Annotated in this window: 54 protein-coding genes (2 of these 54 only partly in view); 37 read left to right on the top strand and 17 right to left on the bottom strand. The window is 61.9% G+C overall.

Annotated features, from left to right (window positions below; translation table 11 throughout):
- Positions 1 to 310: the 3' portion of a GNAT family N-acetyltransferase gene (locus tag QOL81_RS07315; protein WP_141958081.1), read on the top strand. It extends 209 nt beyond the left edge of the window; only the last 310 of its 519 coding nucleotides appear in the window; its start codon lies beyond the left edge, outside the window; the stop codon is at positions 308 to 310.
- A gap of 109 nt (positions 311 to 419) precedes the next feature.
- Entirely contained in the window at positions 420 to 944 is a 525-nt protein-coding gene (gene aroL, locus QOL81_RS07320; RefSeq protein ID WP_283439759.1) for a shikimate kinase AroL, read from the top strand.
- 36 nt (positions 945 to 980) lie between these two features.
- Here the strand turns inward: aroL and QOL81_RS07325 are convergent, their stop codons facing one another.
- Positions 981 to 1,724: a helix-turn-helix domain-containing protein gene (locus QOL81_RS07325; RefSeq protein ID WP_283439760.1), complete on the bottom strand. Its 744-nt coding sequence runs from the start codon at positions 1,722 to 1,724 to the stop codon at positions 981 to 983.
- 96 nt (positions 1,725 to 1,820) lie between these two features.
- Here QOL81_RS07325 and QOL81_RS07330 point away from each other — a divergent pair, with 96 nt between their 5' ends.
- From QOL81_RS07330 to ppnP, 14 genes are all read left to right on the top strand, one after another.
- Positions 1,821 to 2,225: a nuclear transport factor 2 family protein gene (locus tag QOL81_RS07330; RefSeq protein WP_197757394.1), complete on the top strand. Its 405-nt coding sequence runs from the start codon at positions 1,821 to 1,823 to the stop codon at positions 2,223 to 2,225.
- 47 nt (positions 2,226 to 2,272) lie between these two features.
- Entirely contained in the window at positions 2,273 to 2,473 is a 201-nt protein-coding gene (locus tag QOL81_RS07335; RefSeq protein WP_046688340.1) for a YaiA family protein, read from the top strand.
- 144 nt (positions 2,474 to 2,617) lie between these two features.
- Positions 2,618 to 3,118: an RNA polymerase sigma factor gene (locus tag QOL81_RS07340; protein ID WP_060423284.1), complete on the top strand. Its 501-nt coding sequence runs from the start codon at positions 2,618 to 2,620 to the stop codon at positions 3,116 to 3,118.
- Between the two features lie 76 nt (positions 3,119 to 3,194).
- Complete coding sequence (locus tag QOL81_RS07345; RefSeq protein ID WP_060423288.1) at positions 3,195 to 4,148, top strand: FecR family protein; 954 nt, start codon at positions 3,195 to 3,197, stop codon at positions 4,146 to 4,148.
- A gap of 156 nt (positions 4,149 to 4,304) precedes the next feature.
- The gene (locus QOL81_RS07350; protein WP_060423291.1) at positions 4,305 to 7,004 is read left to right on the top strand and encodes a TonB-dependent receptor; all 2,700 of its coding nucleotides are present in this window, start codon (positions 4,305 to 4,307) and stop codon (positions 7,002 to 7,004) included.
- Between the two features lie 78 nt (positions 7,005 to 7,082).
- The gene (locus tag QOL81_RS07355) at positions 7,083 to 7,649 is read left to right on the top strand and encodes a heme acquisition protein HasA (RefSeq protein WP_033642038.1); all 567 of its coding nucleotides are present in this window, start codon (positions 7,083 to 7,085) and stop codon (positions 7,647 to 7,649) included.
- Positions 7,650 to 7,721: 72 nt separating this feature from the next.
- Entirely contained in the window at positions 7,722 to 9,500 is a 1,779-nt protein-coding gene (locus QOL81_RS07360) for a type I secretion system permease/ATPase (protein WP_283439761.1), read from the top strand.
- Positions 9,497 to 10,828 carry an HlyD family type I secretion periplasmic adaptor subunit gene (locus tag QOL81_RS07365; protein ID WP_060423298.1) on the top strand — a complete coding sequence of 444 codons (1,332 nt, stop codon included), beginning with the start codon at positions 9,497 to 9,499 and terminating at the stop codon, positions 10,826 to 10,828. Before QOL81_RS07360 ends, QOL81_RS07365 begins: the two co-directional genes overlap by 4 nt.
- 2 nt (positions 10,829 to 10,830) lie before the next feature.
- Positions 10,831 to 11,622 carry an energy transducer TonB gene (locus tag QOL81_RS07370; protein ID WP_197786002.1) on the top strand — a complete coding sequence of 264 codons (792 nt, stop codon included), beginning with the start codon at positions 10,831 to 10,833 and terminating at the stop codon, positions 11,620 to 11,622.
- Positions 11,623 to 11,875: 253 nt separating this feature from the next.
- A complete protein-coding gene (locus QOL81_RS07375; protein WP_060423304.1) occupies positions 11,876 to 12,649 on the top strand; it encodes an IclR family transcriptional regulator in 774 nt (257 codons plus the stop codon).
- A gap of 219 nt (positions 12,650 to 12,868) precedes the next feature.
- Positions 12,869 to 14,425 carry an OPT/YSL family transporter gene (locus QOL81_RS07380; protein ID WP_060420419.1) on the top strand — a complete coding sequence of 519 codons (1,557 nt, stop codon included), beginning with the start codon at positions 12,869 to 12,871 and terminating at the stop codon, positions 14,423 to 14,425.
- A gap of 34 nt (positions 14,426 to 14,459) precedes the next feature.
- Positions 14,460 to 15,389, top strand: coding sequence for a DUF1177 domain-containing protein (locus QOL81_RS07385; RefSeq protein WP_060440589.1), 930 nt, complete (start codon positions 14,460 to 14,462; stop codon positions 15,387 to 15,389).
- Between the two features lie 4 nt (positions 15,390 to 15,393).
- Complete coding sequence (locus QOL81_RS07390) at positions 15,394 to 16,071, top strand: AroM family protein (RefSeq protein ID WP_060423313.1); 678 nt, start codon at positions 15,394 to 15,396, stop codon at positions 16,069 to 16,071.
- 211 nt (positions 16,072 to 16,282) lie between these two features.
- A complete protein-coding gene (gene ppnP / locus QOL81_RS07395; protein ID WP_004940463.1) occupies positions 16,283 to 16,573 on the top strand; it encodes a pyrimidine/purine nucleoside phosphorylase in 291 nt (96 codons plus the stop codon).
- A 65-nt stretch (positions 16,574 to 16,638) separates the two neighbouring features.
- On the opposite strand, the gene rdgC is transcribed toward ppnP, so the two are convergent.
- A complete protein-coding gene (gene rdgC / locus QOL81_RS07400) occupies positions 16,639 to 17,550 on the bottom strand; it encodes a recombination-associated protein RdgC (protein ID WP_004940461.1) in 912 nt (303 codons plus the stop codon).
- 216 nt (positions 17,551 to 17,766) lie between these two features.
- Between rdgC and mak the strand changes: the two genes are divergently transcribed.
- The 3 genes from mak (at position 17,767) to QOL81_RS07415 (ending at position 19,400) form a co-directional block, all read left to right on the top strand.
- Positions 17,767 to 18,681, top strand: coding sequence for a fructokinase (gene mak, locus QOL81_RS07405; protein WP_049199829.1), 915 nt, complete (start codon positions 17,767 to 17,769; stop codon positions 18,679 to 18,681).
- A 102-nt stretch (positions 18,682 to 18,783) separates the two neighbouring features.
- Positions 18,784 to 19,017, top strand: a complete 234-nt coding sequence (locus QOL81_RS07410) for a type II toxin-antitoxin system Phd/YefM family antitoxin (RefSeq protein ID WP_049199831.1) — start codon at positions 18,784 to 18,786, stop codon at positions 19,015 to 19,017.
- Positions 19,014 to 19,400 (top strand): type II toxin-antitoxin system VapC family toxin, encoded by a 387-nt coding sequence (locus QOL81_RS07415; protein WP_038873221.1) that lies wholly within the window; start codon positions 19,014 to 19,016, stop codon positions 19,398 to 19,400. The genes QOL81_RS07410 and QOL81_RS07415 overlap by 4 nt, the downstream gene beginning before the upstream one ends.
- Here the strand turns inward: QOL81_RS07415 and licT are convergent.
- The 3 genes from licT to sbcD all read right to left on the bottom strand — a co-directional run bounded on the left by licT (position 19,397) and on the right by sbcD (position 24,957).
- A complete protein-coding gene (licT, locus tag QOL81_RS07420) occupies positions 19,397 to 20,245 on the bottom strand; it encodes a BglG family transcription antiterminator LicT (protein ID WP_049270780.1) in 849 nt (282 codons plus the stop codon). The two genes, QOL81_RS07415 and licT, sit on opposite strands and share 4 nt — an antisense overlap.
- A gap of 231 nt (positions 20,246 to 20,476) precedes the next feature.
- The gene (gene sbcC, locus QOL81_RS07425) at positions 20,477 to 23,728 is read right to left on the bottom strand and encodes an exonuclease subunit SbcC (protein WP_197827253.1); all 3,252 of its coding nucleotides are present in this window, start codon (positions 23,726 to 23,728) and stop codon (positions 20,477 to 20,479) included.
- Positions 23,725 to 24,957, bottom strand: a complete 1,233-nt coding sequence (gene sbcD / locus QOL81_RS07430) for an exonuclease subunit SbcD (RefSeq protein WP_197757391.1) — start codon at positions 24,955 to 24,957, stop codon at positions 23,725 to 23,727. Before sbcD ends, sbcC begins: the two co-directional genes overlap by 4 nt.
- Positions 24,958 to 25,172: 215 nt before the next feature.
- Here sbcD and phoB point away from each other — a divergent pair, with 215 nt between their 5' ends.
- From phoB to proY, 5 genes are all read left to right on the top strand, one after another.
- The gene (gene phoB, locus QOL81_RS07435) at positions 25,173 to 25,862 is read left to right on the top strand and encodes a phosphate response regulator transcription factor PhoB (RefSeq protein WP_004940438.1); all 690 of its coding nucleotides are present in this window, start codon (positions 25,173 to 25,175) and stop codon (positions 25,860 to 25,862) included.
- Between the two features lie 24 nt (positions 25,863 to 25,886).
- Positions 25,887 to 27,203, top strand: coding sequence for a phosphate regulon sensor histidine kinase PhoR (gene phoR / locus QOL81_RS07440; RefSeq protein WP_004940434.1), 1,317 nt, complete (start codon positions 25,887 to 25,889; stop codon positions 27,201 to 27,203).
- A gap of 14 nt (positions 27,204 to 27,217) precedes the next feature.
- Positions 27,218 to 28,180 (top strand): PstS family phosphate ABC transporter substrate-binding protein, encoded by a 963-nt coding sequence (locus QOL81_RS07445; protein ID WP_049199839.1) that lies wholly within the window; start codon positions 27,218 to 27,220, stop codon positions 28,178 to 28,180.
- 485 nt (positions 28,181 to 28,665) lie between these two features.
- Positions 28,666 to 29,982 carry a branched-chain amino acid transport system II carrier protein gene (brnQ, locus tag QOL81_RS07450; protein WP_038873241.1) on the top strand — a complete coding sequence of 439 codons (1,317 nt, stop codon included), beginning with the start codon at positions 28,666 to 28,668 and terminating at the stop codon, positions 29,980 to 29,982.
- A 73-nt stretch (positions 29,983 to 30,055) separates the two neighbouring features.
- Positions 30,056 to 31,462: a proline-specific permease ProY gene (proY, locus tag QOL81_RS07455; RefSeq protein ID WP_019454218.1), complete on the top strand. Its 1,407-nt coding sequence runs from the start codon at positions 30,056 to 30,058 to the stop codon at positions 31,460 to 31,462.
- A gap of 32 nt (positions 31,463 to 31,494) precedes the next feature.
- On the opposite strand, the gene QOL81_RS07460 is transcribed toward proY, so the two are convergent.
- Positions 31,495 to 31,758, bottom strand: a complete 264-nt coding sequence (locus tag QOL81_RS07460; protein ID WP_060423326.1) for a hypothetical protein — start codon at positions 31,756 to 31,758, stop codon at positions 31,495 to 31,497.
- A 132-nt stretch (positions 31,759 to 31,890) separates the two neighbouring features.
- On the bottom strand, positions 31,891 to 33,147 hold the full coding sequence (locus QOL81_RS07465) for a mechanosensitive ion channel family protein (protein WP_049270771.1): 1,257 nt from the start codon (positions 33,145 to 33,147) through the stop codon (positions 31,891 to 31,893).
- Positions 33,148 to 33,394: 247 nt separating this feature from the next.
- On the opposite strand from QOL81_RS07465, the gene malZ reads away from it, so the two are divergent.
- Positions 33,395 to 35,218 (top strand): maltodextrin glucosidase, encoded by a 1,824-nt coding sequence (gene malZ, locus QOL81_RS07470; RefSeq protein WP_070915529.1) that lies wholly within the window; start codon positions 33,395 to 33,397, stop codon positions 35,216 to 35,218.
- A gap of 53 nt (positions 35,219 to 35,271) precedes the next feature.
- On the opposite strand, the gene ggt is transcribed toward malZ, so the two are convergent.
- The 3 genes from ggt to QOL81_RS07485 all read right to left on the bottom strand — a co-directional run bounded on the left by ggt (position 35,272) and on the right by QOL81_RS07485 (position 38,683).
- Positions 35,272 to 37,035, bottom strand: a complete 1,764-nt coding sequence (gene ggt / locus QOL81_RS07475; protein WP_283439762.1) for a gamma-glutamyltransferase — start codon at positions 37,033 to 37,035, stop codon at positions 35,272 to 35,274.
- 234 nt (positions 37,036 to 37,269) lie between these two features.
- On the bottom strand, positions 37,270 to 37,872 hold the full coding sequence (locus QOL81_RS07480) for a peroxiredoxin C (RefSeq protein ID WP_019454212.1): 603 nt from the start codon (positions 37,870 to 37,872) through the stop codon (positions 37,270 to 37,272).
- Between the two features lie 229 nt (positions 37,873 to 38,101).
- Complete coding sequence (locus QOL81_RS07485) at positions 38,102 to 38,683, bottom strand: ACP phosphodiesterase (RefSeq protein ID WP_169318096.1); 582 nt, start codon at positions 38,681 to 38,683, stop codon at positions 38,102 to 38,104.
- A 120-nt stretch (positions 38,684 to 38,803) separates the two neighbouring features.
- Between QOL81_RS07485 and queA the strand changes: the two genes are divergently transcribed.
- The 5 genes from queA (at position 38,804) to secF (ending at position 44,288) form a co-directional block, all read left to right on the top strand.
- Positions 38,804 to 39,874 (top strand): tRNA preQ1(34) S-adenosylmethionine ribosyltransferase-isomerase QueA, encoded by a 1,071-nt coding sequence (gene queA / locus QOL81_RS07490; protein ID WP_151254908.1) that lies wholly within the window; start codon positions 38,804 to 38,806, stop codon positions 39,872 to 39,874.
- 72 nt (positions 39,875 to 39,946) lie between these two features.
- Positions 39,947 to 41,071 (top strand): tRNA guanosine(34) transglycosylase Tgt, encoded by a 1,125-nt coding sequence (gene tgt / locus QOL81_RS07495; protein WP_033647322.1) that lies wholly within the window; start codon positions 39,947 to 39,949, stop codon positions 41,069 to 41,071.
- 33 nt (positions 41,072 to 41,104) lie between these two features.
- Entirely contained in the window at positions 41,105 to 41,437 is a 333-nt protein-coding gene (gene yajC, locus QOL81_RS07500) for a preprotein translocase subunit YajC (RefSeq protein ID WP_004940391.1), read from the top strand.
- A 24-nt stretch (positions 41,438 to 41,461) separates the two neighbouring features.
- On the top strand, positions 41,462 to 43,309 hold the full coding sequence (gene secD / locus QOL81_RS07505; RefSeq protein WP_004940390.1) for a protein translocase subunit SecD: 1,848 nt from the start codon (positions 41,462 to 41,464) through the stop codon (positions 43,307 to 43,309).
- 10 nt (positions 43,310 to 43,319) lie between these two features.
- Entirely contained in the window at positions 43,320 to 44,288 is a 969-nt protein-coding gene (gene secF, locus QOL81_RS07510) for a protein translocase subunit SecF (protein WP_019454209.1), read from the top strand.
- Positions 44,289 to 44,352: 64 nt separating this feature from the next.
- On the opposite strand, the gene QOL81_RS07515 is transcribed toward secF, so the two are convergent.
- On the bottom strand, positions 44,353 to 44,913 hold the full coding sequence (locus QOL81_RS07515) for a SadB/YajI family lipoprotein (RefSeq protein ID WP_060440583.1): 561 nt from the start codon (positions 44,911 to 44,913) through the stop codon (positions 44,353 to 44,355).
- A gap of 175 nt (positions 44,914 to 45,088) precedes the next feature.
- On the opposite strand from QOL81_RS07515, the gene nrdR reads away from it, so the two are divergent.
- The 6 genes from nrdR to pgpA all read left to right on the top strand — a co-directional run bounded on the left by nrdR (position 45,089) and on the right by pgpA (position 49,204).
- A complete protein-coding gene (gene nrdR, locus QOL81_RS07520) occupies positions 45,089 to 45,538 on the top strand; it encodes a transcriptional regulator NrdR (protein ID WP_004940387.1) in 450 nt (149 codons plus the stop codon).
- Between the two features lie 10 nt (positions 45,539 to 45,548).
- Complete coding sequence (gene ribD / locus QOL81_RS07525) at positions 45,549 to 46,658, top strand: bifunctional diaminohydroxyphosphoribosylaminopyrimidine deaminase/5-amino-6-(5-phosphoribosylamino)uracil reductase RibD (RefSeq protein WP_070915534.1); 1,110 nt, start codon at positions 45,549 to 45,551, stop codon at positions 46,656 to 46,658.
- A gap of 107 nt (positions 46,659 to 46,765) precedes the next feature.
- Entirely contained in the window at positions 46,766 to 47,236 is a 471-nt protein-coding gene (gene ribH, locus QOL81_RS07530) for a 6,7-dimethyl-8-ribityllumazine synthase (RefSeq protein ID WP_004940385.1), read from the top strand.
- A 20-nt stretch (positions 47,237 to 47,256) separates the two neighbouring features.
- Positions 47,257 to 47,673 (top strand): transcription antitermination factor NusB, encoded by a 417-nt coding sequence (gene nusB / locus QOL81_RS07535; RefSeq protein WP_004940384.1) that lies wholly within the window; start codon positions 47,257 to 47,259, stop codon positions 47,671 to 47,673.
- A gap of 51 nt (positions 47,674 to 47,724) precedes the next feature.
- Positions 47,725 to 48,717 (top strand): thiamine-phosphate kinase, encoded by a 993-nt coding sequence (gene thiL, locus QOL81_RS07540; RefSeq protein ID WP_070915536.1) that lies wholly within the window; start codon positions 47,725 to 47,727, stop codon positions 48,715 to 48,717.
- Positions 48,710 to 49,204 carry a phosphatidylglycerophosphatase A gene (gene pgpA, locus QOL81_RS07545; RefSeq protein ID WP_004940382.1) on the top strand — a complete coding sequence of 165 codons (495 nt, stop codon included), beginning with the start codon at positions 48,710 to 48,712 and terminating at the stop codon, positions 49,202 to 49,204. Before thiL ends, pgpA begins: the two co-directional genes overlap by 8 nt.
- Before the next feature lie 33 nt (positions 49,205 to 49,237).
- Here the strand turns inward: pgpA and QOL81_RS07550 are convergent, their stop codons facing one another.
- The 4 genes from QOL81_RS07550 to xseB form a co-directional block, all read right to left on the bottom strand.
- On the bottom strand, positions 49,238 to 50,212 hold the full coding sequence (locus QOL81_RS07550) for an aldo/keto reductase (RefSeq protein ID WP_070915539.1): 975 nt from the start codon (positions 50,210 to 50,212) through the stop codon (positions 49,238 to 49,240).
- A 113-nt stretch (positions 50,213 to 50,325) separates the two neighbouring features.
- The gene (gene dxs / locus QOL81_RS07555) at positions 50,326 to 52,191 is read right to left on the bottom strand and encodes a 1-deoxy-D-xylulose-5-phosphate synthase (RefSeq protein WP_126171232.1); all 1,866 of its coding nucleotides are present in this window, start codon (positions 52,189 to 52,191) and stop codon (positions 50,326 to 50,328) included.
- Between the two features lie 34 nt (positions 52,192 to 52,225).
- A complete protein-coding gene (gene ispA / locus QOL81_RS07560; protein ID WP_033634008.1) occupies positions 52,226 to 53,146 on the bottom strand; it encodes a (2E,6E)-farnesyl diphosphate synthase in 921 nt (306 codons plus the stop codon).
- Positions 53,147 to 53,151: 5 nt separating this feature from the next.
- Positions 53,152 to 53,415: an exodeoxyribonuclease VII small subunit gene (gene xseB, locus QOL81_RS07565; protein WP_033642062.1), complete on the bottom strand. Its 264-nt coding sequence runs from the start codon at positions 53,413 to 53,415 to the stop codon at positions 53,152 to 53,154.
- A gap of 160 nt (positions 53,416 to 53,575) precedes the next feature.
- Between xseB and thiI the strand changes: the two genes are divergently transcribed.
- Positions 53,576 to 55,024 (top strand): tRNA uracil 4-sulfurtransferase ThiI, encoded by a 1,449-nt coding sequence (gene thiI, locus QOL81_RS07570; protein ID WP_047728729.1) that lies wholly within the window; start codon positions 53,576 to 53,578, stop codon positions 55,022 to 55,024.
- A gap of 65 nt (positions 55,025 to 55,089) precedes the next feature.
- On the opposite strand, the gene yajL is transcribed toward thiI, so the two are convergent.
- Both yajL and panE read right to left on the bottom strand, forming a co-directional pair.
- Positions 55,090 to 55,680 (bottom strand): protein deglycase YajL, encoded by a 591-nt coding sequence (gene yajL / locus QOL81_RS07575; protein WP_019454200.1) that lies wholly within the window; start codon positions 55,678 to 55,680, stop codon positions 55,090 to 55,092.
- Positions 55,643 to 56,095, bottom strand: the 3' end of a protein-coding gene (gene panE / locus QOL81_RS07580; RefSeq protein ID WP_283439763.1) for a 2-dehydropantoate 2-reductase. It continues 459 nt past the right edge of the window; only the last 453 of its 912 coding nucleotides appear in the window; the start codon falls outside the window, past its right edge; it ends in the stop codon at positions 55,643 to 55,645. The genes yajL and panE overlap by 38 nt, the downstream gene beginning before the upstream one ends.

The following is a 56,095-nucleotide window of genomic DNA, read 5'->3' on the forward strand; positions in this document are numbered from 1 at the left end:
CGCCGTGCAGGCTCAGGGGGAAGATTGGCACATCGCCGAATTGTCGGTCGCCGGCACCTGGCAGCGGCAGGGCGTCGGCCGTCGGCTGATCGGCGCGGTGGCGGAAGAGGCCAAACGGCAGGGCGCTGGCCGCCTGACGCTCACCACCTTCATCGAGGTACCGTGGAATGCGCCTTACTACCGGCGGCTGGGATTCCGGCCGCTCGACGACGCGCGGCTCACGGCTGCTCTGCGGCGGCATCTGGATGAGGATCTGGCGCACGGCTTTGCCGCAGGCAGTCGCTGTGCCATGGAATTTACACTATCGTAAATATTGAAATACAGAGCGGGCAGGGTATGATGCCACCACCACGCCATCGCACCCGCTCGGTATTTTGGTATGCAATGCACTCAAGTCACCGCATAAGGGACAACCCGTAATGACACAAACCCTGTTCATGATAGGCGCTCGCGGAGCCGGCAAGACCACGGTAGGCAGCGCATTGGCGTTGGCGTTGGGCTATCAGTTCGTCGATACCGATCTGTTTATGCAGCAGGCGGCGCAGATGAGCGTGGCGGAAATGGTCGAGCGCGAGGGCTGGCTGGGGTTCCGCCGCCGCGAGACCATCGCGTTGCAAACCGTGACCAAGCCGTCAACTATAGTTGCCACCGGCGGCGGGGCGATCCTGGCGGAGGAGAACCGTCAGTTTATGCGTCAGCATGGCACCGTTATCTACCTGCGCGCGCCGGCCAGCGTGTTGGCGCGGCGGTTGGAAGAGTACCCGGAAGATGCGCAGCGCCCGACGCTCACCGGCAGGCCGATCGCCGAGGAGATGCTCGAGGTGCTGGCGGCGCGCGAAGCGCTGTATCGGGACGCCGCGCATTACGTGATAGACGGCGCCGCCGATCCGCAGCGGGTGGTGGAACAAATTCTCGCGGTGCTGCCGCGTGAGACGGTGAAGTAACCCTTTCTTCTCTTCGGGCGCTGGGCGCCCGTTTTCTTATTCCGTTTGCCGAGCCGGCGCAAAGTACGCCCCGGGCGTGACGCCGAAGCGGCGGCGAAAGGCGGCGATATAGGCGCTGACGTTGTCATAGCCACAGGCGTCGGCCACCTCGCTGACCGCTTCGCCGCGTGATAATCCCTCCAGTGAACGCAATACCCGCGCCTGCTGGCGCCACAGCGCGAAGCTGATGCCGGTTTCCTGCAGAAAACGGCGGCTCAGGGTGCGCGGGCTGAGCCCGGCCCAGGTGGCCCAGTCGCACTGGCTGCGCAGGCTGGCGGGATCGTTCAGCAGCGCCCGGGCGATGTTCAGCAACCGGGCGTCCTGCGGCAGCGGCAATTGCAAAGGGGCGCGGCTTGCCGCGTGCATTTCGTCCAGCAGCACCTGCAGCAGCCGCCGTTGCGGCGCACTCAGCGGGCCGGCGGGGAACTGCGCGATGCGCTCTACCAGGGCCTGCAACAGCGCAGAGGCCGTGAACAGCTGCGGCAGCGGCGGCATCTTCGGCACGCTTTCCACCGGCAGATACAGACTCCAGCCCGCCACGTCGCCGCAGGCCAGCGCCTGATGGGCGCATCCCGGCGGCAGCCAGCCCAGCGTACCGCCGGCGATCGCCCATTGCCGGCCCGGGAGTTCCATGGCCAGCATGCCGCGCGTCAAGAGATAGATCTGGCCGCCTTCGTGCCGGTGCCAGGGCGTCAGGTGTTTTTTTTCATGCTGAAGGCGTTGGCTGTGGATCTGCGTCATGTTGGCCGTTTAACGTTATTGAAAGTCTTGATGTGGTTATTATGCCATCGCCGGACCGGGATAGGATCGTCGTTCACCCTATTTCGGAGAAACGTGATGACTCAACTTACCCCACTGGATCTGGTACTCGATACGCTGCAGCAGGTCGTCGCCAGCCCGGAACATCGCCCGGCGCAGATCGCCGCCCGCTTCAGCGCGGGCTACCGCCAGCAGGTGGATGGCAAGGCGCTGAACTTCGAGCAGTTTGAGCAACACATGGCGCTGCTGAAGCGGCAAACCCGCCGCATGACGCTGAGCGTGATCGCGGCGGCGGAGCAGGGCGAGGCGGTGCTGACCCACCATCTGGTCGAGCTGGAAAAGCGCGATGGTTCCTGCAGCCGCGTGCGGGTGCTGGCGCACTTCACCGTGCGTGAGGGCCGCATTTGCGCCTGTGACGAACTGACCGAGCTGTTGGCGGGCTCCCCCGGCGATCGCGATCTTGGCTCGCGCGTGTCGGAATGAGGGCGGCTGCTATACTTGCTACTGTGTGAAACACACGGGAGAACGGCATGCGCGAAAATGATCAACCTGCTTATCCACGGAGCGCCCGCGTCGTAGAGGTGTTTCGGGGCGACCCGAGCCTGCATCTGCGCCGTTTTGAAGTGCGCACCGACGACATTGAGCCGAATACGCTGCTCAGTGAACATGAAACCGAGCAGGAAGCGCTCGACGCCAAGCATCGCTATGAGGACGAGGCGTTAGAGCTCTGACCTGCAGCCCAGCGGAAACCGGCGTCAGGCCGGTTTCCTGTTTATCCCCGCCTTAGCACATATTTCCCAGAACAATATTGATAATGATAATCATTTATGTGATTTTTATCGCCCCTATTGGGTGTTTCACTTCTGGGAAAAGAGATGTCCAATTCCGAGTTGCAGGCGCTGTTTCTGCGCCACATGCGGCCGCTGCAAACTTATTTGAACGCCAAACTGCGCGACCCTCAGCTGGCCGCGGATTTGGCGCAGGAAAGTTTTACCCGCCTTACCGAGCAATACCCGCAGGGTAACATTCTCGATATTGAGGCCTACCTGTATAAAACCGCCAAAAACCTGATGCTCGACCATCTGCGCCAGCAGCAGCGGCGGCAGACCGAAGCGGTAGAAGACGACATTCTGGCGCAGTATCCCTCCGGCGAACCGGCGCTTGAACAACTGGCGATCGATAGCCAACTGCTGCAGCTGTTGCAACAGGCGTTGGCGGGCATGCCGTCGCGCACGCAGCAGATTTTCCGCCTTAACCGGCTCGATGGCCTGACCCAGGCGCAGGTGGCGGCGCAGCTGGGCGTGTCGCTCAGCACGGTGGAAAAACACCTGGCCAGCGCGCTCGAGCGGCTGATGGCGCGTATGGAAGAACAATAATGGCAATTTTTTTACGGGTTTATCCGCCCTCAGACGTCTTAACCTATAACCAGAAAAAACAGGGGTCTACGTCATCATGAAACCGCTAACCGCGCAGGCGCGACAGCAGGCGGCCGCCTGGGCCGTACGCCTGGCCGAAGGGGCGCTGCCCGCCGAACGGCGGCAAGCGCTGGACGCCTGGCTGGCCGATGATCCGCAGCATCCGGCGGCGCTGCGTCAGGCGCGCCAGCTTTGGGCGACGCTGGGGCAGCTGCCGCCAGAGCAGCGGCAGGCCTTACAGCCGCAGGTGGCGGCGCTGAAAACGCCCTCTCGCCATCGATGGCCACGCTGGGCGGTGGCGGCGGCGGTGGCGATCGCCGTTTCCTTCGGCGTTTATCGCGGGCCGGATCTGTGGATAGGCATGCAGGCGGATTATCAAACCGTTCGTGGCGAGGTGCGCGAAGTTGCGTTGCCGGACGGCAGCCGGGTGGCGCTGGACAGCGGCAGCGCGATCGCGCTGGCGTATTCTGCAGACGAGCGCAAGGTGCGATTGCTGCGCGGCACCGCCTATTTTATCGTCGCGCCGCTGGGCGGGGCGGAACGTCGCCCGTTCAGGGTGGAGGCGGAAAATGGCGTCACGCAGGCGCTGGGCACCGAGTTCAGCGTAGCGCGCACCGAGCAGGGCGTGGATGTCAGCGTGCATCAGCACAGTGTGCGGGTGACGCTCGAGCGCGGCGAGCGCTCGCTGGTGGTCGCGCAACGTCAGGCGGCGCATTACCGCAGCGGCCTGCTGTGGCTGACGCGGCAAGCGGCCGGTGATGACGCCTGGCGGCGCGGCTGGCTGGTGATCGACCGCCAACCGCTGGCGCAGGCGCTCGCGCAGCTCAATCGCTATCGCGAAACCCGCATCGTGGCGGTCAACCCCGCGCTAAGAGCGCGCACGGTGAGCGGCGTGTTCGCGCTCAATAAACTCGACGACGGCGTCGGCGCCATTCGTCAGGAACTCTCCGCCCGTCAGCTGAATCTCCCCGGCATCACGCTGCTGTACTGAGCGGCAAAGGCGGGCCGGGATGCCCGTTTCGCCGCTATTTTCACTTTCTGTAAAAAATCTTTACGGGTTTTTGCCTCCCGGAACGTCCTTATGTTTAAACGAGATTGATTTCCATTATCACTTGTTTTGGCATTCTTTCGGGTGGAACACACACGCATGTTTATTCACAAGGGAACCACGCCGGCCGGCCGATTGGCCACGGCGGTACGCGCCGCGCTGGCGGCGATGATGCTGACTCAGCCGGCGGTGGCGCTCGCCGCCCAGGCTGACGCGAGCAGCGCGCAGGCCGCACAGCAAAAGCATTTCAACATTGCGGCGCAGCCGCTGCAGAGCGCCATGTTGCGCTTCGCCGAGCAGGCCGATATGCAGGTATTTTTCGACGAGGTGAAGCTCGACGGCATGCAGGCGGCGGCGCTGAACGGCAGCATGAGCGTTGAACAGGGCCTGCGGCGCTTGATTGGCGACAATCCGGTGGCTTTCCGCCTGCAGCCGCAGGGGCAGATCGTATTGAGCCGGTTGCCAGCGGCAAACGGCGACGGCGGCGCGCTGGCGCTGGACAGCCTGACGGTGCTGGGCGCCGGCGGCATCAACGCCAACGATTGGGTTTACGACGAACCGCGCTCGGTCAGCGTCATCAGCCGCGAACAGATGGATAACCGCCCGGCGCGGCACGCGGCCGATATTCTGGAGCAGACGACGGGGGCTTATTCCAGCGTCAGCCAGCAAGATCCGGCGCTGTCGGTCAACATCCGCGGCATACAAGACTATGGCCGGGTGAACATGAACATCGACGGCATGCGGCAGAATTTTCAAAAGAGCGGCCACGGCCAGCGTAACGGCACCATGTACATCGATTCCGAGCTGCTGTCCGGCGTGACCATCGACAAGGGCACCTCCGGCGGCATGGGCAGCGCCGGCACGCTCGGCGGCATAGCCACCTTCAATACCGTCAGCGCGAGCGATTTCCTGGCGCCGGGCAAAGAGCTGGGCGGCAAGCTGCACGCCAGCACCGGCGATAACGGCACCCACTTCATCGGCAGCGGCATACTGGCATTGGGCAACGAAACCGGCGATATCCTGCTGGCCGCCAGCGAACGCCACCTCGGCGACTATTGGCCCGGCAACAAGGGCGACATCGGCAACATTCGCATCAATAACGACACTGGCAATTACGATCGCTACGCCGAGAGCATCAAGAACAACAAAATCCCCGACACAAATTACCGCATGCACTCGCGGCTGGCCAAGGTGGGCTGGAACCTGCCCGCCAATCAGCGCCTGCAGCTGAGCTATCTGCAGACCCAGACCGCGTCGCCGATCGCCGGCACCTTGACCAACCTGGGCACCCGCCCACCCTATGAACTGGGCTGGAAGCGCACCGGTTACAGCGACGTGATGGCGCGCAATGCGGCATTCGACTACAGCCTGGCGCCGGAAGGCGTCAACTGGCTCGATTTTCAGGCCAAGCTGTATTACGTCGATACTCAGGACGACAGCGACACCTACAGCACCAGCTCGCTGCTGGACAACGGCTACGTGACGCGCACTCGTCTGCGTACCTATGGCGCGCAGGCGCAAAACACCTCGCGCTTCAGCCTGGCGCCGGGGCATGACTTCCGCGCCAACTACGGGCTGGAGTTCTATTACGACAAAGCGACCAGCGACTCTTCCCGTCAGGGCATGGAAGGGGTGACGCCGGCCGGCAACCGTTCGGTAGCCAGCCTGTTCGCCAACCTGACCTACGACTACGACGGCTGGCTGACGCTGGAGGGCGGGCTGCGTTACGACCGCTATCGCCTGCGCGGCCAGACCGGCCTGAGCTATCCGGATTTGGCTAAGGATGGGCAACGCTACACGATTGATAATCCTTGCAAAGCGCTGCGTCTGACCGGCTGTTCAACCACCACCCGCGAGGATTGGGCGGTTGACCGCGATCAGGGCAAACTGTCGCCGACGCTGGCGGTGGCGGTGCGCCCCGGCGTGGAGTGGCTGGAGCTGTATTCCACCTACGGCAAATCCTGGCGGCCGCCGGCGATCACCGAAACGCTGACCAACGGCAGCGCGCACAGCACCTCCACGCAATACCCCAACCCGTTCCTGCAGGCCGAGCGCTCGCGCGCCTGGGAGGTCGGGTTCAACGTGCAGCAGCCGGATCTGTGGTTTGAGGGCGATCGGCTGGTGGCCAAGGTGGCCTACTTCGACACCAAAGTGGACAACTACATCAACCTGGCGATAGACCGCAATAAACCGGGGCTGGTGCAGCCGAGCATCGGCAATGCCGCTTACGTCAACAACCTGTCGAAAACCCGCTTCCGCGGGCTGGAGTACCAGCTCAACTATGACGCCGGGGTGTTCTACGCCGACCTGACCTATACCCACATGATCGGCAAAAACGAGTTCTGCTCGAACAAAGCCTGGCTGGGAGGGCGTCTGCGCTACGGCGACGGTTCGCGCCGCGGCAACTTCTATGTTGAACCGGATGCCGCGTCCAATGATGCCGTCACGTGCGACGGCGGCTCGCAGTTCGGCACTGCAGCCTATCTGCCGGGCGATCGCGGCTCGGTCACGCTGGGCGGCCGCGCTTTCGATCGCAAGCTGGACGCCGGGGTGACCGTGCGCTTCGCGCCGGGCTATCAGGACAGCTCGGTGCCGTCCAACTACCCGTACCTGGCCGACTGGCCGAAGTATACCCTGTTCGATCTGTACGCCAGCTACAAGCTGACCGACAGCCTGACGCTGCGCGGCTCGGTGGAGAACCTGACCAACCGCGCCTACGTCGTCAGCTACGGCGAGACGCTGGCCAACACGCTGGGGCGTGGCCGCACCGTGCAGGGCGGGGTGGAATACCGTTTTTAAGCAGTAAAAGGGCGTTGCTCATTCTTGAGCACAAGGGCGGCCTCGCAAGGGGCGCCATTCATCAATGGAGATAGAGAAATGGCATTTTCAGTCAACTATGACAGCAGCTTCGGCAGCTACAGCATCCATAACTATCTGAACGAGTGGGCGTCGTCATTTGGCGATATCAACCACACCAACGGTAACGTCACCGACTCCAACAGCGGCGGCTTCTATGGCGGCAGCCTGTCCGGCAGCCAATACGCCGTGACCAGCACCGCCAACAACGTTACCTCGTTCGTGGCGGGCGGCAACCTGACCTACACCTTGTTCAATGCCCCGGCGCACACCCTGTACGGCCAGCTGGATTCGCTGTCGTTCGGCGACGGCCTGAACGGCGGCGGCTCCACGCCGTACAACATCCAGGTGCCTGACGTCAGCTTCGGCGGTCTGAACCTCAGCAGCCTGCAGGCGCAGGGCCACGATGGCGTGGTGCATCAGGTGGTGTACGGCCTGATGTCCGGCGATACCGGCGCGCTGGAAACCGCGCTCAACGGCATCCTCGACGACTACGGCCTGAGCGTCAATTCCACCTTCGATCAGGTGGCGGCAGCGACGGCGGTGGGCGTGCAGCATGCCGACAGCCCGGAACTGCTGGCGGCCTGATCGCGGCCGTTTGCCCGCCGGTGCCGCGCGCCCCGGCGGGCATTTTCTCGTTTTTAGCCGATGGAAAACGCCATGAAAAACGCCGTCAGGCGCGGAGAAGTGATGAACGTGCTGGCCGCATACCGGCGCGGATTTTGGGGCATCGCGCTGTTTACCGCGGTGATCAACCTGCTGATGCTGGCCCCGGCGCTGTACATGTTGCAGGTCTACGATCGCGTGTTGCCGTCGGGCAACCGCATGACGCTGGCGATGCTGACCCTGATGGTGGTCGGCCTTTACCTGTTTATGGGGCTGCTGGAGTGGGTGCGCAGTCAGGTGGTGATCCGCCTCGGCGCCCAGATGGATATGCGCCTGAATCAGCGGGTCTACGACGCCGCCTTCGAAACCAATCTGAAAACCGGCAACCCGCTGGCGGGGCAGGCGCTGAACGATCTGACCAACCTGCGCCAGTTCGCCACCGGCAATGCGCTGTTCGCCTTTTTCGATGCCCCCTGGTTCCCGGTTTATCTGCTGGTGGTTTTTCTGCTCCACCCCTGGCTTGGCGCGTTGGCCAGCGCCGGAGTGATCGTGCTGGTGCTGCTGGCCTGGCTCAACCAGCGGGTGTCGCAGGCGCCGCTCGCGGAGGCCGGCCGGGTCGCGCTGAGCGCCACGCAGCAGGCCAACGGCAACCTGCGCAATGCGGAGGCCATCGCCGCCATGGGGATGCTGACCGATTTACGCCTGCGCTGGCTACGGCAGCATCAGCAGTTCCTGCTGTTGCAGAACCGCGCCAGCGAGAAAATCGCCGCCGTCACCGCCTGGTCGAAAACCGTGCGGCTGGCGCTGCAGTCGCTGATGTTGGGCTGCGGCGCGCTGCTGGCGGTCAACGGCGACATTACGCCGGGCATGATGATCGCCGGATCGATCCTGATTGGCAGGGTGCTGGGGCCGATCGATCAGCTGATCGGCGCCTGGAAGCAGTGGTCGTCGGCGCGCCAGTCCCTACAGCGGCTGGAGGTGATGCTGGCCGCCAACCCGCCGCAGGCGGCGAGCCTGCCGCTGCCGGCGCCCAGCGGCGCATTGGCCGTGAATCAGCTGACCGCCGCTGCGCCCGGGGGGAGCGTACCGGTGTTGCACGGCGTCAGTTTTCGTCTGGAGGCCGGCGAGGTGCTGGGCGTCATTGGCGCATCCGGCTCCGGCAAAACGCTGCTGATGCGCCAACTGGTCGGCGCGCTGACGCCGCTCAGCGGCGACGTGCGGCTGGACGGCGCGGATCTCCTGCAGTGGGACAAACAGCAGCTGGGGCCGCATATCGGCTATCTGCCGCAGGATATCCAGCTGTTCGCCGGTACGCTGACGGAAAACATCGCCCGCTTTGGCCAGGTTGACGCCGAGAAGGTGGTGGCCGCCGCCGCGCTGGCCGGCGTGCACCAATTGATCCTGCATTTGCCCAAAGGGTATGAAACCGAGCTGGGCGAGGGCGGCAGCGGCCTGTCCGGCGGCCAGCGTCAGCGGGTGGCGCTGGCGCGCGCGCTGTATGGCTCTCCGGCGTTGGTGGTGCTGGATGAACCGAATGCCAACCTCGATCGTGAAGGGGAAGAGGCGCTGCAACGGGCGATCGAAGCGCTGAAGGCGCGCGGCACCACCATCGTGTTGGTGACCCACAAACCGGCGATCCTGGCGACGACCGACAAACTGCTGGTGCTGGCCGCCGGCCAGGTGCAGCACTTCGGCCCCAGCGACGCCATCCTGAAGAAACTGCCTGGTTTTGCACCCGCTGCCGTACCGGCCAATGCCGGCCGCAGCAGCGGCGGCTTCAACGTCAACTACGCCAACTTTGCCAAAACGGCCAGCGGTGAACGAAAAGTATGAGCAATCAGAGTGTGATCCCCGGCGATATCGACGCCCTTTCCCGACAGTTCGACGAAGGGCGTCATCTGCGGCTCGGCAGTTGGCTGGTGCTACTGGGATTTGGCGGCTTCCTGCTGTGGGGGCTGTTGGCGCCGTTGGATAAGGGCGTGCCGGTTTCCGGCAGCGTGGTGGTGGCCGGTAACCGCAAGGCGGTACAGCACCCGAGCGGCGGCGTGGTGTCGCAAATTCAGGTGCATGAGGGGGATCGGGTCCGCGCCGGGCAGGTGCTGTTGCTGATGGATACCGTCGACAGCCGCACCCAGCGCGATGCGCTGCGCAGCCAGCAGTTGAGCAACGCCGCGCAGCGGGCGCGGCTGCAGGCCGAGCGCGACGGCCTGCAGGCGATCGTTTTCCCCGCGTTGTTGCAAGCGCGGCGGGAGGAGCCGGAGGTGATGTCGTTGATGCTGTTGCAACAGCAGCTGTTCACCAGCCGCCGTGCGGCGTTGCAGAGCGAGCTGGCGGCGATCGCGGAGAGCATCGCCGGATCGCAGGCGATGCTGGAGGGGATCCGGCAGTCTTACGCCAGCAAACAGCGGCAAAAGGCCATGTTGCAGGAGCAGCTGGGCGGCATGCGCAAGCTGGCGGCGCAGGGGTATGTGGCGCGCAACCGGCTGCTGGATCTGGAAGGGCAGTATGCGCAGATCGACGGCCAGGCGTCCGAGGACACGGGCAATATCGGCCGCCTGGGGCGCCAGATCCTGGAGCTGAAGCTGCGGGCGATCCAGCGGCGGGAAGAGTATCAGAAAGAGGTCAGCAGCCAGCTGGCCGAGGTGCGGATGAAGCTGGACGAACTGGATAACCGCCTGGCCAAGGCGGAGGCCGATCTGGGCCATACGCAGGTGAAAGCGCCGGTGGCGGGCACCGTGGTGGGGCTGAGCGTGTTCACCGAAGGCGGCGTGATCGGCGCCGGTCAGCAGCTGATGGAGATCGTGCCCAGCGATCGGGGGCTGCAGGTAGAGGCGCGTATCCCGGTCGAGCTGATCGACAAGGTGCAGGTGGGTTTGCCGGTCGAGCTGTTGTTCTCGGCGTTTAACCAAAGCACCACGCCGCGCGTTGAGGGCGAAGTGACGCTGGTCGGGGCCGATCGCCTGACCGACGAGAAAAGCGGTGCGCCCTATTACAGCGTGCGCGCCAAGGTCAGCGAAGCGGGCCTGCAGCGCTTGAACGGGTTGGAGATCCGCCCGGGGATGCCAGTCGAAGGCTTCATCCGCACCGGTGAGCGTTCGATGATGAACTACCTGTTCAAACCGCTGACCGATCGCCTTCATCTGGCGCTGACGGAAGAGTGAGCATGTCGGTTTCTCCACTGCCTTTCGCCGCGCCCGGCGCCGCTATGCCCTGGCGCCGTTGCCTGGTGCTGGTGCTGGCGCTGCACCTGCTGGCCGCGGCGCTGCTCTGGCCCTGGCGAGACAAGGCCGCGCCGCCGTGGGTGCCGCCGCCGGCGGTCATGGTGGTGATGGCCGCCGCACCGCAGGCCCCGGCCGAGGTAAAACAACCGCCGGGAGAAAGGACGCCGCCGCCTCAGGTTGAACCGCCTGCGCCGCCGGAACCCTTGCCGACGGTGAAGGTGCCTGAAGCCGTACGGCCGAACATCGCCGTAGCGCCGAAGCAGAAAAAACCGCCCAAGCCGGTGAAGAAAACCCTCCCGCCACGCACGCCGCCGCAGGAGAAAACGATCGCGCCGCCGAAGGTTCAGGAGCAAAGCGCCGGCGCGCCGCCGCCGGGCCGGGCGGATAAAACGGCCGCGCCGCAAACCCGCCTGACGCCCTATGCGCAGGCGGGGGAGGATAGCTGGCGCAGCCGCATCAACAGCCGCCTTAATCGCTTTAAGCGTTACCCCAAAGACGCATTGCGGCTGAAGCGCCAGGGCGTCGGGCAGGTGCGTTTCACGTTGGACAGGCAGGGCCATGTGCTGGCGGTGACGCTGGTCAGCAGCGCCGGGCTGCCGTCGCTGGATCGCGAAATCCAGGCGCTGGTCAAGCGCGCTTCGCCGTTGCCTACGCCGCCGGCGGATGCTTACGTCAACGGCACGGTGGAATTGACGTTGCCGATCGATTTCAGTTTGCGCGGCGCGGGTTTTTGAGCCGCGACAATATCTCCTCCTGATAAACTCATTTTTCAGCAGCTTGTCCTGCCATTCATTATTTTCGAAGCGTATCGTTATTTTATTTGGCGCGGATAAGTTGGCGTTCTGCGCGATATTTTCATTTAAAAAGCACGAATGCCTTTTATTTCGCGGCTGACAAAAAATAAACAGCTTGACGCTGAGGAGTTCGGGTTCTAGTTTTTAATTATAAAACAGGAACTGAGTTCCATATAGTGGAACAAGGCGGATCATGACAACGCTGGAAAATGCCGCTGCGGTATTAAAACTCTTTTCTCAACAACGCGTGATGCATGGCCAGCCGGGCATTGCATTCAGCGACGTGGTGGGCCAACTGGCGTTGCCGAAAAGCACGGTATCGCGCCTGCTGCAGACCATGGAAAATCAGGGCATGCTGGAGCGCGATCCCGATAGCCGGCGTTACCGCATCGGCGCGCTGTTGCTGGCGGCATCCAGCCACTACCTGTCGATGCCGCTGGTGGACAGCCTGGCGGCCAGTATGGCGCAGCTGTGCCGCCAGACTGCCTGTACCGGCTACCTTTCGATATTGGAAGGGCAGGAAATCATGGTGATGCGCATGTTCCCCGGCCGCCACTTTTTGCAGGTGGTGACTCCGGCGGGTTACCGTTCACCGGCGGCGGAAACCTCGGTCGGCCGGGCGATATTGGCGCGTGAAAGCGACGAGCAGGTTCGGGCGCGTTACGCCGGCGGTTACCGGGCGACTTCGCCCAATGCGCCGCAAACGTTGGATGCGCTGTTGCAGAAGTTGCAGCAGGTGAGGCGTGAGGGATGGTCGCTGGCGCGCAATGAAACCCTGAACAGCATCAGTTCGCTGGCGACCGCGCTGGTGAACAAGCACGGCAGCGAGACGGTGGGGCTGTGCCTGTCCTTCCCCTCGCAGGGCGAGGAGCAGCCGTTTGTACCGGAAGTCCTGGCTGAATTAATCGCAGTCAGCCGCCAACTGGCGGAAAAATATGGCGATGATTATTGGCAGCAGATCAAATAACGCGCCTGAGCTATCGTGTTGCATCATAATTAACGAGCGCCGACACCAGGGAACTCATTAATTATATTTCACCGTATTTTATTGGTGATAAATAGATAGGGTAAATAAGAAAATAATCACGTTATGACGCCGGCAGTTCCAAATAATGGAACTGCCGCGGCGAGCTATCGCCTGGCGTTATTTCCGCCACGCGGCAGGGAATATTCAGGGAAACCAAGCATGAAATCAAATAATCCGCTAAAAGAGGCCGGCACGCTGTTGGTCATGGCGCTGCTTTCGGTGGTGGGAGCGATCATCGGCGTTCAGCTGATCACCACGCTGGGCGTGACGCCCAACACCTCGATCATCGGTGCGCTGATCGCCATGCTGTTGGCACGTATTCCGCTGCAAATGTTCCAACGCTACCGCTCGGTGCACACCCAGAACCTGGCGCAGACGGTGATCTCCTCCGCCACCTTCGGCGCGGCCAATTGCCTGCTGATGCCGATTGCGGTGCCTTACGTGATGGGGCAACCGCAGCTTATTTTACCGATGTTCTGCGGCGTGGCGGCGGCGATGCTGCTCGACGCCTATCTGCTTTATCGCCTGTTCGATACCAAAGTGTTTCCCGCCGCCAATGCCTGGCCGCCCGGCGTCGCCGCCGCGGAGGCGATTAAAGCCGGCGATCGCGGCGGCAAGCAGGCCTGGCTTTTGGTGGTGGGCGTAGGGGTGGGCATCGCCGGATCAATGCTCAAGATCCCCATGGCGGCCTTCGGCACCGCCTTTATCGGCAATATCTGGGCGCTGAGCATGTTCGGCGTCGGGCTATTGCTGCGGGCTTACGCCGAGCCGGTGGCCGGTTTCGATATCAATGCCCATTTTATTCCGCACGGCGTGATGGTCGGCGCCGGCCTGGTGGCGCTGATCCAGGTTGCGCAGGTGATCCGTAGCCGCCGCGCCGATAGCGCCGGTTATACCCAGCCGGACAGTGCGGTAAGCAAAGCGCTCGGCCTGGGCGCAGTCGGCTACATCGCCATCGCCGCGTTTTTGGCTCTGGTCGGCGGGCTGTTTAGCGAGATGTCGCTGCCGATGTTGGCGCTGTTCGTGATTTACGCGGCGTTCGCCGCTTTCGTTCATGAGCTGATCGTCGGTATCGCCGCCATGCACTCCGGCTGGTTTCCGGCGTTCGCGGTGGCGTTGATCACCCTGATCGTCGGTATTCTGATCGGTTTCCCACCGCTGGCGCTGTGCATCCTGACCGGTTTTACCGCCGCCACCGGGCCGGCTTTCGCCGACATGGGCTTTGATTTGAAAGCCGGCTTCATCCTGCGCGGCTACGGCGAGGATCTGCGGCAGGAGCTGCTGGGGCGCCGCATTCAGCTGTTTGCGGCGCTGATCGCCTTCCTCATCGCCATTCCGGTGGTTTACCTCTCTTATCACAGCTATTTCCTGCAGGATCTGATCCCGCCGGTCGCGCGCGTTTACGCGAAGACCATCGAGGCCGGTGCGCAGCCGGGCATCGCCTGGAGCCTTTTGATCTGGGCGATCCCCGGCGCCGTGGTACAGCTGATCGGCGGCCCTAAGCGCCAGCTCGGCGTGCTGCTGGCAACCGGCCTGCTGATCAACAACGCCTTGGCCGGGTGGGCGGTGCTGGTGGGCATCGCGCTGCGCGTGGCGATCCTGCGCCGTTGGGGCGATCGCGGCCGCACGCCGATGGAGATCATGGCGGCCGGGTTTATCGCCGGCGACGCGCTCTACAACTTCTTCAGCTCGATTTTTTCCAGCAAGGGCAAATAGCCCCTGCCGATGACATTGGTGAGGTAAAACGACCATGAGTTTGCAACAAACGCTGCAGGTTTTTGAATTGATGGATAGCGCATTCGTCAGCGGCCAGGACGTCGTCGATCTGTTTGCGCCTTACCCGGCGATCCGGGCCAGCACCTTGCGCGCCGACGGGCCGAAGGGTGGCACCGATTTCGTGCGCATCGAGATCCCCGGTAGCGCAGGCAAATTCGCTGGCGGTGCGGCGCCGACGCTGGGCATTATCGGCCGCCTGGGCGGCATCGGCGCGCGGCCGACGCGTATCGGGCTGGTGTCCGACGGCGACGGCGCGATCGCTGCCATTGCCGCCGCGCTGAAGCTGGCGGAGATGCAGCGTAAGGGCGACACGCTGCCGGGCGATGTGATCGTCACCACCCATATTTGCCCGAACGCGCCGACCCGGCCGCACGATCCGGTCGATTTTATGGATTCGCCGATCGATGACGTGACGATGAACGATAATGAAGTGGTGCCGGAGGCGGACGCCATCTTGTCGATCGATACCACCAAAGGCAACCGCATCATCAATCACAAAGGCTATGCGCTGTCGCCGACGGTGAAAGAGGGCTACATCCTGCGGGTGGCGGAAGATCTGCTGCGCATCATGGAGATGACCAGCGGCCGCCCGGCGGTGACCTTCCCGATCACCACGCAGGACATCACCCCTTACGGCAACGGCGTGCATCACCTCAACAGCATCCTGCAGCCCTCGACCGCTACTGCGGCGCCGGTGGTCGGCGTGGCGATTTGCAGCGAATCGGTGGTGCCGGGCTGCGGCACCGGCGCCAGCCACGAAACGGACATCGCGCTGGCGGCCAAATTCGCGGTGGAAGTTGCCAAAGAATTCGGCCGCGGCACCTGCCGGTTCTACGATGCCGCCGAATACGGCCAGCTGCTGGCGCTGTACGGCAGCCTGAGCCACCTGCAAAAAAGGAGATAGATCCATGACGGCTTCATTCGCCACGCTGACCCTCGGTCAGGCGCCGCGCAGCGATATCATGCCGCTGCTGTCTGCTTATCTGCCGGCGGAGCGGGTGAGGCACGTCGGTTTGCTGGACGGCCTGGATGCCGGGCAGATCGCCGAGCGCTATGCGCCGCAACAGGGCGATAAGCTGCTGGTGTCGCGCCTGTTGGACGGCACGCAGGTGACGCTCGGTGCCGCTCGCGTCGAAAGCGGGTTGCAGCAGAAGATCCGCGAGCTGGAGGCGGCGGGGTGCCAGGTGATCCTGTTGCTGTGTACCGGCGAATTCGGCCGCTTGCAGGCGGAACAGGCGCTGTTGCTGGAGCCGGATCGCATTATTCCGCCGTTGATCTCCGCGATCGTCGGCGCACACCGCGTCGGCATCGTGGTGCCGATGGCGGAACAGGTTGGGCAGCAGGCGGGTAAATGGCGGCAGCTGGCGACGCCGCCGAGCTATGCCGTCGCCAGCCCCTATCTGGCAGATGAGGCCGCGCTGGAGCAGGCGGCTTGCGCACTGCTGCGGCAGGGAGCAGAGGTGGTGGTGCTCGATTGCATCGGTTATCACCAGCGCCATCGCGCCTTTTTGCAGGCGCGTCTGTCGGTGCCGGTGCTGCTGTCGAACGTACTGGTCGCCAAGCTGGCCGCAGAGTTAATCGACTGATTCAAATAGCGATAAGTCACCGCTCGACGCGGCCTCAGGCGCTTTGCGCCCAGGGATCGCCCAGGGCTTCAGCAGCCCTGGCTACCGGTGAGAGGCCCGGCAGCGTTTTCCTCTGCGCCGCGATCGCATTTCGCGCGAAAAACCAGTGACAGATCAACCGCAATCCCCCAATATGGATTTTCCATCAAGATGATTACGCGGGTGCCAGTCTATGCTGAAAGTGAATGAGTATTTTGCCGGAAAAGTGAAGTCTATCGGTTTTGACAGTAGCAGCATCGGTCTTACCAGCGTGGGCGTGATGGAAGAGGGGGAATACACCTTCTCCACCGCGCAACCGGAAGAAATGACGGTGATCACCGGGGCGCTGAAAGTGCTGCTGCCGGGGGCGCCGGACTGGCAGGTGTTTACGCCGGGCGAGAAGTTCTTCGTGCCGGGGCACAGCGAGTTCAACCTGCAGGTGGCCGATGCGACCGCCTATCTGTGCCGCTACCTGAGCAAATAAATTTTGTTCGTTAGGGGAACGCAGGGCTCAGCGGATGCTGGGCCCTGGTCGTTTCTGCGGCGGGATTAACGCTGGGCTTCGCCGCCGAGCGCTTCGATGGTGTTTTTGATCAACGCCGCCAGCTCGCTGGTCATCAGGATAAAGTCGGCGTCAAAGCGCTGAGCGAAGTCATCGCGATCGATATCGTCGTTCTGCTCGCGCAGCGTGTCGGCGAACTTCAGGCGCTTGAGCGAGCCGTCGTCCGACAGCATCAGCTGAATGCGCTCCTGCCAGTCCACCGCCAGTTTGGTCACCAGCTTGCCGGCTTCGATATGCACCGCGATTTCGTCGCTGATCAGATTCTGTTTCTTGCAGCGGATCACGCCGCCTTCTTCCAGAATCGCTTTCAGCTCTGCTTCATCCTGAATGGCGAAGCCAGCCGGCATCTCGCCGGAACGCACCCATTCGGTCAGCGTCAGTTCGATCGGGCTTTCCATGGTCAGCGGCACCACCGGCAGCGAGCCGAGGCTCTTGCGCAGCAGCGCCAGCGTATCTTCGGCGCGTTTGGCGCTGGCGGCATCGACCATGATCAGATCGTTGACGGTGTCTATCCACATGAAGGTCTGATTGAAGCGGCTGAACGCGCGCGGCAGCAGGCTGTGCAGCACTTCGTCCTTCAGCGCGTCTTTCTCGGTTTTCTTCAGTTTGCGGTGTTGTTCCGCCTCCAGGCGCTCAATCTTGGCCTGCAGCTCTTGCTTGATGACCGGCGACGGCAGGATTTTCTCTTCCTTGCGCGCGCAGATGACGATCTGGCCGTTGACCGCGTGCGTCAGCGCATCGCTGTGCGAGCCCATCGGGGAGACCCAGCCGGTCTTCGCCATGTCCTGGCTGCCGCACGGCGTGAAGGCGAACGCGCTGAGTTGTTTTTCCATTTCATCCGCGTTTAACGCCACTTCGCGGCTCAAACGGTAAACCATCAAATTCTTAAACCACAGCATAATGTTATCCCTGGCTGGGCGTGCGTTCGGCACGCTGATTCGTCAAAAGCAGGGCGGCATGATAACGAATTGACGCTGAAAAATCGCCCCATTCTCTCCGAATTGCGTCGCCGTACGCAGCGGAAAAGGCCTGGCCGGGGAGAGGGAAACAGGTGATTCATCCGCGCGCTTACATTAGGCTGTGGCAACGCTGCGCTGCATCGAGGAGAAAAAAACGTGCGCATTGGCATCGATTTGGGCGGGACAAAAATTGAAGTGATTGCGTTGGCGGACGACGGGCGGGAGTTGTTTCGCCATCGTATCGCCACGCCGCGCCATGATTACGGGCAAACCCTGGCGGCGATCGCCGGGCTGGTGAAACTGGCGGAAGATCATACCGGCGAACAGGGATCGGTCGGGATCGGCATTCCCGGCACGCTGTCGCCGTTTACCGGGCGGGTGAAAAACGCCAACTCGGTATGGCTCAACGGCCAACCGTTGGACAAGGATCTGTCGGCGCTGTTGGCGCGCGAGGTGCGTATCGCCAACGACGCCAACTGCCTGGCGGTGTCGGAAGCTACCGACGGTGCAGGCGCCGGCGCGCAAACCGTGTTTGCGGTCATTATCGGCACCGGCTGCGGCGCCGGCGTGGCGCTGAACGGCCAGGCGCATTCCGGCGGCAACGGCATCGCCGGCGAATGGGGCCACAATCCGCTGCCGTGGCAGGATGACGATGAGCTGCGTTACGCCCGCGAAGTGCCGTGCTACTGCGGCAAGCCGGGCTGCATCGAAACCTTTATTTCCGGCACCGGTTTCGCCACCGACTATGCGCGCCTGAGCGGCAACGCGCTGCAAGGGCACGAGATCATGGCGCTGAGCGAGCGGGGCGATGCGCTGGCGGAGCAGGCGATCGTTCGCTACGAAATGCGGCTGGCGAAAGCGTTGGCGCACGTGATCAACATTCTGGATCCGGACGTGGTGGTGCTCGGCGGCGGCATGAGCAACGTGGATCGCCTGTACCGCACGGTGCCTGAAAGGGTGAAAGGTTGGGTATTTGGCGGCGAGTGTGAAACGCCGATCCGCAAGGCGGTGCACGGCGACTCCAGCGGCGTACGCGGTGCGGCCTGGCTGTGGCCGCAACAGCAGCGCTAAGCGTTGCAACAAAGCGCGAGACTGCTCGCGCTTTAAACGACTCCCTGTACAAAAACTGTACGGCGCTTTATGCTTTAGCTAACTTAGCTAAGGAGGACGCGTATGGCAATTCAGGCCAATATGCACGAAGCCAAATCCAATCTGAGCCAGCTGGCGGACAGAGCCGCGGAGGGAGAAACCGTGATTATTGCAAAAGCAGGGAAGCCGTACGTACAGCTGGTCGCCATCCAGGGCGAAGCGCGCCGCCCCGGCGCCGCCAAGGGCAAGTTCACCGTGCCGGCGGATTTCAACGCGGGGGATGCGGCCATTGCGGCGCTGTTTGAGGGCGATGAATGAAGCGTCTGCTGCTGGATACCCACACATTGCTGTGGTGGCTGATTGATGACGCCTGCCTGGGCGCGAATGCCAAAAGGCAGATCGCCGATCCGGGCAATGCGGTGTACGTCAGCGCGGCCAGCATTTGGGAGATCTCGATCAAACAGGCGCTGGGCAAGCTGGCGCTGCCGGAAGACATCTTTGCGATCATCGAGGCCGAAGATTTTCTGGCGCTGCCGATGGACGCCTTTCACTGCCAACAGGCCGGGCAACTGCCGCCCTATCATCAGGATCCTTTCGATCGCATGCTGATCGCACAGGCGCAGGCCGAAGGGCTGACGCTGATCTCCGCCGACGCGGTGTTTCCGCAGTACGGCGTACGGGTGGCGGACGCCCGCCGTTAAGCCGGTTTTTCCTCGCTTTCGCTGCGCACCCGTTCGATATGAATGGTCAGGAACATCATCTCTTCCGTGGTGAGCTGATGCTGATAGTGCTTTTCGATGTGGCGGTTGATCTTGCCGGCGCAGGCGAATGACTCACGGTATTTCTCTTTCACCACCTGATACAGCGAGTCGTCGTCGCTGTCGACGTAGTTTTTCCCCAGCAGGCGCTGGGCGAAGAATTTCAAATGGGTGACGAAACGGTGGTAGCTCAGGGCTTCCTCGTTGTAATCAAAGCGGAAGTGGTATTTGACCAGGTTGAGGATCTCTTGCATCACGCGGGTGATGTGCAGCGTATTGTGCATCTCGTCGTTAAGCTGGGCGTTGACCAGGTGCAGGGCGATAAATCCGGCTTCGTCTTCCGGCAACGCGGTATCCAGCCGTTGGGCGATCAGGGCCAGCGCCTCCAGGCCGACGGCGAACTCGGCCGGATAGAGCTTTTTAATCTCCCACAGCAACGCATTTTTGATATCCAACCCTTCCGCATGGCGCTGCAGGGCGAAGTGGATATGATCGGTCAGCGTGATGTAGACGATGTTATGCAACTTGCCCGGCAGCCGTTCGCGGGCGAGGGTAATAATCCTGTCGGCGGTGGTGACGCAGGCCAGCGGGATCTCGGAGAGCAGCTCTTTATAGCGCTCGGCGATTTCGCCGCCGTTATGGGTGAACACCTTTTCGATCAGGCTTTCGTCCAGCGTGTCGCCGGGCTTCTTTTTAAAGCCGATTCCTTTTCCCATTACCACCGTCTCTTCCTGACGGTCGTCCAGCGTAATCACCACGTTATTATTGAGTATTTTAGCGATTTTCATGGTCTTTCCCGGTGTTTCAGCATCCTGAAAACGAAAAAACCTGACGCCCGGAAGCGATCCCGGGCGTCAGGTTTTGCCTGTATTTTATGTTTCTGTCCTGCGGCCTGAGCGGCGGAGGGGATACAGTAACAATCCTGTTATGCCTGCATAATAACCCGTGCTCGCCGCGGCTCAACGCTTTTCACCGCGGAGTGCCGCCGCGGTCACACTTCTGTGCCGCGCACGGCGGGATCATTCCAGCCTGAAGTGCGCCTCCAGCCGGCTGACGCCGAGCCCGTTGACCTTTTTCACTTTGATCTGCACCGGAATGCGCTCTTTCATCGCCTCGACGTGGCTGATCACGCCAATGGTTTTACCGGAAGCATTCAGGCTGTCCAGCGCGTCCAGCGCGGTATCGAGGGTTTCGGCGTCCAGCGTGCCGAAGCCTTCGTCGAGGAACAGCGAGTCGATGCTGGTTTTGTGGCTGACCAGATCGGACAACGCCAGCGCCAGCGCCAGGCTGACCAGGAAGCTCTCGCCGCCGGACAGGGTACGGGTATCGCGCAGCGCGTCGGCCTGCCAGGTGTCCACCACCTGCAGCTCCAGCGCGTCGCTGGTTTTGCGCTGCAGCAGGTAGCGCCCGTGCAGCCGGCCGAGCTGAAGGTTGGCCAGATAAACCAGATGATCGAGCGTCAGCCCCTGCGCGAAGCGGCGGAACTTGTCGCCTTCTTTCGAGCCGATCAGCTGGTTGAGGTAGCTCCAGTCGTCGTAGTCTTGCTGGCTGCGGGCGATTTGCTCGAACAGCGCCTGTTGATTGAGACGGCGGGCGGCGTCGCTTTCCAGCTGGTTGCGCAGCTCGCCCTGGCTCAGCTGCAGTGCCTTCAACTGCTGTGCCAGCTCGGCCAGCGATTGGGTGAGCGCGTCGAGATCCGCGTTGGCCTCATCCGTCCCTTCCGGGCGGTTCTGCCGATGCTGCTCCAGCGTTTGCGTTGCCTGAGCCAGCAGGGCCGCAGCCTCTACCTGCCGCTGCTGCAGCTGCTCTTTGCGCTGCTGCAATTCGCGGCGCAGGGCGTCGTCCAGGAGCGCGGCGGCGAAGGCAGTTTCATCGGCGAATTCGCTGTCGGCCAGCGCCTGCTGCCATTGCTGCTCCGCCTGCTGCAGCCGTTCCTGCATTTGGGTGTGCTGTTGTTGCAACCCGGCCTGCTGGCCGGCCAGGCGCTCGCGCAGTTCCTGCGCCTTTTGCCACTGCTCGGAGGCCTGCAAGCTGGCCTGTTCACAGGCGGTTTGTTTGGCGCGCAGCTGTTCCCGCACCTCGGCGACTCGCTGTTCGCCGAACAGCGCCAGCCGCTGCGCGCGCCGCTCGGCGAGGGTCTTCTCGCCTTCCTGCCAGCGTTGAAGCAGGTCTTGCTGCTGTTGCAGGCTGTCGGCGTGGGTTTTCTGCAGCAGCGTAAAGCGCTCTTCGAGCAGCGCCAGCTGTTGCTGCGCCTGCTGCTGCTGCGTTTGCAGAGCGGCGAGCGCGTCTTTTGCCTGTTGCACCGCCTGCGCCGCCTGTTCATGCTGCTGCAGCGCGTGCTGCCCGCGCCGCTCTTCGTCGTCGCAGCCGCTCAGCCAGGCGCTGAGTTGCTCGCCCTCCGCCAGGGTAAAGTCGAATGCCAGCGGCGCGCTGAGCTGCTGCCATTGCTGCTGTTGGGCAGCCAGCTGCTGCTCATCCTGCGCGATAGCCTGCTGCTGGCGTTGCTGCTGCTCTTGCAGGCCTTCACAGCGGGTGCGCAGCTCGGTGCCCTGGGTTTGCAGTTTCTCGGCGAGGGTGCGCATCTCAACCAAGCGTTGTTCCGTCGCCGAAGGCTGCACGGCCTGATATTGCTCCACCGCCGGATGGCTGGTGGAGCCGCACAGCGGGCAGGGTGCGCCGCTCTGCAACAGGGCGCGCTCCGCTTCCAGGCTGACGATGCGTTTTTCCAGCTCGTGGATCCGCTCCACTTCCTGCAGCTGCGCCTTGTGCTGTTTGAATTGCTGACGCGCGTTCTCCAGCTGGTGTTGCAGCCCGGCGAGCTGCGTTTGCCGCTCGGCGTGCTCTGCCTGTTGCCGGGCCAGACGCTCGCGAGTCTGACGGTAAAGGGAAGCGAGCGTGAATAACTGCTGGCGCGTCGGGCGCAGATCCGCCAGGGCGCTCAGGCGCTGGCGCAGCGGGGCCAGCGGGGTTTGCGCCTCCAGCGCCTGCTGCCGTTGCCGTTGAGCGGCCAGCGCTTCGGTCAGCGCGTTCAGCTGCCGCTGATGCTGTGCGGCCTGCGCCGTCAGCTGGCTGCGCTGGGCGGTGAGCTGCTCCAGTGCGGTCTGCTGCTGGGCGCACTGCTGCGTGGCGGCATCGCCGGCCTGTCGCCGCTCGGCCTGCGTCGACTGCAGTTGGGCGATCTGATGGTCGAGCGGGGCGACCTGGTCATCGATCAGCTGTTGCTGCTGCCGCATATGCTCGGCATGGGCTTGCTGCGCCAGACGGGCCTTTTCCACCGCCTGCTGCAGCGGCGCCAGCTGCGCCGAGTGTTGCTCCTGTTGCTGCGTCAGCTGGGCTGCCTGCTGTTGTATCGTCTGCAGCTCGGCGCGGCAGCGATCGCGTTCGCCGCGCAGCGGCCGCAATTTCTCGGCCGGTTCGCTCAGCGCCAGCCGCTGCAGCTGCGGGGCGGCCTCGGCCTGCTCGCGCTGGGCGGTTTCCAGCCGCCGTTGCCCCTCGTTTTGCTGTTGCTGGAGGCGCTGCCATTGCTGTAGCCAGCTCAGCGCCTGTTGCTGTTGCTGGGTTTGCTTGCCGAGAGCGCTTTCCTGCGCGCTCAGCGCCGTCAGCCGTTCAGTCAGGGAGTGGCGCTGTTCATCGTTCAGCAGCTCGATGCCGCTGGCGCGCTGGTGCAATGCATCCAGGTCGGTTTTGGCCTGCTTGTGGGATTCGAATACCTGTTCGGACAGCCGCCCGTAGATTTCGGTGCCGGTCAGCTCTTCCAACAGCTCGGCGCGATCGTTGGCGTCGGCGTTGAGGAACGCGGCGAACTGCCCCTGAGACAGCATCATCGATTTGGTGAAGCGGCCGAAGTCCAGCCCGGTGATGGCGGCGGTGATCTCCAGCTTATCGCGCACTTTATCTGCCAGGATCTTGCCGTCCTCGCGCCGCGCCAGTTCGACCTTCGGCGCCTGCAGATTGCCGTCCGGCGCGTTTTTGGCGCGGCGCTGGCTCCAGAAGGCGCGATAGCCGACGCCCTTGACCTCGAATTCGACCTCCGCCAGCGATTCGGCGGTGTGGCGGGTCATCAGTTCATTCTGGCTCGGCGTGACGTTGAGACGCGGCGTCTGGTGGTACAGCGCCAGGCAGATGGCGTCCAGCAGGGTGGTTTTGCCCGCGCCGGTCGGGCCGGTAATGGCGAACAGGCCGTTGCTGGCGAACGGCTCGGCGGTGAAGTCAATTTTCCACTCGCCCTGCAGCGAGTTGAGGTTTTTTAACCGCAGGCTGAGGATCTTCATGGGTGGGTCTCCTCAGGATTGTGCTGCACCGCATCGACCACCTGACGGAACAGTTGATGCATCCGCCGTTGGCGCGCTTCGGGCATGTCGGCCTCCTGCGCCAGGCGCCGTTCGAACACCTCGTTGACGCTCAGCTCGTTCAGCGTTTCCTTGTCCTGCTGCGCGATCGCCTGGCGGCGTTGCTCCTTGCTGCGCCGCAGCAGCACCACTTCCACCGGCAGTTCATCCGCCATCAGCTGGATACGGCGCTGGATATCGCTGAGGTAGTCCTGCGTCGCCACTTCGATATCCAGCCACACCGGCAGCTCGCCGGCATAGTCGGAAAATTGCTGCAGCTGCCGTTCGATCTCGGCCAGATCGCCTTTGATCAGCTGCATGGGCTGGAACTGCGGGATCGTTAACGCTTCTACCTGCTGCAGGGCACCGTCGGTGAAATCCACCAGGAAGACGCTTTTGGCTTTGCCCAGTTCATCGAAGCTGAGCGGAATCGGTGAGCCGCTATAGCGAATATGTTCCGACTTGGCGACGTTCTGCGCGCGGTGAATGTGGCCCAGCGCGATGTAATCGGCAGGGGGGAAGGCCTGCGCCGGGAAGGCGTCGAGGGTGCCGATATAGATGTCGCGCACCGAGTCGGAGGTGGTGACGCCGACGGTGGTCAGGTGGCCGGTGGCGACGATCGGCAGCGGCAGGCCCAACTGCTCGCGGCGTTCGCAGGCCGCCAGATACAGCGCCTGGTAATGTTCGGCAATGGCTTCCTGCAGCGCCTGCTGTTTCTGCGCGCCGGATTCGCCGGCGCGGCTGGTGAGCAGATCGCGCGGCCGCAGAAAAGGAATGGCGCACAGCACGGCGCCCGGCTGGCCGTCGCGCCGGTTAAGCACCACGATCTGCTGCTCAAGGGAGCCCTGCGCACTCGCGATCACCGTGGTGTTCAGGCAAGAGAGCAGTTCCCGCGATTCGTTCAGCGTCGCTACCGAGTCGTGGTTGCCGCCCAACACCACCAGTTGGCAGCCGGTGCGCTGCAGTTCCACCACGAAGCGGTTGTACAGCTCGCGGGCGTAGCTGGGCGGCGAGCCGGTATCGAACAGGTCCCCGGCGACGATCAGCGCATCCACCTGCTGCTGCTCGATCTGTTCGATCAGCCAGTTCAGAAAAGCCTGGTGCTCGGCGGCGCGGCTTTTGGTGAAAAAGTACTGGCCAAGATGCCAGTCAGAGGTGTGGATCAGGCGCATGACACTCCCGGATGCAAAGGTAATGGCGATGATTATAAAGGCCGCGGCGGCGCCTGTCCCGGCGCAATGGCGACGACTACGGAATGATTTTTCTTTGCACCGGGAAATAATCGCTATGCTTACTGCCTATAACAGCCGCTTTTTTTCATAAAAGTGTCACAAAACTGACGCATAATGGCGCCCGCAAAGTCGCTAACACATTGGCAGGATTGACGATGGCAAGACGCATACTGGTGGTGGAAGACGAAGCGCCGATCCGTGAGATGGTGTGCTTTGTGTTGGAACAGAATGGTTACCAACCGTTGGAAGCCGAGGATTATGACAGCGCCGTGACGCGCCTGTCTGAGCCGTTCCCTGATTTAGTGTTGCTCGACTGGATGTTGCCCGGCGGTTCCGGCATTCAGTTTATCAAACATATGAAGCGCGAAGCGCTGACCCGCGATATTCCGGTCATGATGCTGACCGCGCGCGGCGAAGAGGAAGACCGCGTGCGCGGCCTGGAAGTGGGGGCGGATGATTATATCACCAAGCCGTTCTCGCCCAAGGAGCTGGTGGCGCGCATCAAGGCGGTCATGCGCCGCATTTCACCGATGGCGGTGGAAGAAGTGATTGAAATGCAAGGGCTGAGCCTGGATCCGTCCTCCCACCGCGTGATGGCTAACGATCAGGCGCTGGACATGGGGCCGACCGAGTTCAAGCTGCTGCACTTCTTTATGACCCACCCGGAGCGGGTTTATAGCCGTGAGCAGTTGCTTAATCACGTCTGGGGCACTAACGTTTATGTGGAAGACCGTACCGTTGACGTGCATATCCGTCGGCTCCGCAAGGCGTTAGAAACCAGTGGGCATGATAAAATGGTTCAAACCGTTCGGGGCACCGGCTACCGGTTCTCAACGCGCTACTGATCGCGCCGCGCTGGAGAATATGCCGTGTTAGAACGTCTGTCGTGGAAGAGGCTGGCTCTGGAGCTGGCTCTTTTTTGTCTGCCCGCCTTACTGCTGGGGCTGATTTTCGGTTATCTGCCCTGGTTCCTGCTGGCCTCCGCGCTGGCTGCGCTGGTGTGGAATTTCTACAACCAGCTCAAACTCTCCCATTGGCTGTGGATCGACCGCAGCATGACGCCGCCGCCCGGCCGCTGGAGCTGGGAGCCGCTGTTCTATGGCCTGTATCAGATGCAGCAGCGCAATCGCCGCCGCCGGCGCGAGCTGGCGCTGCTGATCAAGCGCTTTCGCAGCGGGGCCGAATCGCTGCCTGATGCGGTGGTGATGACCACCGTCGAAGGCAATATCTTCTGGTGTAATGGGCTGGCGCAGCATCTGCTCGGCTTCCGCTGGCCGGAAGACAACGGCCAGCACATCCTCAACCTGCTGCGCTATCCGGAATTCAGCCACTACCTGCAACAGCAGGAGTTCTCGCGCCCGCTGACGCTGCAGCTGAACAACGAACACTACGTCGAATTCCGCGTAATGCCTTACTCCGAAGGGCAGCTGCTGATGGTGGCGCGCGACGTCACCCAGATGCGCCAGCTGGAGGGCGCGCGGCGCAACTTCTTCGCCAACGTCAGCCATGAGCTGCGCACGCCGCTGACGGTGCTGCAGGGCTACCTGGAGATGATGGGCGATGAAGAGCAGGACGGCTCGCTGCGCAGCAAGGCACTCAGCACCATGCAAGAGCAGACCCGTCGGATGGACGGGTTGGTCAAGCAGCTGCTGACGCTGTCGCGCATTGAGGCGGCGCCCAATGTCGACATGAACGAGCGGGTGGATATCCCGCTGATGCTGCGGGTGTTGCAGCGCGAGGCGCAGTCGCTGAGCGGCGGCAATCACGAGATCACCTTCCGGGTTAACGAACAGCTCAACGTGTTCGGTAATGAAGACCAGTTGCGCAGCGCGGTGTCTAACCTGGTGTACAACGCGGTCAACCACACGCCGAAGGGCACCCATATCGAAGTGAGCTGGCAGCAGACGGCGCACGGCGCGCAGTTCCAGGTCAGCGACAACGGGCCGGGCATCGCCGCCGAACACCTTCCGCGCCTGACCGAGCGTTTTTACCGCGTCGACAAGGCCCGTTCGCGCCAAACCGGCGGCAGCGGGCTGGGGCTGGCGATCGTCAAACACGCGCTCAGCCATCACGACGCGCGGCTGGAGATCCTCAGCGAGCCGGGGATCGGCACGCGCTTTATCTTTACCTTACCCAACCGGTTGATTGTTCCCGCCGCTTTATCAGAGAATGCGGTGAAAAATTAACGCGAGACACCGGTATGACCCGAATAACCCGAGGGCTGTTGCTTTGCCTGGCGCTGCTGGCCGGACGCGGCGCGCTGGCGCAGCCCGATGGCATGTTGGCGGGCAACCTGTCCAGCGTCGGCTCCGACACCCTGGCGAATCTGATGGCGTTGTGGGCGCAGGATTTCAGCCGGCATTACCCCAACGTTAACCTGCAGATCCAGGCCGCCGGCTCGTCGACCGCGCCGACCGCGTTGGCGGCGGGCGCCGCGCAGCTGGGCCCGATGAGCCGGCCGATGAAGGCGGCTGAGGTTTCGGCGTTCGAACACCGTTACGGCTATGCGCCGCTGGCGGTGCCGGTGGCGGTGGATGCGCTGGTGGTGTTGGTGCATCAGGACAACCCGCTGCGCGGCCTCAATCTGCAGCAGCTCGATCGCATTTTCTCCGCCACCCGGCGCTGCGGTGAGAGCAAACCGCTGACGCGCTGGGGCGAGCTGGGGCTCAGCGGCGATTGGGCGACGCGCTCGCTGCAGCGCTTCGGCCGCAACTCGGCTTCGGGCACCTACGGCTATTTCAAACTGCGCGCGCTGTGCGGCGGCGATTTTATGCCGCGCGTCAATGAGCTGCCCGGCTCGGCCTCGGTGGTGCAGGCGGTGGCCGGTTCGCTCAACGGCATCGGCTATGCCAGCATCGGCTTTCGCGCCAGCGGCGTGCGGCTGCTGCCGTTGGCGGAGTCGGGAGAGGACTATGTCGCACCTACCGCCGCCAACGTGCGCAACGATCGCTACCCGCTGTCGCGCTATCTCTATATCTATATCAACAAAGCCCCCAATCAACCGCTCGAGCCGCTGACCGCCGCGTTCCTCGACCGCGTGCTGTCGACCGCAGGGCAGAGCCTGGTCAATCACGACGGCTATCTGCCGCTGCCGCCGGCCGCCCTGCAGAAGACCCGCCAGGCGCTCGGCTTGCAGCCGCTCGCGTCGGCTACGGTGCAATAAGCGGCAAAAAGCGGCGTAATTTTCGCCTTTTTTCACGGCCAAACGGAGCTTATGCCACGCGAAAACCGGGCATTTATTGGCGTTTTCGCGCGGTAAAGTGATATATGCTTCACGTTTCGTGAATCTGTTGTTCAAAAATGATACAAATCATGTAGTGTATATTTATTGATAGCCAATATGATCGACTGGTGGCAAAAGTTTATATGGTCGATAGCTCTGCTTTTCGCCGTGCGCCTTGCCTTGAAGCGCTATAAACGTTTACCTTAGCCTTCGTTGTCGGATTAAACCTCCATTTTTATAACTCCTAAAATTTTGCCCATCTTCATGAGCGGCCACTTTCGAATAGGGACATAAACGCCGGATCTATTGCGTTTAGGGTGCTTATTTGGCGCTGCAACGATCGGGCATGCCGGCAACCGGGTGGGGCGTCACGCCACCACGCTATCGGACACTATTTTTCATTTGAACAGGCAACACGACATCGTATGAGTCATCGTTTAACGTCAAAAGATATCCTGGCACTGGGCTTTATGACCTTTGCCTTATTCGTCGGGGCCGGGAACATCATCTTCCCGCCGATGGTCGGCTTGCAGTCCGGTGAACACGTCTGGACCGCGGCGCTGGGCTTCCTGATCACCGCCGTCGGTCTGCCGGTCATCACCGTCATCGCGCTGGCGCGCGTCGGCGGCGGCATCGACGCCCTCAGCTCACCGATCGGCCGTGGCGCCGGCCTGCTGCTGGCGACCGTCTGCTACCTGGCCGTCGGTCCGCTGTTCGCCACGCCGCGTACCGCCACCGTGTCCTTTGAAGTGGGTATCGCCCCGCTGACCGGCGACGGCGCCATGCCGCTGTTCATCTACAGCCTGGTGTACTTCGCGCTGGTGATCGGCATCTCCCTGTATCCGGGCCGCTTGCTCGACACCGTCGGCCACGTGCTGGCACCGCTGAAGATTGTGGCGCTGGCCGTATTGGGCATCGCCGCGCTGCTGTGGCCTGCCGGCGCGCCGATTCCGGCGACGGCGGCTTACCAGAGCGTGCCTTTCTCCTCCGGCTTCGTTAACGGCTATCTGACCATGGATACGCTGGGTGCGCTGGTATTCGGCATCGTTATCGTCAACGCGGCGCGCTCGCGCGGCGTGAAAGACGCCGGTCTGTTGACCCGTTACACCATTCTGGCCGGTTTGATCGCCGGCGTGGGCCTGACGCTGGTTTACCTGAGCCTGTTCAAGCTGGGCTCCGGCAGCGGCGCGCTGGTGCCTGACGCCACCAACGGTGCGGTGATCCTGCACGCTTACGTTCAGAACACCTTCGGCGGCCTGGGCAGCTTCTTCCTGGCGGCGCTGATCTTCATCGCCTGTATGGTGACCGCAGTCGGCCTGACCTGCGCCTGCGCCGAGTTCTTCGCGCAATACCTGCCGTTCTCGTACAAGACGCTGGTATTTATCCTGGGCCTGTTCTCGATGGTGGTGTCCAACCTCGGCCTGAGCCACCTGATCCAGATCTCCATTCCGGTGCTGACCGCGATTTATCCGCCGTGCATCGTGCTGGTGGTGCTGAGCTTCACCCTGCGTTGGTGGCACAGCGCGCCGCGCATCATCGCGCCGGTGATGCTTGTCAGCCTGTTGTTTGGTATCCTTGACGCGGTGAAAGCCTCCAGTTTCCAGCAGCTGCTGCCGGCCTGGACCACTCACCTGCCGCTGGCGGAGCAGGGGTTGGCATGGTTGCCGCCTTCGCTGCTGATGCTGGTGCTGGTCGCGATTTATGATCGGGTGTGCACGCGTTCCCAAGTGACCGCGCACTGATAATTCCCCGGCTTAATCCAGGGCCACGGACATGTCCGTGGCTTTTTTACGTTTAAAACTATGGGTCATCTTCATGCAACAACAGTCACCCACCACTGCCCCCGACAATAAGCTGAAACGCGGCCTCAGTACGCGTCATATCCGCTTTATGGCGCTGGGATCGGCCATCGGCACCGGGTTGTTCTACGGCTCGGCGGACGCCATCAAAATGGCCGGCCCGAGCGTGCTGCTGGCTTACCTGATCGGCGGCATCGTGGCCTTTATCATCATGCGCGCCCTGGGGGAGATGTCGGTCAACAACCCGCAGGCCAGCTCGTTTTCCCGCTACGCGCAGGACTACCTCGGCCCGATGGCGGGTTACATCACCGGCTGGACCTACTGCTTTGAAATCCTGATCGTCGCCATCGCCGACGTGACCGCCTTCGGCATCTATATGGGGGTCTGGTTCCCGGAAGTGCCGCACTGGATCTGGGTGCTGAGCGTGGTGCTGATCATCGGCGCCATAAACCTGATGAGCGTCAAGGTATTCGGTGAGCTGGAGTTCTGGTTCTCGTTCTTCAAGGTCGCCACCATCATCATCATGATCGCGGCCGGCATCGGCATCATCATCTGGGGCATCGGCAATGGCGGGCAACCGACCGGCATTCATAACCTGTGGTCGAACGGCGGTTTCTTCAGCAACGGCTTTATCGGCATGATCCTGTCGCTGCAGCTGGTGATGTTCGCTTACGGCGGCATTGAAATCATCGGCATCACCGCCGGCGAAGCCAAAGATCCGAAAAAATCGATTCCCAAAGCCATCAACTCGGTGCCGTGGCGCATTCTGGTGTTCTACGTCGGCACGCTGTTCGTCATTATGTCTATCTACCCGTGGAACCAGGTGGGCACCAACGGCAGCCCGTTCGTGCTGACCTTCCAGCATATGGGCATCACCGTGGCGGCGGGCATTCTCAACTTCGTGGTGATCACCGCTTCGCTGTCGGCGATCAACAGCGACGTGTTCGGCGTTGGCCGCATGCTGCACGGCATGGCCGAGCAGGGCCACGCGCCGAAGATGTTCAGCAAGGTGTCGAAACGCGGCATTCCCTGGGTGACGGTGGTGGTGATGATGCTGGCGCTGCTGCTGGCGGTATATCTCAACTACATCATGCCGGAGAGCGTGTTCCTGGTGATCGCGTCCCTGGCGACCTTCGCCACCGTGTGGGTGTGGATCATGATCCTGTTCTCCCAAATCGCCTTCCGCCGCAGCCTGAGCAAAGAGCAGGTGAAGCAGCTGGCGTTCCCGCTGCGCGGTGGGGTGTTCACCTCGGTGGTGGCGATCGTGTTCCTGGTGTTCATCATCGGCCTGATCGGCTACTTCCCGACCACGCGCGTCTCGCTGTACGCCGGCCTGGTCTGGGTGGTATTGCTGCTGGCGGGATACTGGTTCAAGGTCAACCATCAGAAAAAACGCGCGCCGCTGGCGACGCAGCAAGACTAAATGGAAAAACACCGGCTAAGGCCGGTGTTTTTTTAGCGTTTGTCTTCCACTTCATCCTCCCCGGCGGCGCGCGCTTCGATACGCATGTCGCCGCCGTTAAGGCGTTCTTCCTCTTCCTCGCCGGCGCAGCGCGCCAGCACTTCGCGAATGTCCTGCATATTGCTGCTGAGGACGCTCAGCGAAGGTTGCAGATTGCGGGGCATGCGGCTTTCGTCCAGCGAAGCGCTGTGCAGGCAGCCGATAAACAGCAGGGTGGCCATCAGGGTAAACAGCCGATGACGTAACCGTTTCAGCAAGGGCTTTCCCTCTCGGTGGTGAAGGTGATGGCGCATTAACGCCGTTTTCGCCGGGGAAAAGAAGGGGATGGAGATATCTGCTGGCAATTGAAAGAACATCATTACCAGCAGACACAGTTACGTCAGCCGACGTCAGGAAGCGTTCGCGTTTTGTAGCAGCATGCCGCGCAGGTCATTGCCGGTTGGCGTTTGATGCACGCGCAGGCCGAACTCGTCGATCACCGCCAGAATATGGTCGAAAATATCCGCCTGAATGCTTTCATACTCCGCCCAGACCGTGGTGTTGGTGAAGGCGTAGATTTCCAGCGGCAGGCCTTCCGGCGTCGGCGCCAGCTGGCGCACCATCAGCGTCATGTTCTGGTGAATGCGCGGGTGAGCGCGCAGATAGGCTTCCAGATAGGCGCGCAGCGTGCCGAGGTTGGTCAGGCGGCGGCCGTTGAGCGGCGAGGCTAGATCGACGGCGATCTCCTGGTTATGCTGGCTCAGCTCCTGGGTCTTGACGTTCAGGTAGCTGTGCAGCAGCGGGTTGCGCTGCAGGCGGCGCTGTTCCTCTTCCGACAGGAAGTGCACGCTGCCGGTGTCGATATTCAGGCTGCGTTTGATGCGACGCCCGCCGGATTCCGACATCGACCGCCAGTTTTTGAACGAGTCGGAGATCAGCGCGTAGGTGGGAATGGTGGTGACGGTGTTGTCCCAGTTACGCACTTTGACCGTGGTCAGGCCGATGTCGGTGACCGCACCGTCAGCGCCGTATTTCGGCATTTCCAGCCAGTCGCCGATCTTCAGCATATCGTTGGCGGAGAGCTGAATGCCGGCCACCAGCCCGAGGATCGGATCCTTGAACACCAACATCAAGACCGCGGTCATGGCACCCAGGCCGCTGAGCAGCAGCAGCGGCGATTTGCCCATCAGCAACGAAACGATCATGATGCCGATCAGGATCGCCGCCACCAGTTTCAGGCCCTGGAAAATGCCGCGCAGCGGCAGCTGATTGGAGATCGGGCTTTGGCGCAGCAGCGCCAGCAGCGTATCCAGCAGCGAGAACAGCGACAGCAGGGTGAAGGCGAGGATCCACACCTGAGCGGCGGTGACGATCACCGCCTGGGTCTGGCTGCCGCTCTGCAACCACAGCGTCGCCTGGATGCTGATGATCACCCCTTGCAGCAGCAGCGCCACGCGCTGGAACAGTTTGTATTGGGTGATGGCCTGTTGCCAGACGCGCTGCGATTGCTGGCCACGGCGCTGAAGGGCGGCCAGCACCACCCGGTGCAGCACCAGGTGGATCGCGACCGAGATCAGGACAATCAACCCCAATACCATCAACAGCGACATCACTCCGCCGAATTCCAAACCAAACTGTTCCAGCCAGCGCGTTATCTGTTGTTGCATTACCGCTCCTTAAAAAATGCGCAAAAAATATCCTGTAAACTTAAAACGCGTTAGCCTAAGGGGTAACGTGCAGGATTTGTGCCTGTTTACCTTTTTTTACATCGGGTTAGCGTTATTTTTCGGTCTCCGCCCCCCGGCTCATCCCCGGGTTTTGCGGCCAGAGAGGAGGGGGAGTTGCACTTAACGTGGCATTGTTCGCTTCTTGAAGAACGCCGTCGATTTCGTTTGGTACAGCAGGAGAAACAGTATGCTTAACGCCTGGCATCAACCGGTCCCGCCTTTTGTGGTGAAGCAAGGGCAACGTTTGGATATCACGCTGTGGTTACAGGGGGATGAACTGCCGGAACGGGTGTTTTTGCGCGCCGAACCGGACAACGAAGAGTGGCTGCTGGTGATGAAAGCGCAGCGCCACGAGGGAATGCGGCGCTACCAGGCCAGCCTGACGCTGAATGAGGGCGAGCCGACGCGGCGTTACTGCTTCAAGCTGCTGTGGGCCGATCGCCAGCAGTGGTTCGGCCCGCAGGGCTGGTCGCCAACGCCGCCGGGCCAGCTGGCGCAGTTCGCCGTCGACGAGCCCGACCATGGCCCCGAGTGGGTGGCGGATCAGCTGTTCTACCAGATTTTCCCCGATCGCTTCGCCAGCAGCGGCGGCGAGCACGGCATCCAAAGCGGCAGCTACCGCCATCACGCGGCCGGCGCCGAGGTGATTCGGCGTGACTGGCAGCACCCGTTGGAGGATCGCCACGCCGCCTCGACCTTTTACGGCGGCGATCTGGACGGCATCAGCGCCAAACTGCCGTATTTGCAGCAGTTGGGCGTGACGGCGCTGTATCTGAACCCGATTTTTACCGCGCCGAGCGTGCATAAGTACGATACCGAGGACTATTACCAGGTCGATCCGCACTTTGGCGGCAACGCGGCGCTGCAGCGTTTGCGAGTGAGCACTCACAAGGTGGGCATGAAACTGGTGCTGGACGGGGTATTCAACCACACCGGCGACTCGCATCCGTGGTTCGACCGCCATCGCCAGGGCGAAAACGGCGCCTGTCACCACCCTGATTCACCGTATCGCGGCTGGTTCAACTTTTACCCGGACGGCCGCGCGCTCGACTGGAAGGGCAACGCCAGCCTGCCGAAGCTCAACTTCGCCGAGCCGCAAGTGGCGGAAGCGATCTATCGCGGAGAAGGCAGCGTGGTGCGCCACTGGCTGCGCCCGCCGTACAGCATCGACGGTTGGCGGCTGGACGTGGTGCACATGCTGGGGGAGAACGGCGGCGCCACCGGCAACCTGCATCACCTGGCTGGCATCTATCAGGCGGTGAAGCAGGAGAACCCTCAGGCCTACGTCTTGGGCGAGCACTTCGGCGACGCGCGCCGCTGGTTGCACGCCGGCGTGGAGGATGCGGCGATGAACTACATGGGGTTCGCGCTGCCGGTGCGGGCATTTTTGGCGGGGCTGGACGTGGCCTATCACCCGGTGCGGCTGGACGCCGCCGGGTGCGCGCAGTGGATGGACGGTTACCGCGCCGGGCTGCCGCACGGCCGCCAGCTGATCCAGTTCAACCAGTTGGACAGCCACGATACCGCGCGTTTTCTCACGCTGTTGCAGGGGAACGCGGCGCGCATGCAAATGGCGGCGGTGTGGTTGCTGAGCTGGATTGGCGTGCCTTGTCTCTACTACGGCGATGAGATTGGTCTGGACGGCGGCAACGATCCGTTCTGCCGCAAGCCGTTCCCGTGGGACGTCGGCGACTGGGACCGGCCGCTGTTGGCGCTGTTCCAGCGCATGGCGGCGCTGCGTAAACAGAGCGTGGCATTGCGTCGCGGCGGCTGTCAGGTGCTGTATGCCAGCGGAGAAACGCTGGTGTTTGTGCGCCTGTATCAGCAGGAGCAGGTGCTGGTGGCGCTGCAGCGCAACGGCAGCGGCCAGGCGCAGCTGCCGCACAACCCGCTGTTGGCGCGCGGCCCGTGGCGGCGTGTGGAAGGGCGGGGAGAGTTGAGCGAAACGGCAGGCGGGCTGCGCCTGCAGCTGGCGGAAGAGTCGGCCACCGTGTGGCGCTGCGAAGGCTAAAGCAACTGCGGGGGCCAAAGGGCCCCCGCGATAAAAGTGAGTAGGCGTTTACATCAGTAACCGACCGCAGAACCTGCCGGGCGACGCACGTCGTTGGCGCCGTACAGATAGCCTTCGCGCACCTTGCCGGAAACCGCCGAGTCGTTGCCGGAGTTGGCCGGGCTGACGCCCGCCGCGCCCGGCAAACCGACCAGAATCAGTTCGGCGGCGCCCCACGGCGTTTGCTCGACCATCTTATAGCCCATGCCGCTCAGCAGCTTCAGCGTATCGGCGGAAACGCCGCGCTGTTCGTAGTACACCTCATCCGGCAACCATTGGTGATGGATGCGCGGTGCGTCCACCGCTTCCTGCGGCGCCATGCCGTGGTCGATCACGTTCAACGCGGTCTGCAGGGTGATGGTGATGATGCGCGAACCGCCCGGTGAGCCCAGTACCATAAAGATCTTGTTGTCCTTGGTCACCAGAGTCGGGCTCATCGACGATAGTGGGCGCTTACCGGGGGCAATGCTGTTGGCTGTGCCCTGCACCAGTCCGTACAGGTTTTTCTCGCCCACTTTAACCGTAAAGTCGTCCATCTCGTCGTTGAGGAAGAAGCCGGTGCCCGGTGCGATCACCACGGCGCCGAAGCGGCCGTTGACGGTATAGGTGGTGGAGACGGCGTTGCCATCGTGATCGACGATCGAATAGTGGGTGGTTTCCGGTTTTTCATGCGGTTCCATGCCGGGCTGCACGTTTTCCGACGGCGTGGCCTTGTCCGCGACGATTTTCTTGCGGATCTGCTCGGCGTAGCTCTTGCTCACCAGCCGGTCGATCGGGTTCTTGATGAATTCCGGGTCGCCGAGGTAGGTGTTGCGGTCCATGTAGGCATGACGCATCGCTTCGGTCATGGTGTGAATGGCCGCCGCCGAGTTGAAGCCCATGCTTTTCAGGTCGTAGCCTTCCACCACGTTGAGGATTTCGCACAGTGTCACGCCGCCGGAGCTGGGAGGCGGCGCCGACACGAACTTGTAGCCGCGATAGCTGCAGGTAATCGGCGGCGTTTCGGTGACCTTGTAATTGGCGAAGTCGGCGGCGGTCAAGATGCCGCCGCTCTGTTTGGCCGCCGCCTCCACCGCCTGCGGGATCTTGCCTTTATAGAAGGCGTCGGTTCCTCCTTTGGCGATGGCTTCCAGCGTATTGGCCAGATCGGTTTGCACCAGCTTGTCCCCCGGCTGCAGCGGGCTGCCGTCCGGGCGCAGGAAGATTTTGGCCGACTCGTGATCCTGTTTGAAGCGTGCGACGGTGGTGTCGAGGATATCGGTATCGGCGCGGGTCAGCACAAAGCCTTCGCGCGCCAGCCTGATAGCCGGCGCCAGCACCTGTTCGCGGCTCAGCTTGCCGTACTTCTCACGCGCGGTTTCCATCCCCAGCACGGTGCCCGGCACGCCCGCCGCCAGATAGCCGTACAGGCTGGCGTCTTTCTTTACCTTGCCGTCGGCATCCAGATACATGTTGGCGCTGGCCGCCGCCGGCGCGGTTTCACGGAAGTTGATGAAGGTGTCGGTGCCGTCCGCCAGGTGGACGGTCATAAAGCCGCCGCCGCCGATGTTGCCGCAGCAGGGGTTAACCACCGCCTGCGCATAGCCCACCGCCACGGCGGCGTCGATGGCGTTGCCACCCATCTTCAGGATATCCACGCCGACCTGCGAGGCCAGGTGTTGCGAGGTGACCACCATGCCGTTTTTGGCTTCCACCGCCGGGTTGGATGCCGCATACAGGCTGCCGCTGACCAGCAGCGCCGCCATGGTCAGGGGTTTGCTCCATTTCTGTAAAAACATAGTTATTCCTACCCTGTCAGTTTTTTATTGTGTTGTGTTTGCTTGCCGCTGTTCACTTGCAAAGCGCGAGCCAGCGTTATTGATAGTAGCCGCAGATGGGCGTGCGCGCGGCGAGCAGGGTGGGAAATGTGAGCGGAAACAGGGAAATAAAGCACTGAAGGTGGGCGGTCTGCCCCATAAAGGGGCATAAAAAAACCGGCCGCGTGGGCCGGTTGATTCACTATCAGGCTGAAATTACAGCTTGGCAGCGTTTTCAGACAGGTATTTTGCAACGCCGTCTGGGGAAGCGCCCATACCTGCTTTGCCTTTTTCCCACTGAGCCGGGCACACTTCACCGTGCTCTTCGTGGAATTGCAGCGCGTCAACGGTACGGATCATTTCGTCGATGTTACGGCCGATTGGCAGGTCGTTAACAACCTGAGCACGCACGATGCCGTCTTTGTCGATCAGGAAGGAGCCGCGCAGCGCAACGCCGGCTTCCGGGTGTTCGATGCCGTAAGCTTTCTGGATTTCACGCTTGATGTCAGCAACCATTGCGTATTTCACTTCACCGATGCCGCCTTTGTCGACAGGGGTTTTACGCCATGCGTTGTGGACGAACTCTGAGTCGAAGGAAACGCCAACCACTTCAACGCCACGCTTCTGGAACTCTTCATAGCGGTGATCGAAAGCGATCAGCTCGGAAGGGCATACGAAGGTGAAGTCCATTGGCCAGAAGAACAGCACGGCCGGTTTGCCGTTCAGGTGCTTCTTCAGGTTGAAGTTTTCAACGATTTCGCCGCTACCCAGTACGGCAGCTGCAGTGAAGTCAGGGGCTTGACGAGTTACCAGGACCATAATTACTCCTGTAATAGGTGTTAAAGGGTGGATGTAAAAACAAGGGCCAGTATAGGGGCCGCGACTTGGTGAATAAAGGGTAAAAGACCAATCGATGAGATAGCTTTCACCTATCAAAGTCGTTGATATAATTTAGCGAGCTTTAAAAATAACCTTTTCCCACAAAAGGGCAAGCGGCAAAACGTAAATTCTTGCAAGGCGTTGCAATTTCAATGGCTTGGGCTTGACCTCAGAGCGCTTTGTCCTTCGCCTGCCGCATCATTTGCGGGTAAAACTGCCAGAACTGTGTTTCAAGCTGATGATAATGTTGCTCGACGTCGGCGAACGAGCCGCCCAGCGCATCGAGGCGCGGGCGGCGGCTGGCCATGCCCTGCAGCACCCGGGCGATGAACGGCAATTCGGCGTAGCGCTCCAGCCAGCGTTCCGGCCACAGGTAGCCGTTCAGGTTTTGAAAGCGCGGCGGCGTGAGCGGGAGAAAAGGTTCGATCTGGCTGCGGGCTTCCTGGGTAAACTGGTGCAGGTCGCGCGAAGGCTCCAGCTGCTGCCAGTGGCGCGCCAGAAAATGGTCCCACACCACGTCGAGGGTGATCGGCGCCACGCGGCGGTAGGGGGCGCTGAAATAGTCGCGGCTGGCTTTGACCTGCGGCAGGCTGTCGGTCAGCACGTCGACGCGGCGGTGCATCATGATGCCGGCCACCACGTCGGGCTGGTAGTCGGCGGCGGGGTTGCCGCGCACGAAATCGGCCAGCAGGTTGCCCAGCAGCGAGCTGTCCGCCAGCATGGCCAGGTGAAGATGAGCGAGAAAATTCATCCCTCAACTATACCCGAAGTCAGGCAAATCCTCCTTATTTCTTGCCGCTGACCGCCCCCGGCTTTAGACTAGGCCGCCTGTTTTTTACCAACCAGCCCTAAATTGAAGAAGTGAATACCCATGCGCGTCGCTGATTTTTCGTTTGAACTTCCCGAATCCCTGATTGCCCACTATCCCCAGGCCGAACGCAGCGCATGCCGCCTGCTGCAGCTGGACGGGCCGAGCGGGGCGCTGACGCACGGCGTATTCACCGAACTGCTGGATAAGCTGGAAGCCGGCGACCTGCTGGTGTTCAACAATACCCGCGTGATCCCGGCGCGCATGTTCGGCCGCAAGGTCAGTGGCGGCAAGATTGAAGTGCTGGTGGAGCGCGTGCTGGACGACCATCGCGTGCTGGCGCACGTGCGCGCGTCGAAAGCGCCGAAGCCGGGCGCCGAGCTGCTGTTGGGGGATGACGAGAGCATCGCCGCCACCATGGTAGCGCGCCACGAGACGCTGTTCGAGCTGCGCTTCAACGACGAGCGCGACGTGTTCACTATCCTCAACGCCGCCGGCCACATGCCGCTGCCGCCTTATATCGCCCGCCCGGATGAAGACGCGGACCGCGAGCTGTATCAGACGGTCTACAGCGAGAAACCCGGCGCGGTCGCCGCGCCGACCGCCGGCCTGCACTTCGACGAGCCGCTGCTGGCGGCGCTGCGCGCCAAGGGCGTGGAAATGGCGTTCGTGACGCTGCACGTCGGCGCCGGCACCTTCCAGCCGGTGCGCGTGGAAACCATCGAAGATCACGTGATGCACGCCGAATACGCCGAAGTGCCGCAGGACGTGGTCGATGCGGTGCTGGCCTGCAAGGCGCGCGGCAAACGCGTCGTGGCGGTGGGCACCACCTCTGTGCGCTCGCTGGAAAGCGCCGCGGCGGCCAGCAAAGAGGCGCTGATTGCGCCGTTCTTCGGCGATACCAGCATCTTTATCTATCCAGGCTATCACTATCAGGTGATCGACGCGCTGGTGACCAATTTCCACCTGCCGGAATCGACCCTGATCATGCTGGTGTCGGCCTTCGCCGGCTATAAAAATACCATGAACGCCTATCAGCAGGCGGTGGCCGAGCAGTATCGCTTTTTCAGCTACGGCGATGCGATGTTCATCAGCCGTAACCCGCAGGCGGAAAACGAGTCCGTCGGCGGTTAATTTCCCGGGCTGTGCCCACGGCGCGGCCCCGTTTCAACGACATCAGACTGTTTCTCTGATGCTGGAGGCTTTGTGAAGTACGAATTACAAACTACCGATGGCCGCGCGCGTCGCGGCCGCCTGATCTTCGACCGCGGCGTGGTGGAAACCCCGGCCTTTATGCCGGTCGGTACCTACGGTACGGTCAAGGGCATGACGCCGGAAGAAGTGAAAGAGACCGGCGCACAGATCCTGCTGGGCAACACCTTCCACCTGTGGCTGCGCCCGGGCCAGGAGATCATGAAACTGCACGGCGATCTGCACGACTTCATGCAGTGGCATGGGCCGATCCTTACCGATTCCGGCGGTTTTCAGGTATTCAGCCTGGGTGCGATGCGGAAGATCAAAGAGGAAGGCGTGTACTTCCGCAACCCGATCAACGGCGACAAGGTGTTCCTGAGCCCGGAAAAATCGATGGAAATCCAGTATGACCTGGGTTCCGACATCGTGATGATCTTCGACGAATGTACGCCGTACCCGGCCGACTGGGACTACGCCAAGCGTTCGATGGAAATGTCGCTGCGCTGGGCGGAGCGCAGCCGCAAGCGTTTCGACGAGCTGGAAAATAAAAATGCGCTGTTCGGCATCATTCAGGGCGGTGTTTACGAAGATTTACGTGATGTTTCCGTCAAAGGGCTGGTGGATATCGGCTTTGACGGGTACGCTGTGGGCGGCTTGGCTGTAGGCGAGCCGAAAGAGGATATGCATCGCATTCTTGAACACGTTTGCCCGCAAATTCCGGAAGATAAGCCACGCTATTTGATGGGCGTCGGCAAGCCGGAAGATTTGGTGGAAGGCGTGCGTCGCGGCATCGACATGTTCGACTGCGTCATGCCGACCCGCAACGCCCGCAACGGCCATCTGTTCGTGACTGACGGTGTGGTAAAAATCCGTAATGCCAAGCACAAGGATGATACTTCTCCGCTGGATAAGGACTGTGATTGCTACACGTGTCGCCATTACAGCCGCGCCTACTTGCACCATCTCGACCGTTGCAACGAAATATTGGGTGCTCGACTGAACACGATTCATAACCTGCGTCACTACCAGCGCCTCATGGCGGGTTTACGCCAGGCTATCGAAGAGGGTAAATTAGAGCAGTTTGTTGCGGATTTCTATGGTCGGATCGGCAAGCCGATTCCGCCTTTAAACGCTTGATCTAATAATTGATAACTTAATGAGGGAATTTCAATGAGCTTTTTCATTTCTGACGCCGTCGCATCCGCAGGGGCCCCGGCTCAGGGAAGCCCGTACTCTCTGATCATTATGCTGGTGGTGTTCGGCCTGATCTTCTACTTCATGATCCTGCGCCCACAGCAGAAGCGCGCTAAAGATCACAAGAAGCTGATGGACTCCATCGGTAAAGGCGACGAAGTGCTGACCACCGGCGGCCTGATCGGTCGCGTGACCAAAGTGGCCGACACTGGCATCATCGCCATCGCGCTGAACGACACCACGGAAGTGATGATCAAGCGTGACTTCGTGGCGGCCGTTCTGCCGAAAGGTACCATGAAGGCCCTGTAATCTTTTTTCCCGAAGGGAATTGCCGTGCTAAACCGTTATCCTTTGTGGAAGTATCTGATGTTGATCGTCGTGATCCTCGTCGGTCTGCTTTATGCGCTTCCCAACATCTACGGTGAGGATCCGGCCGTACAAATCACTGGCGCGCGCGGCGTCGCCGCCAGTGAAACTACGCTGGACCAGGTCCGTACCGTATTAGAAAAAGACAACATCGCGAGCAAGTCGATTGCGCTGGAAAATGGCGCCATCCTGGCTCGCTTTAAAGATCCTGACGTTCAGCTGCGCGCCCGCGAAGCGCTGGTGACCGAGCTGGGTGACAAATTCGTCGTGGCGCTGAACCTGGCGCCGGCCACGCCGACCTGGCTGGCCATGCTGGGCGCAGAGCCGATGAAACTCGGCCTGGACCTGCGCGGCGGCGTGCACTTCCTGATGGAAGTGGACATGGACACCGCGCTGAGCAAGCTGCAGGAACAGACCATGGATACCCTGCGCAGCGAGCTGCGTGAGAAGGGCATTCCTTACGCGTCTATCCGCAAGCTGGACAACAACGGCGTGGAAGTTCGCTTCCGTGACGATGCGGCTCGCGACCAGGCCATCAGCTACATCGGCCCGCGTCAGCGCGATCTGGTGCTGTCCGCCAACGGCGCCAACACCATGAAAGCCAACCTGACGGACGCCCGTCTGAGCGAAGCGCGCGAATACGCCGTCCAGCAGAACATCACTATCCTGCGTAACCGCGTCAACCAGCTCGGCGTCGCCGAACCGCTGGTGCAGCGCCAGGGCGCCGACCGCATCGTGGTCGAGCTGCCGGGCATTCAGGACACCGCGCGCGCCAAAGAAATTCTGGGCGCCACCGCGACCCTGGAGTTCCGTCTGGTGAACACCAATGCGGACGCCACTGCGGCGGCCAACGGCCGCGTGCCTGGCGATTCCGAGGTGAAATACACCCGTGACGGCCAGCCGATCGTGCTGTACAAGCGCGTGATCCTGACCGGTGACCACATCACCGACTCCACCTCGAGCACCGACGAATACAACCAGCCACAGGTTAACATCTCGCTGGACAGCGCCGGCGGCACGTCCATGTCCAACTTCACCAAGGACAACATCGGCAAGCCGATGGCGACCCTGTTCGTGGAGTATAAGGACAGCGGCAAGAAAGACGCCAACGGCCGTGCGGTGCTGGTGAAACAGGAAGAAGTGATCAACGTGGCGAACATTCAGTCGCGTCTGGGCAACAGCTTCCGCATCACCGGTATCGGCAACCCGAACGAAGCGCGTCAGCTTTCGCTGCTGCTGCGTGCGGGCGCGCTGATCGCGCCGATTCAGATCGTCGAAGAGCGCACCATCGGTCCAACCCTGGGTCAGCAGAACATCACCCAAGGTCTGGAAGCCTGTCTGTGGGGCCTGGTGGCGTCCATCGTCTTCATGGTGGTCTGGTACCGTAAGTTCGGCGTGATCGCCACCACGGCGCTGGTCGCCAACCTGGTGCTGATCGTCGGCGTGATGTCCCTGTTGCCGGGGGCGACGCTGACCATGCCGGGCATTGCCGGGATCGTGTTGACGCTGGCGGTGGCAGTTGACGCCAACGTACTGATTAACGAACGTATCAAGGAAGAGCTGAAGAACGGCAGGTCCGTTCAGCAGGCGATCCATGAAGGCTATAAAGGCGCGTTCTCCAGTATCGTCGACGCCAACATCACCACGCTGATCACCGCGGTCATCCTGTACGCAGTGGGCACCGGTTCGATCAAAGGCTTTGCGATCACCACCGCTATCGGTGTGGCGACGTCCATGTTCACCGCGATTGTCGGTACCCGTGCCATCGTCAACCTGCTTTACGGCGGCAAACGCATTAACAAGCTGTCTATCTGAGGAGTGCGTTGTGGCACAGGATTATACTGTTGAGCAACTCAACTACGGCCGTAAAGTCTACGACTTTATGCGCTGGGACTACGTGGCCTTCGGCATCTCGTTGGTGCTGTTGGTCGCGTCGATCGCCACCATGTCGGTGCGCGGGTTTAACTGGGGTCTGGATTTCACCGGCGGTACGGTCATTGAAATCAACCTGGAGAAGCCGGCTAATCTCGACCTGATGCGCGACACGCTGGAGAAGGCCGGGTTCCAGGATCCGATCATCCAGAACTTCGGCAGCAGCCGCGACGTGATGGTGCGCATGCCACCGGCGACCGGCACCGCAGGCCAGGAACTGGGCAACAAGGTGATCGGCGTGATCAACGACTCGGTGGATAAAAACGCCACCGTGAAGCGCATTGAGTTCGTCGGCCCGAGCGTGGGCAGCGAGCTGGCGCAAACCGGCGGCATGGCGCTGCTGGTGGCGTTGATCTGTATCCTGATCTACGTCGGTTTCCGCTTCGAATGGCGCCTGGCGCTGGGGGCGGTTATCGCGCTGGCGCACGACGTGATCATCACGCTGGGCGTGCTGTCGCTGTTCCACATCGAGATTGACCTGACCATCGTCGCGTCCCTGATGTCGGTTATCGGTTACTCGCTGAACGACAGCATCGTGGTTTCCGACCGTATTCGTGAGAACTTCCGCAAGATCCGCCGCGGTACGCCTTACGAAATCATGAACGTGTCGTTGACCCAGACGCTGAGCCGTACGCTGATGACTTCCGGGACCACCCTGATGGTGGTGCTGATGCTGTACATCTTCGGTGGCGCGATGCTGCAAGGCTTCTCGCTGGCGATGCTGATCGGCGTGTCGATCGGTACCGTTTCCTCCATCTACGTCGCGTCCGCGCTGGCGTTGAAGCTGGGGATGAAACGCGAACACATGCTGCAGCAAAAAGTGGAAAAAGAGGGCGCAGATCAGCCTTCGATTCTGCCTTAACCATCGCAGTATTCAGCGAAATGAGAAGGAGCGCCGATGGCGCTCCTTTTTTTTGCTTCGGGTTTCAGTGCGGCTGCACCACCGCCGGTTGGGCGGTCGAAACCAGACTGTGCAGGCGGATATAGCCCAGCTGTTCCGGCGTCAGGCCGCTGAAGCGCAGTTCGAAGTCCTGGCCGGGCTTCGGCAGCAGCGAATCGGCGCTGGCGATCGGTTGCGACAGCGCCTCGGCGGTCAACGGCCGGCCGGTGGCTTCATCCAGTGGGCCCCATTCTACCACTGCGTTGAACGGCGGCAGCGTGGCCTGCGAGAGGATGCGCACATGCAGCTGCGCCTGCGTGCCGTTGGCTTCGCTCTTGATGTGGCTCAGCGAAACGCTCAGTTCGCCGAGGCTGCTCTGCAAACGGGCGGCGCTCCGGGCTGCCGGCAGCAGGTAGACGCCGTTGTCGGAGTGCTGATTGAGCTGATTCTGCCGCTCCAGCGCGGTGGTTTGATCGGTCAGCACGCTCACTTTCTGGTTCAGCGCGGCGACCTGATGGCGCAGCTGAGGCACGGCGGCGTTGTGCGCGCAGCCCGTCAACAACACGGCGGCGGCGAGCAGGGCGATTTTGGGGTAACAGGTTGTCATGTCGGCGATTTCCTATGCTGAATCTCCTGCTATCAGCTTAGTCCGCCCGGAGGGGAAAGTCATATCGGTGCCGCTTCCTGGCCGCGTGTCGCAACAAATGGCCGCCGCCCTTTGTTGTGGCTGCACTTCGGGGTAAACTGCTTTTATCTATAAAAAACGTTTATCAGGACGTGTTATGCATTGCCCTTTCTGCGCCGCCGTTGATACCAAAGTCATTGATTCCCGCCTGGTGGGGGACGGTTCGCAAGTGCGCCGTCGCCGCCAGTGTCTGGTGTGCAATGAACGCTTCACCACCTTTGAGGTGGCCGAGCTGGTGATGCCGCGAGTGATTAAAAGCGATGAGGTGCGCGAGCCGTTCAACGAAGACAAACTGCGCCGCGGCATGCTGAAAGCGCTGGAAAAGCGCCCGGTTAGCTCGGACGACGTGGAAAACGCCCTTAACCATATCAAATCCCAACTGCGCGCCACCGGCGAACGCGAAGTGCCGACCAAACTGGTGGGCAATCTGGTGATGGACGCGCTGAAAAAGCTGGATAAGGTCGCCTATATTCGCTTCGCGTCGGTGTACCGCAGCTTCGAAGACGTGCGTGAGTTCGGCGAAGAGATTGCCCGCCTGCAAGACTAAAGGATCTTTCATGCATCACGACGAATTTTACATGGCGCGCGCCTTCGAACTGGCGCGGCTGGGGCGTTTTACCACCGCGCCCAATCCGAACGTCGGCTGCGTTATCGTGCGCGACGGCGAAATTGTCGGTGAAGGCTATCATCTGCGCGCCGGCGAGCCGCACGCAGAAGTGCACGCGCTGCGCATGGCGGGCGACAAGGCGCGCGGCGCCACCGCCTATGTCACGCTCGAGCCGTGCAGCCATCACGGCCGCACGCCGCCCTGTGCCGATGCGCTGGTGGCCGCCGGCGTGACGCGGGTGGTCGCGGCGATGCAAGATCCTAACCCGCAGGTGGCGGGGCGCGGGCTGTACAAGCTGCAGCAGGCCGGCCTCGAGGTGCGGCACGGCCTGATGCTGGCCGAGGCCGAAGCGGTCAATCTGGGCTTCCTCAAGCGCATGCGCACCGGCTTCCCTTACGTGCAGCTGAAGCTGGGCGCGTCGCTGGACGGCCGCACGGCGATGGCCTCCGGCGAGAGCCAGTGGATCACCTCACCCGAAGCGCGTCAGGACGTGCAGCGCCTGCGCGCGCAGAGCGCCGCCATCCTCAGCACCAGTGCCACCGTGCTGGCGGACGATCCGTCGCTGACGGTGCGTTGGGATGAATTGGACGCCGAGACGCAGCGCCTCTATCCGCGCGACAATCTGCGCCAGCCGCTGCGCATCCTGCTCGACAGCCAAAACCGCATTACCCCGCAGCACCGCGTGGTGCAGCAGCCTGGCGCCACCTGGCTGGCGCGCCTGCAGGCGGATGAACAGACCTGGCCGCAAGACGTTGAGCAGTTTATCTGCCCGGCGCACGGCGGCGGCGTCGATCTGGTGGTGATGATGATGCTGTTGGCCAAGCGCCAGGTGAATTCAATCTGGGTGGAGGCGGGCGCATCGCTGGCCGGCGCGCTGCTGCAGGCCGGCCTGGTGGATGAGCTCATTTTGTACATCGCGCCGAAACTGTTGGGCGATAATGGCCGTGGCCTGTGCCACCTACCGGGCCTGGAGCGATTGGCCGACGCGCCGGAATTCGTCTTTAGCGATGTGCGTCAGGTAGGCCCCGATCTGCGTTTGCGCCTGCGGGCGAAACACTGAATCTCGCGCCCGCGCGCCGGTTTTACAAAAGCGCCGCGCAGGCGATGAAAGAATATGATAGAATCCGCCCCCCTGCGGGGTATTGAACCCATTTTTAAGGAAAGCCCATGAAAGTTATCGAAGGTGTTGTTGCTACTCCAAATGCCCGTGTGGCGATCGCAATTGCACGTTTTAACAATTTCATCAACGACAGCCTGCTGGAAGGCGCCATCGACGCGCTGAAACGCATTGGTCAGGTTGCTGACGACAACATCACCGTTGTCTGGGTCCCGGGCGCTTACGAGCTGCCGCTGACGGCGAGCGTATTGGCCAAAACCGGCAAATACGACGCGGTTATCGCGCTGGGCACCGTTATCCGTGGGGGCACCGCGCACTTCGAATATGTGGCGGGCGAAGCCAGCTCCGGCATCGGCAACGTTGCGATGAATGCCGAAATCCCGGTTGCTTTTGGCGTGCTGACCACCGAAAGCATCGAGCAGGCGATCGAACGCGCCGGCACCAAAGCGGGCAACAAGGGCGCTGAAGCCGCGCTGACCGCACTTGAAATGATTAATGTTATCAAAGCTATTAAAGCCTGAATTTAGTTAAGGGGAATTCCGTGAAACCTGCTGCTCGTCGCCGCGCTCGTGAGTGCGCTGTTCAAGCGCTTTACTCTTGGCAGTTGTCTAAAAACGACCTTGCCGATGTTGAACACCAGTTCCTGACGGAGCAGGATGTCAAAGATGTTGACGTCGCCTATTTTCGCGAGTTGCTGTCCGGCGCGGCAGTGAATGCAGGTATGCTGGACGAACTGATGGCGCCCTACCTGTCGCGTCAGCTCGAAGAGCTGGGCCAGGTGGAGCGCGCGGTGCTGCGCGTCGCGCTGTTTGAACTGAAAATGCGCGAAGATGTCCCTTACAAGGTGGCAATCAACGAAGCGATCGAACTGGCGAAAACCTTCGGCGCGGAAGACAGCCACAAGTTTGTGAACGGGGTGCTGGATAAAGTGGCGCCAACCCTTCGCAAGAAAAAGTAAAACTTTAAGGCCGGCATTCCCGGCCTTAATTTCTTCTAGTGGAATATCGATATGGCATGCGGCGAATTTGACCTCATTGCCCGCTATTTTGACCGGTTTAAGCGCGTGCGCCGGGATGTACAGTTGGGCATTGGAGATGACTGCGCACTGCTGGCAGTGCCGGAAAAACAGCTGGTGGCCGTCAGTACCGATACGTTGGTCGCGGGCATTCACTTCCTGCCGGATATCGATCCGGCCGATCTCGGCTATAAGGCGCTGGCGGTCAATCTGAGCGATCTGGCGGCGATGGGCGCCGATCCGGCCTGGCTTTCGCTGGCGCTGACCCTGCCGGAGGTGGACGAGCCCTGGCTGAAGGCCTTCAGCGACAGCCTGTTCGATCAGCTCAACTATTATGGCATGCAGCTGATCGGCGGCGATACCACGCGCGGCCCGCTGAGCATGACGTTGACTATTCAGGGGCTGATCCCGGCCGGCCGGGCGCTGACCCGCAGCGGTGCGCGCATCGGCGACTGGATCTATGTGACCGGCACGCTGGGCGACAGCGCCGCCGGTCTGGCGATCCTGCAGGATCGCCTAGCGGTGAAGGATGCGGCGGCGCGCGATTATCTGGTCGCCCGCCATCTGCGGCCGCAGCCGCGGGTGCTGCAGGGGCAGGCGCTGCGGGATCTGGCCAGCTCGGCGATCGACATCTCCGACGGCCTGATTTCCGATCTGAAGCATATCCTGAAGGCCAGCGACTGTGGCGCGCGCATCGTGCTGGACGAGCTGCCGATGTCGCAGGCGCTGAGCAGCCACGCCGATGCCGAGCAGGCGCTGCGCTGGGCGCTGGCGGGCGGTGAAGATTACGAACTGTGCTTCACCGTGCCGGAGATCAACCGCGGCGCGCTGGAAGTGGCGCTGAGCCACCTCGGGGCCGACTACACCTGCATTGGCCAAATTGGCCCGCTGTCTGAAGGCATCCGCTATTATCGCAACGACGAAGCGGTAGAGCTGGATTGGATTGGGTTCGATCATTTCAACGCGGAGCCGGGCACCCATGGATGAAGCCAAGCGTCGGTTGCGGATGAGCAATCCGTGGCACCTGCTGGCCACCGGGTTTGGCAGCGGTTTGTCGCCGGTGATGCCGGGCACCATGGGATCGCTGGCGGCGATCCCGTTCTGGCTGCTGCTGATCCAGCTACCGTGGCAGCTTTACTCGCTGGCGGTGATGTTCAGCATCTGCATCGGCGTCTATATTTGCCACCGCACGGCAAAAGACATGAAGGTGCACGATCACGGCAGCATCGTCTGGGACGAGTTCGTCGGCATGTGGATCACGCTGATGGCGCTGCCGGTCAACGACTGGCGCTGGGTTGCCGCCGGTTTCGTCATCTTCCGCATTCTGGATATGTGGAAACCGTGGCCGATCCGCTGGTTCGACCGCAACGTGCATGGCGGCATGGGCATCATGGTCGACGATATCATCGCCGGCGTGCTGTCCGCCGGCATCATCTACCTGATTGGGCACCACTGGCCGATCGGGCTGTTCTGACAAACGGGCGCGCTGTTTCGCGCCCGCTTCTCTTTATTCAAATCCCGTCACCCGATGAGGCACGTAAGCCGTCTCCAGCTCCGCGACCTCTTGCGGCGACAAACTCAAATCGACCGCGGCGATGGCGTCGTCCAGCTGTTCGCTGCGCGAAGCGCCGACGATCGGCGCGCTGACCGCCGGTTTGTTCAGCAGCCAGGCCAGCGCGATCTGTGCGCGTGAAACGCCGCGTTCCTCGGCGAGGCTGGCGACGCGCTCGGCGATAATGGCGTCGATGCCTTCAGTGTCTTCGTACAGGCTCTTGCCGAACTGGTCGGAAACCAGCCGCGCGGTGGTTTCGCCCCAGGGGCGGGTCAGGCGGCCACGCGCCAGCGGGCTCCACGGTAGCACGGCGATGCCTTCGGCGGCGCACAGCGGATGCATTTCGCGCTCTTCTTCGCGCTGAATCAGGTTGTATTGATCCTGCATGCTGACGAAGCGCGTCCAGCCGTGCAGATCGGCGGTATACAGCGCCTTGGCGAACTGCCAGGCGTACATCGAGGAGGCGCCGATGTAACGCGCCTTACCGGCTTTCACCACGTCGTGCAGCGCTTCCAGCGTCTCTTCCAGCGGCGTTTCGTAATCCCAGCGGTGGATCTGCAGCAAATCGACATAGTCGGTGCCCAGGCGCCGCAGGCTGTCGTCGATGGACTGCATGATGTTGGCGCGCGATAAACCGCGCTTCAGGTTACTCAGCGGGAAATAGACCTTGGTGGCGACCACCACGTCTTCGCGGCGTGCATAGTCGCGCAGCGCCCGGCCGAGGATTTCCTCGCTGCTGCCGTCGGAATAGCTGTTGGCGGTGTCGAAAAAGTTGATGCCGGCTTCCAGCGCCTGTTTCAGCAGCGGACGGCTGCTCTCTTCCGGCAGCGTCCAGGCGTGATTGCCGCGGTTCGGTTCGCCGTAGGTCATGCAACCCAGGCAGATGCGCGAGACGTTCAGATCGGTGTTGCCCAGTTTCAGGTACTTCATGCTTGCCTCCCATTCACAGCTCAGACAGTAACTGTAGCGCGGATCTCGAGGAGAGGGTGCGGAAACAAAAACGCCCCCGAAGGCGGAGGCGTTTTGTCAGGCGCGAGTGGCGATTACTGCGCCAGCCAGGTTTCGATTTGGCGCTGGATGCCCGCGGCATCCAACCCCAGATCGGCGCGCAGTTCTTCCTGGGTGCCCTGCGAGACGAAGCTGTCCGGCAGGCCGAGGTTCAGCACCGGCACCGGACGGCGTTTGGCCATCAGCAGTTCGTTGACGCCGCTGCCGGCGCCGCCCATGATCGCGTTCTCTTCCAGCGTGACCAGCGTTTCATGGCTGGCGGCCAGTTCGAGCACCAACTGCTCGTCCAGCGGTTTGACGAAGCGCATGTCGACCAGCGTGGCGTTGAGCCCTTCCGCCGCTTGCGCGGCCTCCGGCAGCAGGGTGCCGAAGTTGAGAATGGCGATCTTTTCCCCCTGGCGGCGCACCACGCCTTTGCCGATCGGCAGCAGGCTGAGCGGCTCCAGCGCCGCGCCGGTGCCGGTGCCGCGCGGATAGCGCACGGCGCTCGGGCCGGCATTGTAGTGATAGCCGGTATACAGCATCTGGCGGCATTCGTTCTCGTCGCTCGGCGTCATGATCACCATGGTCGGGATGCAGCGCATGAACGACAGATCGAACGCCCCCTGGTGAGTCTGGCCGTCGGCGCCGACGATGCCACCGCGATCGATGGCAAACATCACCGGCAGGTTCTGGATCGCCACGTCGTGGATCAGCTGGTCGTAGGCGCGCTGCAGGAAGGTGGAATAGATCGCCACCACCGGCTTGTAGCCGCCGATCGCCAGCCCGGCGGCGAAGGTGACCGCGTGCTGCTCGGCAATCGCCACGTCGAAATATTGCTGCGGGTAGTCGCGGGAGAACTGTACCATGCCGGAGCCTTCGCGCATGGCCGGCGTGATTGCCATCAGCGAGCTGTCTTTGGCGGCGGTTTCACACAGCCAGTCGCCGAAGATTTTCGAATAGGTCGGCAGACCGCCGGCACTTTTCGGCAGCGTACCGCTGGCAGGATCGAACTTCGGTACGGCGTGGAAGCTGATGGGATCCTTCTCCGCCGGTGCGTAACCGCGGCCTTTCTTGGTCATGATGTGCAACAGCTGCGGGCCTTTCAGATCGCGCATGTTTTTCAACGTGGCAACCAGCCCCTGCACGTCGTGCCCGTCTACCGGACCGATGTAGTTAAAGCCCAGCTCTTCGAACAGCGTGCCCGGTACCACCATGCCTTTCAGGTGCTCTTCGGTGCGTTTCACCAGCTCCTTGATCGGCGGCACGCCGGCCAGTACTTTCTTGCCGCCTTCGCGCAGGGTGGAGTAAAGCTTGCCGGATAACAGCTGCGCCAGGTGATTGTTCAGCGCGCCGACGTTTTCCGAGATCGACATCTCATTGTCGTTCAGCACCACCAGCATGTCCGGGTTGATGTCACCGGCGTGGTTCATCGCTTCGAACGCCATGCCGGCGGTGATGGCGCCGTCGCCGATCACGCACACCGTGCGGCGGCCTTTGCCTTCACGCTCCGCCGCCACCGCCATGCCGAGGCCGGCGCTGATCGAGGTCGACGAGTGGCCGACCGACAGCACGTCGTATTCGCTTTCGGCGCGCCACGGGAACGGATGCAGGCCGTTTTTTTGCCGAATGGTGGCGATGCGGTCGCGGCGGCCGGTCAGAATTTTGTGCGGGTAGGCCTGGTGGCCGACGTCCCACACCAGGTGATCGAACGGCGTGTTGTAGACGAAATGCAACGCCACCGTCAGTTCGACGGTACCCAGCCCGGAGGCAAAGTGGCCGCTGGAGCGACTGACGCTGTTCAGCAGGTATTGCCGCAGCTCATCGCACAGCTTCGGCAAGCTCTCTTTGGGCAGTGAGCGGAGTTCCTCGGGGTTTTCCGCTAGCGCCAGGGTTGGGTATTTGGCTATATCAAGACTCATTCGATACTCATATCAGAGGAGTTAACGTCACACGTTAATTGTCGCGTTCAATAATGAAGCTGGCTAACGCTCGCAATGGCGCTGTGTTATAAGATTGCGCTGCCAAAGTGTCCAATGCAGCTAATGCTTCCTGATAGAGATCCCACGCTTTTGCTTTCGCGCTGTCAAGCCCGAGTAACGCCGGGTAGGTACTCTTTCCGTGTTGTTGGTCCGCTCCCTGGCGCTTGCCGATTTTTTCAGTCTCGCCGACAACGTCCAAAATGTCATCCTGTACCTGGAACGCCAGGCCAACCGCAGCGGCGTAACGATCCAGCTGCGGCAGCGCCGCGCGCCCGGCTTCGCCGGCGCTCAGCGCGCCCAGGCGCACCGCCGCGCGGATCAGCGCGCCGGTTTTATGGCGGTGGATCTGCTCCAGCGCCTGCAGATCAACGCGCTTGCCTTCGGCTTCCAGATCCAGCGATTGGCCGCCGCACATGCCGGCTACGCCGCTGGCGGTCGCCAGTTCAGAGACCATCGCCAGCCGATCGCGCAGGGCCACGTCAGGCATTTCGGCATCGGCCAGGATTGAAAACGCCAGCGTTTGCAGCGCATCGCCGGCCAGTATCGCGTTGGCTTCGCCGAATTTAATGTGGCAGGTCGGCTGGCCGCGGCGCAGATCGTCGTCGTCCATCGCCGGCAGATCGTCGTGGATCAGCGAGTAGGCGTGAATGCATTCCACCGCCGCCGCCGGCGCGTCCAGGTTGCTCAGCGACACGCCGAACATCTGGCCGGTGGTGTACACCAGGAACGGGCGCAGGCGCTTGCCGCCCAGCAAGGCGCCGTGACGCATCGCCGCCACCATGTTGCCGTCGTTGAACGGCAGCGGGGCGATGAAGTCCAGCAGCGCGCGATCGGCGCGCTGGCGGAAAATCTGCAGTTGATCGGCAAAAGCGGCCGATGGGGCGATCTCAGACATGTCGGTTACTCGGTATCCGGTGTGAAAGGCGCCAACGCCGCATCGTCGGCGCTGTCGTTAAGGAGTATCTGCACACGCTGTTCCGCCTGTTGCAGTTTCTGCTGGCCCTGACGCGCCAGCTGCACGCCGCGTTCGAATTCGTTCAGCGCGTCTTCCAGCGGCAGTTCGCCTGATTCCAGACGCGTCACGATGCTTTCCAGCTCGCCGAGGGCGCTTTCAAAGCTGGCAGTTTGCTCTGTACTGGCTGATTGTGCTGGTTTTTTCGGCATAATTTTCTTTTTACGTCATCATGTGAACCGTGGCGCCAGAGCCTATCCTAGCGGATCTTGATTAGCAAATCATGGCGCTCATGTGTGGTTTTGTGCGCAGAGCACGGCGATATGGTGATATACTCCGCGCCGTAATTCTTATCTGACAACAAAGACCGCCATGAAGTTTATCATTAAATTGTTCCCGGAAATCACCATCAAGAGCCAATCTGTGCGCTTGCGCTTTATCAAGATTCTCTCGACCAATATTCGCAACGTCCTGAAGCAGTATGATGAAACGCTGGCGGTCGTCCGTCACTGGGATCATATCGAAGTTCGCGCCAAAGATGAAAACCAGCGGCCGATCATTGCCGACGCCCTGACGCGCATTCCCGGTATCCACCATATTCTGGAAGTGGAAGATCGCGCTTATACCGATATCCACCACATCTTCGAGCAGACGCTGGAAGCCTACCGCGCCCAGCTGGAAGGCAAAACCTTCTGCGTGCGCGTCAAGCGCCGCGGCAAGCAGGCGTTCAACTCGCAGGACGTGGAGCGCTACGTCGGCGGCGGCCTGAACCAACACATCGAAAGCGCGCGCGTTAACCTTACCCGCCCGCAGGTCACGGTAAACCTGGAGATCGAAGACGACAAGCTGATGCTGGTCAAACGCCGCCTCGAAGGCATCGGCGGTTACCCGGTCGGCACTCAGGAAGACGTAATGTCGCTGATTTCCGGCGGTTTCGACTCGGGCGTGTCCAGCTACATGCTGATGCGCCGCGGCTGCCGCGTGCACTTCTGCTTCTTCAATCTGGGCGGCGCTGCGCACGAGATTGGCGTGAAGCAGGTGGCGCACTACCTGTGGAATCGCTTCGCCAGCTCGCACAAGGTGCGCTTCGTCGCCATCGACTTCGAGCCGGTGGTGGGTGAGATCCTGGAGAAGGTCGACGACGGCCAGATGGGCGTGGTGCTCAAGCGCATGATGGTGCGAGCCGCTTCGCAAGTGGCCGAACGCTACGGCGTGCAGGCGCTGGTGACCGGCGAGGCGCTGGGGCAGGTCTCCAGCCAGACGCTGACCAACCTGCGTTTGATCGACAATGCGTCCGATACCCTGATCCTGCGTCCGCTGATCTCGCACGATAAAGAGCACATCATCAAACTGGCGCGCGAAATCGGCACCGAAGACTTCGCCAAAACCATGCCGGAATACTGCGGTGTGATTTCGAAGAGCCCTACGGTGAAAGCGATCAAGGCCAAGATCGAAGAGGAAGAGAGCCACTTCGATTTCAGTATTCTCGACCGGGTGGTGAGCGAGGCGAAGAACGTCGATATTCGCTCTATCGCCGAGCAGGCGCAGGAGCAGGTAACCGAGGTGGAAACCGTCGCGGCCTTCGGCGCCGACGAGGTAATCCTGGATATCCGCTCCAACGACGAGCAGGAAGAGAAGCCGCTGCAGCTGGAACAGGTTGAAGTGAAAGCGCTGCCGTTCTACAAGCTGAGCACCCAGTTCGGCGATCTGGATCAGAGCAAAACCTATCTGCTGTATTGCGAGCGCGGCGTGATGAGCCGCCTGCAGGCGCTGTACCTGCTGGAGCAAGGCTTCAGCAACGTGAAGGTTTATCGCCCGTAACGCACGGAGCGGCATAAACGACAAGGGCTGAACCGGTGTTCAGCCCTTTTTTATCGGCAAGCCGCTCAGTCGCGAAAATCGTACATCCCCGGGATCAGCACCAGCTGCGCGGCGATCTCCGCCGCTTTGGCCTTGCCGAGCAGCAGGTCTATCAGCTTCAGCGCGAACTCCATCGCGGTGCCCGGCCCCTGGCTGGTGAGCAGGTTGACGCGGGCGTCGTACACCACGCGGCGCTCCATCCATTTATCCGCCGGGATCTGGTCTTTCAGGCCAGGGAAGCCGGTCATGTTGCCGACCGGGAACAGATCGTGGTGCTGCAGCACCAGCGCCGGTGCCGCGCAGATGGCGGCGACGATGTTGCCCTGCAGATGCATCTGCCGCACTTTTTCCACCAGCAGCGGGCTGTCGCGGAAGCATTCCGCGCCTTTCAGGCCGCCGGGCAGCACGATGGCGTCGAACGGCTCATCGACGATCGCCACCAGCGGCGCGTCGGCCAGCAGTTTGACGCCGCGCGAACAGACGATAGTCAGCTCGCCGTCGCCGGCAACGCTGGCGGTAGTGACTTTTACGCCCGCCCGCACCAGCAGATCGATGGTGGTGACGGCTTCGGTTTCTTCGCTACCAGGTGCCAGGCAGACCAGCGCCGATACGCTCATATTCATTTTCCTTTCGTTTAATCAGTTCAAACAGCCGCGCATTCTCCGGCAGCGCGAGGCCGTGGCTGCGCGCGCGGCGCAGCAGATAGCCGGTGATGTAGTCGATCTCGGTGTGCCGCTGGCTGCGGATGTCCTGCAGCATCGACGAAACGTTGTCGGCGGTGCTGTGGATCACGTCCATCACGTATTGCATCAAACCTTCGCAGGAGGTGTGGTAGCCCTCCATCGCCATCACGCTGGCGACTTCACGACACAGCGTTTCGATCTGTTCCGGGTAGCGCTGCAGATCGCCGTTACGGCAGCCGTACAGCGCCGTCAGCGGGTTGATCACGCAGTTGACCGCCAGCTTGCGCCAGTTGGCCGAGGCGATGTTGTTGTGCCAGGCAACGTCGGGCAGCGCCTGATGCAGCACTTC

Origin of the sequence: Serratia sp. CC22-02 (assembly GCF_900182895.1) — a bacterium.
Taxonomy (GTDB): Bacteria; Pseudomonadota; Gammaproteobacteria; order Enterobacterales; family Enterobacteriaceae; genus Serratia; species Serratia nevei.

What these genes read in the sequence shown, in the direction of transcription:
- queA (WP_151254908.1), top strand. Translation starts at nt 38,804, where the DNA reads ATGCGCGTCGCTGATTTTTCGTTTGAACTTCCCGAATCCCTGATTGCC.
- yajL (WP_019454200.1), bottom strand. Translation starts at nt 55,680, where the DNA reads ATGAGCGTATCGGCGCTGGTCTGCCTGGCACCTGGTAGCGAAGAAACC.
- QOL81_RS07335 (WP_046688340.1), top strand. Translation starts at nt 2,273, where the DNA reads ATGCGCGAAAATGATCAACCTGCTTATCCACGGAGCGCCCGCGTCGTA.
- ppnP (WP_004940463.1), top strand. Translation starts at nt 16,283, where the DNA reads ATGCTGAAAGTGAATGAGTATTTTGCCGGAAAAGTGAAGTCTATCGGT.
- QOL81_RS07375 (WP_060423304.1), top strand. Translation starts at nt 11,876, where the DNA reads ATGACAACGCTGGAAAATGCCGCTGCGGTATTAAAACTCTTTTCTCAA.
- pgpA (WP_004940382.1), top strand. Translation starts at nt 48,710, where the DNA reads ATGGATGAAGCCAAGCGTCGGTTGCGGATGAGCAATCCGTGGCACCTG.
- xseB (WP_033642062.1), bottom strand. Translation starts at nt 53,415, where the DNA reads ATGCCGAAAAAACCAGCACAATCAGCCAGTACAGAGCAAACTGCCAGC.
- ribH (WP_004940385.1), top strand. Translation starts at nt 46,766, where the DNA reads ATGAAAGTTATCGAAGGTGTTGTTGCTACTCCAAATGCCCGTGTGGCG.
- QOL81_RS07360 (WP_283439761.1), top strand. Translation starts at nt 7,722, where the DNA reads ATGAAAAACGCCGTCAGGCGCGGAGAAGTGATGAACGTGCTGGCCGCA.
- QOL81_RS07345 (WP_060423288.1), top strand. Translation starts at nt 3,195, where the DNA reads ATGAAACCGCTAACCGCGCAGGCGCGACAGCAGGCGGCCGCCTGGGCC.
- QOL81_RS07330 (WP_197757394.1), top strand. Translation starts at nt 1,821, where the DNA reads ATGACTCAACTTACCCCACTGGATCTGGTACTCGATACGCTGCAGCAG.
- QOL81_RS07390 (WP_060423313.1), top strand. Translation starts at nt 15,394, where the DNA reads ATGACGGCTTCATTCGCCACGCTGACCCTCGGTCAGGCGCCGCGCAGC.
- malZ (WP_070915529.1), top strand. Translation starts at nt 33,395, where the DNA reads ATGCTTAACGCCTGGCATCAACCGGTCCCGCCTTTTGTGGTGAAGCAA.
- QOL81_RS07550 (WP_070915539.1), bottom strand. Translation starts at nt 50,212, where the DNA reads ATGAAGTACCTGAAACTGGGCAACACCGATCTGAACGTCTCGCGCATC.
- sbcD (WP_197757391.1), bottom strand. Translation starts at nt 24,957, where the DNA reads ATGCGCCTGATCCACACCTCTGACTGGCATCTTGGCCAGTACTTTTTC.
- thiL (WP_070915536.1), top strand. Translation starts at nt 47,725, where the DNA reads ATGGCATGCGGCGAATTTGACCTCATTGCCCGCTATTTTGACCGGTTT.
- proY (WP_019454218.1), top strand. Translation starts at nt 30,056, where the DNA reads ATGCAACAACAGTCACCCACCACTGCCCCCGACAATAAGCTGAAACGC.
- QOL81_RS07515 (WP_060440583.1), bottom strand. Translation starts at nt 44,913, where the DNA reads ATGACAACCTGTTACCCCAAAATCGCCCTGCTCGCCGCCGCCGTGTTG.
- QOL81_RS07355 (WP_033642038.1), top strand. Translation starts at nt 7,083, where the DNA reads ATGGCATTTTCAGTCAACTATGACAGCAGCTTCGGCAGCTACAGCATC.
- QOL81_RS07380 (WP_060420419.1), top strand. Translation starts at nt 12,869, where the DNA reads ATGAAATCAAATAATCCGCTAAAAGAGGCCGGCACGCTGTTGGTCATG.
- QOL81_RS07365 (WP_060423298.1), top strand. Translation starts at nt 9,497, where the DNA reads ATGAGCAATCAGAGTGTGATCCCCGGCGATATCGACGCCCTTTCCCGA.
- QOL81_RS07445 (WP_049199839.1), top strand. Translation starts at nt 27,218, where the DNA reads ATGACCCGAATAACCCGAGGGCTGTTGCTTTGCCTGGCGCTGCTGGCC.
- QOL81_RS07350 (WP_060423291.1), top strand. Translation starts at nt 4,305, where the DNA reads ATGTTTATTCACAAGGGAACCACGCCGGCCGGCCGATTGGCCACGGCG.
- dxs (WP_126171232.1), bottom strand. Translation starts at nt 52,191, where the DNA reads ATGAGTCTTGATATAGCCAAATACCCAACCCTGGCGCTAGCGGAAAAC.
- QOL81_RS07465 (WP_049270771.1), bottom strand. Translation starts at nt 33,147, where the DNA reads ATGCAACAACAGATAACGCGCTGGCTGGAACAGTTTGGTTTGGAATTC.
- rdgC (WP_004940461.1), bottom strand. Translation starts at nt 17,550, where the DNA reads ATGCTGTGGTTTAAGAATTTGATGGTTTACCGTTTGAGCCGCGAAGTG.
- nrdR (WP_004940387.1), top strand. Translation starts at nt 45,089, where the DNA reads ATGCATTGCCCTTTCTGCGCCGCCGTTGATACCAAAGTCATTGATTCC.
- QOL81_RS07480 (WP_019454212.1), bottom strand. Translation starts at nt 37,872, where the DNA reads ATGGTCCTGGTAACTCGTCAAGCCCCTGACTTCACTGCAGCTGCCGTA.
- QOL81_RS07370 (WP_197786002.1), top strand. Translation starts at nt 10,831, where the DNA reads ATGTCGGTTTCTCCACTGCCTTTCGCCGCGCCCGGCGCCGCTATGCCC.
- ribD (WP_070915534.1), top strand. Translation starts at nt 45,549, where the DNA reads ATGCATCACGACGAATTTTACATGGCGCGCGCCTTCGAACTGGCGCGG.
- thiI (WP_047728729.1), top strand. Translation starts at nt 53,576, where the DNA reads ATGAAGTTTATCATTAAATTGTTCCCGGAAATCACCATCAAGAGCCAA.
- QOL81_RS07485 (WP_169318096.1), bottom strand. Translation starts at nt 38,683, where the DNA reads ATGAATTTTCTCGCTCATCTTCACCTGGCCATGCTGGCGGACAGCTCG.
- QOL81_RS07385 (WP_060440589.1), top strand. Translation starts at nt 14,460, where the DNA reads ATGAGTTTGCAACAAACGCTGCAGGTTTTTGAATTGATGGATAGCGCA.
- phoB (WP_004940438.1), top strand. Translation starts at nt 25,173, where the DNA reads ATGGCAAGACGCATACTGGTGGTGGAAGACGAAGCGCCGATCCGTGAG.
- sbcC (WP_197827253.1), bottom strand. Translation starts at nt 23,728, where the DNA reads ATGAAGATCCTCAGCCTGCGGTTAAAAAACCTCAACTCGCTGCAGGGC.
- aroL (WP_283439759.1), top strand. Translation starts at nt 420, where the DNA reads ATGACACAAACCCTGTTCATGATAGGCGCTCGCGGAGCCGGCAAGACC.
- QOL81_RS07340 (WP_060423284.1), top strand. Translation starts at nt 2,618, where the DNA reads ATGTCCAATTCCGAGTTGCAGGCGCTGTTTCTGCGCCACATGCGGCCG.
- ggt (WP_283439762.1), bottom strand. Translation starts at nt 37,035, where the DNA reads ATGTTTTTACAGAAATGGAGCAAACCCCTGACCATGGCGGCGCTGCTG.
- ispA (WP_033634008.1), bottom strand. Translation starts at nt 53,146, where the DNA reads ATGTCTGAGATCGCCCCATCGGCCGCTTTTGCCGATCAACTGCAGATT.
- QOL81_RS07415 (WP_038873221.1), top strand. Translation starts at nt 19,014, where the DNA reads ATGAAGCGTCTGCTGCTGGATACCCACACATTGCTGTGGTGGCTGATT.
- yajC (WP_004940391.1), top strand. Translation starts at nt 41,105, where the DNA reads ATGAGCTTTTTCATTTCTGACGCCGTCGCATCCGCAGGGGCCCCGGCT.
- QOL81_RS07410 (WP_049199831.1), top strand. Translation starts at nt 18,784, where the DNA reads ATGGCAATTCAGGCCAATATGCACGAAGCCAAATCCAATCTGAGCCAG.
- brnQ (WP_038873241.1), top strand. Translation starts at nt 28,666, where the DNA reads ATGAGTCATCGTTTAACGTCAAAAGATATCCTGGCACTGGGCTTTATG.
- licT (WP_049270780.1), bottom strand. Translation starts at nt 20,245, where the DNA reads ATGAAAATCGCTAAAATACTCAATAATAACGTGGTGATTACGCTGGAC.
- QOL81_RS07325 (WP_283439760.1), bottom strand. Translation starts at nt 1,724, where the DNA reads ATGACGCAGATCCACAGCCAACGCCTTCAGCATGAAAAAAAACACCTG.